Below are 57,402 nucleotides of genomic sequence, written 5' to 3'. Positions count from 1 at the left end.
ACTTCGCCGAGACGCCCGTGCCCTACGTCTTCATGGACTACGAGCGGGAGGTCCCGTTCGCGATCCTGGCGGCCGCGTACGTGCTGGTCGTGCTGCTCGTGGCCCGGTGGCGGGGGCTCGCGGCGCTCGCGGGGCTCGCGGTGGCCTTCGGCGTCTTCGTCACCTTCACCTTCCCCGCGCTGCTGTCCGGGGAGAACGCGATGGGTGTGGCGCTGGTGACCTCGTCGGCGGTGATGCTGGCGGTGCTCTACCTGGCCCACGGCCTGACGGCGCGCACCACCGTCGCGCTGCTCGGGACGCTGGCGGGCCTGGCCCTGACCGCGGGGATCGGGGCCTGGGCGACCGGTGCCGCGCAGATCACGGGGGCCTCGGAGGAGGTCGCGCAGAACCTGCCCGTCATCGCTCCCGGCGTGGACCTGCGCGGCATCGCGCTCTGCGGTCTGGTGCTGGCCGGCATGGGTGTGCTCAACGACGTGACGATCACGCAGGCGTCGGCCGTCTGGGAGCTGCGGGCGCTCGCCCCGACAGCCCCGCGACGGGCGCTGTTCGCCCGGGCGATGCGGATCGGGCGGGACCACATCGCCTCGACGGTCTACACGATCGCGTTCGCCTACGTCGGTGCCGCCCTGCCCCTGCTGCTGACGGTGTGGCTGCTGGACCAGACGCCGTTGATGACCATGACCTCGGGCGAGATCGCCGAGGAGATCGTGCGCACCCTGGTGGGGTCGATCGGTCTGGTGCTGGCGATCCCGATCACGACGGCGATCGCGGCGGTCACGGTGCCGTCGGGCCGCGCCCTGGCGACGGGGGCCGAGGTCGGCCACGATGGGTCGCACGCGACACCGGAGGACGCCGTGCCGAGCCGACCAGATCCCGGGGCTGAGCAGCCGTGACGGGCGACGTCGACCCCGGCGCGCCGCACGAGGGCTTCTTCCCGCGCCGGGCGCAGCCCGTGGCACCCGACGACCCCCGGTTCGACCCGCACTCGCGCTGGGTCGACCGCTTCGGAGTGCTCCTCGCCCTGAGCGCCCTGACGGTCGTGCTGCTGTCGCTCGTGGACCTCCGGTCGGCCCCGGGAGGAGAGCTCGGACCGGCCCTGGCGGGGCTCGCGACGACGGTGACGGTGGGGGCGACCTTCGTGCTGGCGCTGCGTGCGGCCGGCCTGCGCACCCGGCCGCGGAGGTGGCTCTACGTGGCGCTCGGCCTCCTCTTCGTGCTGTCCCTGACGATCGTCCTGGTGCTGGACACCCCCGACGCGGTGACGTCGGTGCCCCCGCTGCTGGCGATCATCGCCGCGATGCCCCCGGTGCTGGTGGTGCGCCGCCTGCTGTACCACCGGGTCGTCTCCCTGGCCACGGTGCTCGGGGCCGTCTCGGCGTACGTGCTGATCGCCGTCGCGTACTACTACGCGTTCATCACCGCCGACGCGGTCTCCTCGACGCCGTTCTTCGGGCAGGAGGAGCCGAGCACGGCGTTCATGTACTTCTCGCTGACGACGATCACGACCCTCGGGTACGGGGACCTCGCGGCGGAGAGCTCGGTGGGCCGGCTGCTGGCCACCAGCGAGGCCGTCATCGGTCAGGTCTACCTGGTGGTCTTCGTGGCCATGATCGTCAGCCTGGCCGCCAACCGCGTGCAGCACCGTCGTCGCTGACCGACCTCCGCTCAGTTGATCATCGTTCTCACTCGTGGTTCACTCATGGGCGTTGATGCGAATGATTCTCATTCGCGCTGATTTCTCGACACCGACCCTGCGCCGTGCCGCGCCCCGGTGTCGTCCCTGACGAGGAAAGAAGCTCGATGACCATCCGATCCCGCGCCACCACGTTGCTCGCGCTCACGCTGCCGCTCGGCCTGCTCGCCGCCTGCGGCACCGACACCACCGACCCGGCCGCCGAGGTCGACCCCGTCCCCTCCGCCGGGGCCGAGGACACCGCGTCCCCCACGGAGGCGGCGTCCCGGACCGCCCGCCTCGCGGTCACCTACGACGGCGGGATCAAGGTCCTCGACGCGATGAGCCTCGAGGAGGTCGCCGACGTCGAGCTCGACGGCTTCAACCGCCTCAACCCCGCCGGTGACGGCCGGCACCTGTCGGTCTCCACCACCGGCGGCTTCCGGCTGCTCGACCTGGGCAGCTGGGGCGAGGGCCACGGGGACCACTTCCACTACTACACCGCCGACCCCGCGCTCACGGACGTCACCTACGATGCGGAGAAGCCCGGCCACGTCGTCCTGCACGACGGCGAGACCGCCTTCTTCGACGACGGCACGGGCCACGTCCAGCTCGTCGACTCCCTCGACGTCGCGGAGGCCGACGCCGAGATCGAGACCGTCGAGCTCCCGGACGCCCACCACGGCGTGGCCGTCCCGCTCGGCGACGGGACGCTGCTGGTCACCGTGGGCACCGAGGACGAGCGCAGCGGTGTCGCGGTCCTGGACGCCGACGGCGAGCAGGTCGCCGCGTACGACGACTGCCCCGGCGTGCACGGCGAGGCCGTCGCCCGGGGCGAGGCCGTCGTCGTCGGCTGCGAGAACGGTGCGGTCGTCCACGCCGACGGCGCGTTCACCGCGGTCAGGACTCCGGACGACTACTCCCGCATCGGCAACCAGTCCGGCACCGAGGACTCGCCGATCGTGCTCGGTGACTACAAGACCGACCCGGACGCCGAGCTCGAGCGGCCGACGCGTGTCAGCCTGATCGACACCCGGGACGCGAGCCATCGGCTCGTCGACCTGCCCGCGGCGTACAGCTTCCGGTCCCTCGCCCGCGGCGACGACGGCGAGGCGCTCGTGCTCACCACCGACGGTGCCCTGCAGATCATCGACCCCGCGTCCGGTGAGATCACCGCCTCCATCCCGGTCGTGGACGCGTGGGAGGAGCCGACGGAGTGGCAGCAGCCGCGCCCTGCGGTCCTGGCGCTCGACGGCTCGGTCTACGTGACCGATCCCGCGAACCAGCAGATCCACGCCGTCGACCTCGTCGAGCAGGAGGTATGGCTGTCCGCCGACCTCGGCGTCGAGGCGAACGAGGTCTCCGGCGTCCTCGGCGCGCCGTCCGCGTCCTCCGAGGAGGCCCAGGACCACGCGGACGAGGACCACGCGGACGAGGACCACGAGGGTCACGACCACTGAGCGAGCTCCGCGTGACGCCGTCGGGCCGGGGTGCGCCGCAACGCACCGGGTCCCGGCGGCGTCACGGGTCGGAGCGAGGTCCGTCGCGCGGGGGAGGCGCCCGGGCGCCGCTCCTCCGTACGCTGGACGGATGCCGCGCCTGCGCCCTACCGAGCTGATCGCCGAGTGGTTCGGTCTCGACGCCGACTTCGAGCGCACCCCGACCGACCCGGTCCTGTCGCGTCGGCACGACGTGTGGCTGGGCCTCGCCCTCGTCGTGCTGGCCGTGTGCGGCTCCGAGCTGGCGCGCTCGGCCGGGATCATCGAGGCGGGGACGCCCGCGTGGCTCGTGGCCGTGCTGTCGGCGGCCGGGGCGCTGCCCCTCGTCGTGCGCCGCCGGTATCCCCTGACGGTCCTCGTGGTCGTCTACGCGCACTTCCTGGTGGTGGGCCTCACCGTCCCGACGATCCCGATGACGGTGGTGCTCCAGGCGGTCTACTTCGTCGCGCTGTACTCGGCCGTCGCCTGGGCGCGGGACCGCCAGGCGATGGTGGTCGTCGTCGGGGTCTGCCTGTTGGCGATGTTCACCTGGCTCCTGTGGGAGATCGCCGTGGGCTCGGGACTGCAGCAGGCCGCCGAGTCGCAGGGACTCCTCGACGAGCCGCCCGGCTCCGTCGACCCGATCGTCGCCATGGTCGCCAACGTGTGGCTGATCAACATCGCGTACTTCCTCGGTGCGATCGCGATCGGCCAGGTGTCCTGGAACGCCGCGCGGCGTCGCCGCCAGCTCGGCGAGCAGACCGCCACGATCGAACGGCAGTCCGCCGAGCTGCAGCGGCGTGCCGTCGTCTCGGACCGGCTGCGCATCGCCCGGGAGCTGCACGATGTCGTCGCCCACCACGTCTCGGTCATCGGCATCCAGGCCGCGGCGGCCCGCCGGCTGCTGGCCAAGGGCGACACCGCCGCGCAGGACCCCGGGGTGCCGCTGGCGGTGATCGAGTCCGCCTCCCGGGAGGCGGTGACCCAGATGCGGGGGCTGGTGGGGACCCTGCGGGACACCGGCACCGACGCGGCCGGTGCCGACGACACCGGCGGGCGCTCGCCCGGGCCGGGGCTGCCGGACATCCCCGCGCTGGCGGCCGCCGAGGACGGGCTGGACGTCGCCTACGCGCTGGTCGCGGAACCTTCCGGGGCGGAGGCCGACGTCCCCGCCCCGCTGGCGTTGAGTCTCTACCGGACGGTCCAGGAGGGACTGGCCAACGTGCGCAAGCACTCGACGGCCCGCAGGGCCTCCGTCACGGTCCGGGTGGACCGCCGCGATGGCGGCGCGCCCGGTGCCTCGGCGGGCTTCGCGGAGGTCGAGGTGCTCGACGACGGTCGCGCACGGCCGGGGTCGTCCGGCACGGGGCTGGGGCTCGTCGGGCTCCGGGAGCGCGTCGCCGCCCACCACGGAGTGGCCGAGATCGGCCCGCGGGTGACCGGCGGCTACCGGGTGCGCGTGCGGCTCCCCCTCCCGGAGGACGGGTCGTGACCTCGGTGCTGCTCGTGGACGACCAGCGGCTGGTGCGGTCGGGGTTCCGGCTCATCCTGGCCCTCGAGGACGACCTGGACGTCGTCGGGGAGGCGGGGGACGGCGTCGACGCCGTGGCGGCGGCCCGCGAGCTGCGGCCCGACGTCGTGCTCATGGACGTCCAGATGCCGGTGATGGACGGGATCGAGGCGACCCGCCGGATCGTCGCGGAGGACCTGTCCCGCGTGCTGGTGCTCACGACGTTCGACGACGACGCCTACGTCTTCGACGCCCTGGCCGCCGGTGCGTCGGGGTTCCTGCTGAAGAACGCCGACGCCGACCATCTCGTCGATGCCGTGCGCACCGTCGCCGACGGCCACGGGCTGCTGTCGCCGCAGGTGACGCGGCGGGTCGTGGAGCGGATGGTGGCCCGGGGCGCCGCCGGCCCGGCGCAGGCACCGGCCGTCCGGGACGCCGTCACGCCGCCGTCGGCCCCGGGTCTGGACCGGTTGACAGCCCGGGAGCACGAGGTGCTGGTGCAGGTGGGCCGCGGGCTGTCCAACGCGGAGATCGCCGCCGAGCTGTACCTGGGCGAGGCGACCGTCAAGACGCACGTGTCCAACGTGCTGTCCAAGCTCCACCTGCGCGACCGGGTCCAGGCGGTCGTCTACGTCCACCGGCACGGTCTGCAGGACGGGCCGGATCCGGCGTAGTGGACGGTCAGCCATCAGCCGGTGATGCCTGACCTTCCGCGTCGTCGCCGAGGGCCGTGCGTGCGTGACGACGCGCCCGGTCAGCGCTCCGGAGGTGACGGCTGACCAGGGCCGTCGTCGACCGGCAGGTGCCTCGTCACCTCGGCAGGACGAAGCCGTGGTCCGCCCGGACCGGGTGAGGGCGCCAGCCCTCCGCGGCCAGGAGCCGGGCCACTTCCCGGGCGACGGTGCCGTTGCAGGCCTCACGCCCCGTGTACCGGCGGACCAGGGACCGCCGTCCGCTGATCCGGTTCTGACGGATCCGGTCGGCGACGAGGGCCTCCGGCCCGGTGTGGGCATCACGCCCGTCGATCTCGACCAGCAGCGCGCTCCCGTCGGGAAGCAGCCACGCCAGGTCGACGCGGGCCACGACCCGCCCGGACTCCCCGACCAGCCGCAGCTGCAGGGCGTCCGGCTCGACGCCGGCGTCGGCGCAGCTCAGGCGTGCCCAGGTCTCGGCCGGTGACTCGGCGCGCGGGTCGCACTCGTCCCACCAGGACCGGCGCGCGGCCGACCCGGCGAGGTCGCCGGACTTCTCCCGGGCGCGGTCCAGGAGTGCGCGTGAGACGAGACCTCGGTGGCCCGCCGAGTCCATCATCGCGACGGCGCGGTACCTCGGCAGCGTCGGGACCGCCTGGGCCAGGGCGTCCTCCGGCAGGGCGCAGGCGATGCCGTCGACCTCCGCCCAGCGGCGGAGCCGCAGCCGACGGACACGGACGGGGCCGGGGCCGCGGCGTGCGGACCCGTCCGGGACCGTGACCTCCGACCGGACCTCGACCGGTGCCCCCTGGACGCCGTGCAGGACCAGCGCGGCGACACCGGTGGCCACGGTGCCGGGGCACGCCAGCGGACCGAGCAGGGCGGCGCGTCGTCGCGCGCGGTCGAGGCGGTCCCGTCCCGGCTCCCCGGGGACTCCGGTGTCGTACACGCCGCGGACCGGGCGGCGCCAGCGCCCCTGGGCGACCAGGCGCGCCGCCTGCTGACGGGTGATGCCGGACGACCTGCACTGGTCGGTCGAGAGCAGTCCCTCCTGCCGGGCCGCGATCCGTCGAGCGCGCTCCGGGACGACCAACGGGGGTGACGGCACCGCCCCAGCAGACCAGGCGGAAGGAATCGCCGGGCACGTCGTCCACAGGATGTGACCATCCCGACGTGCTCGGTCACGCATCCATCGCCGATCGATGACCGCGGACGACGTCGCCGACGACGCGGTGATCTCGCCCGCACGACGGAGCCGCGCAGGTCCTCCTCACGGCGGATCCGCGACCGGCACCGCGCCCGTAGCGTGAGTCGCATGTCCACACTCGAGGTCAGGGACCTGACCAGAACCTTCGGCGACCTGCGCGCCGTCGACGGCGTCTCCTTCGCCGCCCGTGGCGGGATGCTCACCGGGTTCGTCGGTTCGAACGGCGCCGGCAAGACGTCCACGATGCGGATGATGATGGGGGTCCTCGCCTCCACCTCCGGGGACGTGCTCTTCGACGGCGCCCCCGTCACCCGGGCGGACCGCCGCACCTTCGGCTACATGCCCGAGGAACGCGGCCTCTACCCGAAGCAGCCGGCCCTGGACCAGCTCGTCTACCTCGCGCGGCTGCGCGGCATCCCGGCCGCCACGGCGCGCGCCGAGGCCCTGGAGCACCTGGACCGCCTCGGCCTGGCCGACCGCGCCAAGGACCACGTGGAGAAGCTGAGCCTCGGCAACCAGCAGCGCGTCCAGATCACGGCGGCGCTCATGGGCCGGCCGCGGGCGCTGATCCTCGACGAGCCGTTCTCCGGGCTCGACCCCACCGCCGTGGACGACATGGTCGACCTGCTGCGGGGGCACACCGCACGGGGGGTGCCGGTGCTGTTCAGCTCCCACCAGCTCGACCTCGTCGAGCGGCTGTGCGAGCGGCTCGTCATCCTGCGCGGCGGCCGGGTCGTGGCGGACGGGACCCCCGCCGAGCTGCAGGAGACGGGCACCGTGCGGCACCGGCTGGTGCTCGGCGGCGACGCCGGCTGGGTCCGGGGCGTGCCGGGTGTGCACGCCGTCGACGTGGACGGCGCGACGGCGCTGCTGGAGCTCGCCGACGAGGAGGCGGCCCGGCGTCTGCTCGCCGCGGCGGTCGAGCGGGGCACCGTGCGCGAGCTCTCCCCGGTCCGCCCGTCCCTGGCCCAGATCTACCGCGAGGTGACCTCATGACCACGTCCACGCAGCAACCGACACGCCTCGCCGCGGACTCGTCGCCCGGACGGCAGGACGAGGGCACCCGGGGCGCCTGGCGACTGGTGATGCAGCGCGAGATCGTCACCCGCGCGATGAACCGGGCCTTCGTCGTCGGCCTCGTCGTCTCGCTCGTCGTCATCGTCGCTCTCGCGGCGTTCTTCGCCTGGCAGGCCAACCGGGTCGACACCACCACCGTCGCGGTGAGCAGCGACGACACCGCCGCCGTCGCGGCGGTGACGTCCGCCGACGAGCTGGCCGCCGACGAGGGCGGGAACGACGAGATCGACGTCCTCGAGGTGGCCGACGCGGACGCGGCACGGAGGGCGCTCGCGGCCGGTGACGCCGACGCCTGGCTGCATCCGGGCGACGACGGCTGGGTGCTCGCCGGCCAGGGTGAGCCGGGCGGGTCCGTGGAGCGGTTCGTGGCCACCGCCGTCGAGCAGCAGGTGGTGGCGGCGAACGCCGAGGCGGCCGGCACCTCGGTGACGGAGCTGTCGGCCGGCGCCGAGCTGACCACCGAGGCCCTGGAACCCGACGCTGTCGGTGAGCAGGCGCTCTTCTTCGCGACCCTCGCGCTGTCGTTCCTGTTCTTCGCGGGGGCGATCACCTCGGGCAACATGATCGCGAGCTCCGTGGTCGAGGAGAAGCAGTCCCGCCTCGTGGAGATCATCGCCACCGCGATCCCGCTGCGTCAGCTGCTGGCCGGCAAGATCCTGGGCAGCTCGGTCATCGCCGTGGGCCAGAACCTGCTGTTCGCGGGGATCGGCCTGGTCGCGGTCTCGGCGAGCCCGGTCTCGATGGCGTTGCCGGCGCTGTCGACGTCGCTGATCTGGTTCGTGGTGTTCTTCACGGTCGGGTTCCTGGCGCTGGCGGCCCTGTACGCGGTCGCCGGGGCCCTGGCCAGCCGCGCCGAGGACCTGCAGTACACGGCCACGCCGATGACCTTCCTGGTGATGGGCGTCTACTTCGTGACGTTCTCCGCCTCGGGCGCGTTCCTCACCGTGCTGTCGTACGTGCCGATCGCGTCGGTGGTGGCGATGCCGGCCCGGGTGCTGGCGCGGGACGCGGCGTGGTGGGAGCCGGTGGTCTCGCTGGTGCTCCTGGCCGGGTTCGCCGCGGCGGCGTTGCTGGTCTCCGAGCGGGCGTTCCGCGGGTCGCTGCTGCAGACGGGCGGCCGCGTGTCCTGGCGGCAGGCGCTGCGCCCGCAGAACTAGTCAAGGGGTTACCTTGAGGCGATCGTGACGGATAGATTGCCGGGTATGTCCCCACCGCATGACCACGTCCGGTTCGATCTCGTCGCCGACGACGAGGGCGGTCCCGGGGACGGCGGAGGGACGGCCGGCGCCGGGTCGGCGGGCGAACCCACCGTGCCCGGCTGGTTCAGCCGCCACGTCGGCGGGCCGGTCCGCGCACGCTGGCGGGCGACACCTCGTCGGCTGCAGATCGGGATCGTCGCCGTGACGACCGTCGCCGTCGTCGGGGCGGCGGCCGGGATCGCAGCGCTCGACGCCCGGGCCGACGCCGCGCACGCGGAGCACATGGCGGCGATGCCGGGCGGGGTCGCGGACCTCTCCGAGCCGCTGCACGAGACGTGGCGGGTGGAGACCGACGACGGCGTCCTGGCGGTGCTCCCGGACGGTGTCGTCGTCACCCGCGACGGGGCCGACGTGCTCGGGGTCGACGCGGCCACGGGCGAGGAGGTGTGGCGGCACGAGCTGGGCGCACTCGCCGAGTGCGGCTCGAGGTCGACCGGAGCCGCGGTCGCGCCGTCGGGGACGCTCGTGTGCGTGCACGGCGCGGGCGAACGCACCGCGACCGTGCTGGACGCCACGGGCGTGGTGCTCGGGGAACGCGACCTGGGCTTCGCCAACTGGGGTCGCGAGATCTGGGACCGGGACGCACCGCAGATCCTCCCGGCGCAGGACGGGACGATCGCCGTGCTCGAACGCGCCACGCACGGTCTGGCGCTCGACCCGACCGACCCCGTCGCGGACCTGGCGCGGGCCCGCTCCGAGGGACGCTGGCAGGACCCGACGGTCCGGGTCGAGGACGCCCTGACCGGTGAGGTCCGGGGCGAGGCGACGCTCGAGCTCCGCACCGCCGCGGACCTGGCGGGCTGTGCCACGAGCGACGGCCCGGACGGCAGCTCGACGCTCCACGTGGCGCCCACCCTCTGGGTCTGGGGCGGGGAGGTCCACTTCTCGGTGTGTCGGGAGTCCGTCGCGCTGAGCACCGACGGTGAGCGGTCCGAGCCCGTGCGGTACCCGTCGGTCGACGGAGGGTTCGTGCAGCCCGTCGAGGGCGGGACGCGCCTGGTGGACGCCTCGGGCGACGTCGAACGCACGATCCCCGGAGCCGTCGTCGAGCCGACGGTCGTCGACGGTACGACGGGGCCGCGACTCGTCCTGGTCGAGGAGGGACGTCTGGCGGGTCTCGGCGACGGCGACCGGCTGTGGACGGCCGACGCCGAGGAGATCGACGGCTACCTGGCACGTGCCGACGGGGTCGCCGTGCTGCTCCTCGACGACGGCACGGTCTCGGCCGTCGACCTCGGGACGGGTGACGTCCGGTGGACCCGCGACGATCTGTCGCCCGGTGACCACGGCGGGGTGCACGGCGCCGCCACCGACGGTTCGATCGCGCTGCTGACCGTCACCGGCGGCCCGCTGACCGATCTCGTCGCGGTCGACCTCGACGATGGCCGGACGGTGTGGAGCACCACCGCGGACGCCCGCTACGGCAGTGTCTCCGTCGTAGCCGGGCGACCCGTCCTCGTCGACGCGATGGGCGGCGGCTTCGTCACGACGGTCGACGGGGTGCAGGTCGAGACCGCCGACGCCGCACTGGTCGGCCTGGCGCCCGAGGTCCTGGGTGTCGGCTAGAGCGGGCAGCGGCGGGAGCCTGCCGCTGCGGCGGTAGATTGCAGGGTATGCCGCGACGGCCCGATCCCGTGCAGATCGACCTCGCCCCGGACGAGGGCGAGGAGGACGACGGCGGCCGCGGACCGGGTGTCGACGGGTCGACCCGGGGGGCCGCGCCGGGCGGGCCGGGCTGGTTCCGGCGGCACGTCGCCGGCCCGCTCGGGGCGCGGTGGCGGGCCGCGTCGCCCCGGCTCCGTGTCGGGGCCGTCGGCGTCGCGGCGCTCGCCGTGCTCGGGACGGCGGCCGGGGTCGCGGTCACCGACAGCCGGGCCGATGCCGCGCACGCGGCGCACATGGCGACGATGCCGGGCGGTGTCGCCGACCTCTCCACCCCGCTGCGCGAGGTCTGGCGGGTCGCGACCGACGACGGTGTCCTCGCGGTCCTGCCCGACGGGGTCGTCGTCACGCGCGCGGACTCCGAACTCCTCGCGGTCGACACGACGACCGGTGACGAGGTGTGGCGGCACGCCCTGGGCGAGCAGCCGCGGTGCGGACCGCGGCCGACGTTCCCCGTGGAGTTCGTGGAACCCGTGGACCGTCTCGTCTGCCTCGAGGGGGCGCCCGCACGCCGGGCCGTCGTCGTCGACGCCGCCGGGCAGGTGCAGGGGCGCCGCGACCTGGGCCTGGTCAACGACCGCACGCTCGAGACGTGGACCGCCGGGGCGCCGCGGGTCGAACCGGGTCCGGACGGGTCCGTGGCGGTCGGGGCGCGGTCGGCGGCCCTCCTCACGGTCGACGACGCCGACGAGGCCGCGACGCGGCTCGCCGCGATCCAGCAGTCCGAGGACTGGCAGGACCCCGTCCTGCGGCTCCAGGACGCGGCGTCCGGTGCCGAGCGGGCGCGGGTCCCCGTGGAGCTGCGCACCGCCGCCGAGCTGCGGGCCTGCGGTCTCGCGTCCGGCCCCGAGGGGCAGGACCTCATCTCGATCCACACGTCCGTCCTGACGACGTCCTCCACGGTCCGCCTCGCGGTATGCGGCAGCAGCACGGCGATGCTCCCGGACGGGTCGACGGTGGACGGTCTGGCCCTGCCGTCGGTGGACGGGGGCTGGAACCTGTTCGAGGGCGGCGGCACCCGGCTGACGGACGCGAGCGGGCGGGGCGACGTCGTCGTCGTCCGCGGCTACGTCTTCGAGCCGATGGCCGTCGACAGCAGGACGGGGCCGCTGTTCGCCCGCTCCCGCGGAGGTCTCACCGCCTACGACTCCACCGGCCAGGAGGTCTGGTCCGCCGACGTCGGCACGGTGCACGGCGTGCTGGCGCGGGCCGGGGGGACGGTCGTGGCCCAGGTCGGGTCGGACGCCGGCCTCGTCGGGATCGACGTCGCCACGGGTGCGGTGCGCTGGACCCGGGACGACCTGCGCACGACCGGCGCCGGACCGCGCGGTGGAGGCGTCGTCACCGACGGCACCCTGGTGCTGCTCCCCGCCGTCGGCGCGGACGGGTCGGCGGGCCTGCTCGCCCTCGACCTCGCGGACGGCACCACCCGCTGGCACACGGACGCGGTCGGCACGGTCCGGGTCGCGGCCATCGGTGGCAGCGTCGTGCGGACGGCCGACGACGCGATCGTCGGCCTGGCGAGCTAGGGTCGCGCGCATGGGCCGTCAGCGCGGGGGCGAGGTCGTCACCTTCGACGTGTCCCACGACGCCGCGGACCCGGACGCCACCGGGTACCCGGACGGCGGCCCGGCACCCGGCCGGACCGGACGCGCCGTCCGGGCGGTCGAACGGTGGCGCCGGGCGGGTCGCCGCCAGCGCCGCACCGCGCTCGGGATCGCGGCCGTCGCCGTCCTCGTGCTCACCGGGGGCGCGGTGGCGGCCGGCGCCCTGGCCGACCACGTCGAGACCGACCGGCTGCGCACCGCACCGGGTGGTGTGCTCTCCCTGGACGGCGCGCTGACCGAGGTCTGGCACGCGGACGTCGACGGTCTCGCGACGGTGCTGCCCGACGGCGGTCTCGCCGTGGTCAGAGGTGCTGACCTGGTGGCTCTCGAGGTCGCCACCGGCATCGAGCGCTGGCGCACCACCCTCGACGACGGGCTCGAGTGCGGCCCGCGTCCCCGGCTCGGCAGCGGCGTCGAGTGGACGATCCCGGTCGAGACCGTCACGTGCGTGCACGGCGCGGACGGTGCGCGTGCCGTCACGGTGCTGGACGCCGACGGGGACGTCGTCGGGCGGCGTGACCTGGACGACGACCGCTACGGCGGGCCGCTGCGCGCGGTCGCCCCGGCGGCGCACGGCGGGCTGCTCGTCGCCGAGCACGACAGCGACCTGCCCGCCCAGGTGACGTTCGCGTCGCGGCGGCAGGTGTTCGCCGAGCTCCTCCGTCCGGGGCTCGAGCCGGGGTCGACGCAGGTCCGGCTGGAGGACGCCCTGACCGGGGAGCGGCGCCAGACCCTGGACCTGGCCGCGCTGTCCGACGTCGTCGCCAGCGACTGCTACGACCTGGGCGCCGACGGACCGAGCGGCGACGCGGTCCCCGGGCCGGGGGGCCGGGCCGTGCTCGACCTCGGCGTCCTGCTGGGCACCCCGTCGATGGTCGCCTTCGACGGCTGCGCCGTCGACGGGGGTGCCACGTACGCGGGGGTCCCGCTCGGGCACGCCACGGACCGGAGCACCTGGCCGGACGATCCCGTCCGCCAGCCCGCCCCGGGTGACCGGTTCGTCGCCCCGCAGGGGTCCGGCACGATCGTGCAGACCGACGACGGCACCCCGGTGCTGGAGCTCCCGGACCTGCGGGTGGAGGTCCCGGCGACCGACGGCAGCAGCGGGTCCGGCCAGGTCGCCGTCGGCACCGACCGTGTCGTCGCTCTCGCCGACGACGGGACCGAACGCTGGGAGGTGTCGCTGGACGACCCGCAGGTCCTGGTGCGGACCGCCGACGTCGTCGTGGCGGGCGGCTGGAACCTGCTGGCCGCGTACGACCCGGCCGACGGGTCGGAGCGGTGGAGCCTGGCACCCGACGCCGGCCCGCGGCGGTACGTGCTGTCGGCAGCCACGGACGGGGAGCGGATGACCGGTGTGCTGCTGGAGTTCCCCGCCACGGGGCCGGCCACGTTCTCGCTGTTCACGATCGACCTGCGCACGGGACGGGAGGTCGCCCCGCGGGTCCCGCTCGGGGACGGACGGCTCGGGGAGACGGGACAGCTCGTCGCGGTCGACGGCCACCTGCTGGTCCCCGAGTTCGCCGACCGCGAGGCCATGACCGCCGGGCCGGGCAGCGCGGTGGTGGGTCTCACCGTCCTCGCCCCCGAGGGGGCGTGAGCGGCATGGCGGCACGACCCGACGGCCCCGTGGTCGCGTTCGACGTGTCCGCCGACGGGGACGACGCGGGGGGACCCCCGGGCGGCGAGCCGCGTCCGCCGGACCGGCCGGAGTGGTGGCCCCGGGCGGCCGCGTGGTGGCGAGCGGCCTCGCGCCGCCGACGCCGGGCCGCGGTCGTGGCGGTCGGCGGTGCCCTGCTGGCCGTCGCGGGGGCGTCCGTCGTCGGTCTGCAGGTGGCCGAGCAGGTCCGGGCGGACCGGCTGCGGGCCGCTCCCGGCGGCGTGGTGTCCCTGCACGGTGATCTCGGCGAGGCGTGGAGCACCGAGGCCTCCGCCGTGGTCGCGGTGCTGGCCGACGGGGGTCTCGCGTTCGTCGACGGTGAGGAGGTCGTCGTCCGGGACGTCGCCGACGGCACCGAACGTTGGCGTGCCGATCTCGGACCTGAGCCGGAGTGCGGCCCGCGCCCCCGCCTGAGCAGCGGTGTCGAGTGGACGATGACGACCGACCTCGTGACCTGCCTGCACGGCACCGCGGGCGCGCGGACGGTCACGGTGCTCGACGCCACCGGTGCACAGGTGGGGGAGCGGGCGCTCGACCCGCAGCCGAGCCCCGAGGCCGGGGTGTTCGTGGCGCCCGCAGCCGCCGGCGGGCTGGCCGTGGTCGAGCACGAGATCGACCTGCCGGAACCGCGGACGGTGGAGAACTCGTCGGCGCCACGGGTGGTCGCGGGGATCGACCCCGAGGGGCTGGGCCCGGCGACGCTGCGCGTGGAGGACGCCCTCACCGGTGCCGTGCGGGCCGAGAGCACGGCGGAACGGTGGCCGCAGTCCCTGCAGGACTGCGTCGTCCTCACGGCCGACGCCGCGGGACGACCCCGTCCGGCGACCACGCGGATCGAGCTGAAGGGAGTCCGCGAACCGATCGCGACACCGTCGGTCGTGGGATACCAGATGTGCCAGGGCGGTACGGGGATGGCGACGGACGGTACGCCGCTGGGCGTCACCGACGTGGCCGGTGTCGCGTTCGCCGACCTGCCGTCCGGGGAGCTCGTCGAGCCGTTCCCGGGGGGTGGCTTCGTGGTGTCCCGGCGTCTCGCCGGTGCGGGGTTGGTGGCCGACGACGGCGCGGGGCCGGCCCTCGACCCCGACAGCAGGGTGCAGGCACCCGCGGCGCAGGTGGGGACGGCCGACCCCGCGGTGATCGCCACCCGGGGCAGCACGGTCGTCGGGCTGGCGTCGGACGGGGAGACGCGCTGGGAGACCGAGCTCGAGGGCCGTGCCCGGGTGCTCGCCCGCGCCGCGGGGGTCACCGTGGTGTCCACCGACGTGTCCACCGACCTGGTGGCCCTGGACGACGGGGACGGCGCGGAGCGGTGGCGCATCGACATGGTCCATCCCGCACCGGACGGTCGCTGGGTGTGGCCGACGTCGGCCGTCACCGACGGCGAGCGCGTCACGGTCGCGCTGATGGAGGGCATCGACGCAGGTCCCACCTGGCCCGGCAGCCTCCTCATGGTCGATCTCACCAGCGGCGACGCGCAGCGCACGGGCCTGGACCTGGACGGTCTGCCGTGGGTCACCGCCGTGGACGGGCACCTGCTGCTGCACGAGGTCCGTCAGGACGGTCCCTTCTTCCGGGCCTGGCCCGAGATCACCTCGGTCAGAGTGCTCGAACAGCGGTAACGTCGAGAGGTGGGGCGACGACGAGGTGCCCCCGAGGGGGCGTTCACGTTCGACCTCGTTCCTGACGGGTCCGAGGCCGGTCGTGAACCTGCGTCCCAGGAGGCCGCGGACCCCGGTGAGTCCGCCGGCGCAGTCCCGGGACCGGCGTCGGGAGCCCGACGGCGGTGGTCCGGCCGGCCGCGGCGGGTGCGCTGGGTCGGGGTCCTGGGCCTGGTGGGGGTGCTGGCCGCCGTGGTGCTCGTCGACGGGGCCGCGGACCGCTGGCGTGGTGACGACCTGCGTGCGGCGGCCGGCGGGGTGACGGACCTCTCGGGCCCGCCCTTCGAGGCCTGGAGCCTGAACGAGGACATCGGCGGGCTCGGGCTGAGCGGCGGGCTCATCGCCATGCAGGGCGAGGTGGTCGCGGTGCACCGGCACGACGAGCTGGTGGGCATCGACCTGGCGACCGGGCGACCCCGGTGGACGGTCCAGCTCGACGATGCCGACGGGAGCTGCGGACCGGGGATGGCCGTCTGGGGTGACACGATCGACGTCCGCCCCGCCGAGCTGGTGGTCTGCGTGGCCCAGGAGATCGACGGGGAGGCGCACGTCACCGTCGTCGAGGACGACGGCAGCGTGCTGGTGCGCCGCACCGTCGAGGGCGACCACGACCTCGTGGTGCCGGGTCCCCGCGGCACGGTGGTGTCGGCGACGTGGGTGGGCGACCCCGAGGACGTGGACGTGGACCTGCGCGGCGACCCGCTGACCAACCTGACCGTGATCGGGGAGATCGACGACGGCTACGACCTGGAGCTGAGCGCCGCGGACGCCGTCACCGGTGAGGAGCGCTGGGTCACGACGGTGCCGTTCGGGCAGGTGCGCGACCGGACGCAGTGCGTCTCGTGGGACGTCGGCGGGCGCAACGCCCGGGTCGACCGGCGTGCCACGCTCGACCACGCGGTCGGCCGGGAGCTCATCGGCGTCGCGGGCTGCGGCATCCTGGCCTACCTCACGCCGGAGGGCAAGCGCCTCGACGTCCCGGACGTCGCGACCGACGACGACGACGTCGTGCGGCGGGTCCGGCCGCTCGCGGACGGGGGGTACGTCGTCTCGAGCGGGGTGTGGAACCGACCGGCCCTGGAGCACGACGTCCTGGGTGCCGACGGGGAGCGCCTGTACTCGGTCGAGGGGCGGGTCCTCGACCCCCTGTCCACGGTCGGTGGTGACGCCGACGAGCTGCTGGTCGCCTTCGCCGCGCGGACGATCGCGCTGGACCGCGCCGGGGAGGAGCTGTGGCAGGCGGACATCAACGCCGAGCGCCTGCTGGCCCGTACCGACGACGTGGCGGTCGTGCTGGACAGCCGGGACCGCGTCGTCGGCCTGGGGCGCGAGGACGGCGCCGTGCGCTGGGTCCGGGACGACCTCGTCGTCCAGTACTCGGCGCTGGCCGGCGGCGGTCGGAGCGGCGAGCTGGAGGCCGCCTTCACCGACGGCACGGTCGTGGCCGTCGTCGTGCCGACCTACACCGGCGAACGGGTGCTGGCACGGTGGAGCGCCGTGGACGCGGCGACCGGCGAGGACCTGTGGTCCACCGAGCTCTCCTCGGACGGCTGGGGCCTGGACCTGGCCGCCGCGGGTCACCTCCTGCGGTGGTCACCCCGCGGGCTGACCGGCTACGCGACCGGGTCCTGAGCACGGCGCCGCCGGGCCGCCGCCCGTCCGGGCGGACGGAGCGGACGGCCCGGCCGCCGTCGTGCCGGCACCCCGGCGGCCTGCGGGTCAGGCGGTCTTGACCTCCCCGCGCTGCACGCGCCAGGTGCCGAGCGCCAGGGGCAGGCCGACCCAGATCGCCGCCGACGTCGCGAGCTGCGCCCACTCGGTGCCGCCCAGCGACCCGCCCGTGATCAGCGGGACGGAGGACGTGGAGAGGTCGAGCCAGGGCCACACGTCGGACCATGAGGTCAGGAGCATCGTGATCGCCCCGACGATGGAGGGTACCGCGAGGTAGACCACGATCGCGGCCGGGGTGCTCTGCAGCGCCAGGCCGAACGCGACGCCCTGGACCATCCAGAGCACGATCATCAGGGCCATGCCGGCGGTCATCGCGCCGAGTCCCCAGTCCGGCGAGGCGTCGCGCAGCATGACCACCCCGACGTGGGCGACAGCGGCGATCCCCACGGCCACGACGAAGAACGCCAGCCCGGAGCCGACGGCGGTCAGCAGCTTGGCCCCGACGACGCGTCCGCGGCGTGGCTCCAGCGTGAACGTGGTCAGCGCCGTGCGCTGCGACCACTCGGCCGTCGTGGCCAGGATGGCGACGATCGGCAGCAGCATGGCCAGGGGCGTGGAGGTGGTCGAGACGAACGTCTCGAACGACACGTCGCCGTCACCGACCAGGGCCGTCACGGTGACGACGCCGGCCGTCAGCAGCGCGATGATGACGAACAGCCACCGCACGGCCCGGGTGTCGAGCTGCTTGCGCCACTCGACCAGCGTCAGGCGGGAGAAGGGGACGGGGCGGATCTCGGCCGTGGTGCGGGCACCGGTGCGGCGGGTGGTCCGGGTCTGGTCGACGGCGGTCATGCCGAGACCTCCTCTCGGGCGTCCGCGGCGGTGAGCTCGAGGAACAGCTCCTCCAGCCCGCGGGAGTCGGCGGGGCGCAGCTCGGTCACGAGGACACCCGCGCCCGCAGCGGTCCGTGCCACGGTCTCGGCATCGGCCGCGACGGACAGCCCACCGTGGACTCCCGCCTCGACGTCGACGCCGGCGCGGCGCAGCTCGGCGGCCAGGGCCTGGTCGTCCAGCGAGCGGACCACCACGCCGGCCGCGCGGAGCAGCTCGTCCTTGGTGCCCTCGGCCACGACCCGGCCGCGGCCGATGACGACGAGCCGGTCGGCGACCTGCTCGATCTCGGACAGCAGGTGGCTGGACAGCAGCACGGTGCCCCCGTCGCGCGCGAAGTCGCGCAGCAGGTCACGCATCCAGCGGATGCCGGCGGGGTCGAGGCCGTTGGCGGGCTCGTCGAGGATCAGGACGTCGGGGTCCCCGAGCAGCGCGGTCGCGAGGCCGAGCCGCTGCCGCATCCCCAGGGAGTAGGTGCGCACCCGGCGTCCGGCCTCGGCGGGGGTGAGCCCCACGGTGTCGAGGACCTCGTCGACGCGACGACGCTCCACCCCGGTCAGCAGGGCGGCCAGCACCAGCGTCTCGCGGCCGGTGCGCCCGGCGTGCTGGGCGGAGGCGTCCAGCAGGACGCCGACCCGGCGGCCGGGGTTGGCGAGCGCGGCGAAGGGCTTGCCGAGGATCCGTGCGGCCCCGCTCGTGGGCGGGGTCAGGCCCGTCATCATGCGCATGGCGGTGGACTTGCCGGCGCCGTTCGGGCCGAGGAATCCGGTCACGAGGCCCGGTTCGGCGGTGAACGACACGTCGTCCACGGCCAGGACGGGCCCGTACCTCTTGGTCAGGTGTTCCACGGTGATCATGGCCCCACCCTCGCGCGCGGCGCCGGGGCAGCACATCGCCCGTGGGGAGGGTCCGTGTCGTCCCGTGGGAGGGTTCGGGCTCATCCCTTCGGATGATGCCCCGGCGTCCCCGGTGTGCCTAGGCTCGTAGGGTGCCCGCCCCGCCCGTCGACCCCTACCGGTACTCCCCGGCGGACCGCCCGGCACCGGGGGTCGCGGGACCGGCCCCGACCGCGCCGCCGACCGCTGCGCGGTGGCGCCGCGTGTGGGGCGAGGCCTGGCGGCTGCTGGCGGCCTTCGCGGTGAGCATGCTCGTCGCCGGCACGGTCGCGTGGGAGGTGGAGACCGGCCAGCGCGAGTCCACGCCCGACCTCCTCGCCCTGGACATCTCCGTGGGACTGCTCTGCTTCGGTCTGGTGCTGCTGCGCCGCCGGTTCCCGACGACCGTCGCGCTGCTGATCGCGGCGGCGTCGACGGTCTCGGTGTTCTCCTCGGGTCCCCTGGCGCTCGCGGTGGTCTCGCTCGCGACGCACCGGCGCTGGTGGCGCATCGGCCTGGTCGGAGCGGTGTTCGTCGTGGGTGGATGGGTCTACGGGGCGCTGTACCCGGTCGACGACGGCATGAACTGGGTCTTCGACGTCGGCAGCGGCATCGGTGCGTACGCGCTGATGGTCTGGATCGGCGCGTACGTCGGGTTGCGGCGGGAGCACCTCGCCGAGCTGCACGAGCGGGTGGCGACGGCGGAACGGGAGCAGGCGAGCCGGGTCGCCCAGGCGCGGGCGAACGAGCGGGCGCGGATCGCGCGGGAGATGCACGACGTGCTCGCCCACCGCATGTCCCTGGTGGCGATGCACGCCGGCGCGCTCGCGTATCGCAGCGACCTGCCACCGGAGAAGGTCGCCGAGACCGCGGGACTGGTCCGGGACAGCGCCCACGAGGCGCTCGGCGAGCTGCGCGAGGTGCTCGGGGTGCTGCGCGGGCTGGACGGGCCCGGCGCTCCCCGGCAGGCCGGCCCAGGGGTCCCGGTCGACCGGCCCGAGAGACCGCAGCCGACGCTCGCCGACGTGGCGGACCTGGCGCGGGCGACCGAGGAGGCGGGGACGGCCGTCCGGGTCGTCGACGAGACGGACGAGGCCGCCCGGTTGCCGACCACGACGTCGCGCACCGCCTACCGGATCGTGCAGGAGGCGCTGACCAACGTGCGCAAGCACGCGGCGCACATGCCGGCGACGGTCCTGCTGCGGGGTGGTCCCGGCCGGGGACTGTCCATCACGGTGTCGAACCCGACGCCGGCGACGGAACCTGCGACCGCTGCCGACATCCCGCCGTCGGGCCTCGGGCTGCTCGGTCTGGTCGAGCGGGCCGAGCTCGCGGGCGGTTCCCTCACGACGCACGAGGCTGACGGCGGGTTCACCGTACGGGCCTGGCTACCGTGGTCGTCATGACCGACACGATCTCGGTGGTGGTGGTGGACGACGACCCCCTGGTGCGAGCCGGATTGGGGCTGATCCTCGGCGGAGCGCCCGAGGTGCGTGTCGTCGGGGACGCGGACGACGGGGACGCGGGGGTCGAGCTGGTGCGACGGGTCCGGCCCGACGTCGTGCTGATGGACATCCGCATGCCTCGCGTCGACGGGATCGAGGCGACACGGCAGCTGGCCGCGGCCGACGCGACGCCGCGGGTGATCGTGCTGACCACGTTCGACACGGACGACATGGTGCTGCGCGCGCTGCGCGCCGGAGCGGCGGGGTTCCTGCTCAAGGACACGCCACCGGACCAGCTGGTCGCCGCGGTGCGGGCGGCTGCGGCCGGCGAGCCGACGCTGTCGCCGTCGGTGACGGCCCAGCTCATCGACCAGGTCTCGGGTGGTGCGGCCGCGGAGTCGGAGGCCGGCCGCCGGGCGGCCCGACGCCGGCTGGAGACGCTCACCGACCGGGAGCGCGAGGTCGCCGCGGAGCTGGCCCGGGGGCTGTCCAACGCCGAGATCGCCGGTGAGCTGTACCTGAGCGTGCCCACGGTGAAGACGCACGTCTCGCGGATCCTGGACAAGCTGGCGGCGGGGAACCGGGTGCAGGCGGCCATCGCCGTGCATGACGCCGGACTCGCCCCGTAGCCCGTCAGAGGTCTCGTCTCCTCGAATCCCCGGCTCGACCCGGTTCGCCGTCGCCGGTGGGTTGTCGTTCTGCGTGGTGTCAGCAGGGCCTGAGTCGTGACGTCCGCGCGGTCGCGGATCACGCATGGCGTGAGAATCACGCCATGCGTGATCCCGGCACGCCAAGACGTCGGCACGCCCGCGGTGCGCACACCCCCGAACACGACATCCAGCTGCTGGCTGCTGCCGGAGACGGGGCCACCGGTCCGCCGGCCCGACCTACCAGGCCTGGATGCCGCGGGGCCGGGGCGCCTCGGTGACCAGGTCGACGACGCGACAGCCGAAGAGCTGGGCCAGCGTCCCGATCTCGTCCAGGGACCAGGCGACGCGGCCGCGGAATCGTGCCGAGACCGCCGTCCGTGACAGTCCGACGGCGGCCGCGAGGTCCTGCTGGGACATGCCACGGCGGGCCGTCTCGAGCCGGACGGCGCCCGCGGCCACCATCGCGAGCCCGTCGTGCGCGACGCGGGGCGGGAGCCGACGGCGTGGCGGACGGGCGAGCTCGAGATCACCGTCGGGTCGTGCTTCGGCGTCGTCGAGGTCGACCATCGGCTCCAGGTCGGGGGGTGGCACGGGAAGACGTCGCATCGGGTCAGGGTGGACGGGTGCCATCGCACGGGTCGACCGTCGTCCCCGACGGCGCGGGCGGACCGTCGCTGTCCACAGGTCGTGCGTCGTGCTCGGGGCCGCTCGTGGAGCGCGGAGGCGCTCGTGATGCTCAGAGGCGTTCGCGCAGCCAGGTGATGTCGGTCCCGACGTCGCCCTTCGTCTCGCAGACCACGGGTGCCCCGGCGGCACGGATCACCGCGAGCAGCAGCTCCTCCGGGATCTCGCCCGCCCCGAAGTTCGTGTGCCGGTCCGCCCCGGACCCGGCGGCGTCGCGGGAGTCGTTCGCGTGCACGAGGTCGATCCGGCCGGTGATCGCTCGGATGTCGTCCACCACCGTCGACAGGTCCAGGCCGCCCGCCCAGGCGTGGCAGGTGTCGAGCGTGAACCCCACCTCGACGTCGCTGTCGGCCTGCTGCACCGCGGCCCAGAGCTGCTCGATCCGGTCGAGCCGGCGCGCCATCGAGTGGTCGCCCCCGGCCGTGTTCTCGATCAGCACCGGCACGTCCGTCTTCAGGGACTCGATCGCCTTGCGCCAGTTGTCGAACCCCTTCGCCGGGTCGTCCGTCGCGGTGACGTGGCCGCCGTGCACGACGACGCCCTTCGCCCCGATCTCCCCGGCGCCGGTCATGATCTGCTGCAGCAGCTTGCGGCTGGGGATGCGGATGCGGTTGTTCGTCGAGGCCACGTTGATGACGTAGGGGGCGTGCACGACGACGTCGACACCGGCCTCGGCCGTCGCGGTCCGGAAGGCCTCGGCCCCGCCCGGGTACTCCAGCGGCGGCACCTTCCACGCCTGCGGGTCGGACAGGAACACCTGCACGACGTCGGCGCCCAGGGTGCGGGCCTCGGTCACGGCGTCGGCGAGGCCGACGTGGGCACCGATCTTCACGCTCATGGTCACCACCCTAGGCGGGCGGTCCGACGACGGGGTGCGATCTGGGCCCCCACCAGCATCGACGCGGGCGCCTCACGACGCTAGGTTGGCGCTGACGGTCGATCGCCACGAAGGAGTCCCGATGGATATGTCGTACGCGCTGGCCCTGCTCCTCGTGCTCGGCGCCCTGGCGGTGGTGGCCGCCGTGGTGCTGGTCATCGTCCTGGTGGCGCGGGGTGCCGACCGGTCGTCCGCGACCCCGAGCGGTGCGTCGCTCGAGGACCGGCTGGCGGAGGTGGACAGGCTCCACGAGGCCGGCCGCGTCACCGACACCGAGCGCGACGAGGTCCGCGCCCGCCTCCTCGGCACCCTGTGACCTGGCCGACCGGGAGCGTCACCGCACCGGTCAGTACCCGCCACCGCCCTCGGTGACGGCGGACCCGTCCGGGGCCACCACCCACCAGACGTCGTTGACCCCCTGGCCGGAGACCTCGCCCGGGGCGGCGTCGTTGGCGAACAGGTACACGGGACGGCCGTCCAGGGTCACCTGGAGCTCGCCGTCGTTGCCGGTGATGGTGCCGACCTCCGCGGTCACGCCCTCGACCTCGGGCTCCTCGGACCCGGCGTGCACCGGGGGCCACGCGGCCAGGCAGTCGCCCTCGCACGCGCTCGTCCCGGAACCCGGCTCGTCGTTGTCGAAGACGTAGACGGTCATTCCCACGCCGTCGACGACGATCTCGCCCAGCTCGCTGTCGGCGGTGCCGAGCACCGGCCCCATGGAGTCGTCGTCCATGTCCTCGGACTCCGTGTCCTCCGTCTCCATGTCGTCGGACCCGGTCGCCTCCTCCTCGCCGGTCGTCGCCTCGGTCGCCGTCTCCTGCGCAGCGGGCTCCTCCTGCGTGGAACACGCCGTCACGGCGGCGAGCGCCGCGACGGCCGAGATCGCCACCGTGGTCGTCCTGGTGATGCGTCGCATGGTCACTCCTCGTGTCGGTCCGTCACCCCGTACGACGGGACCGACCGCTCCGGGGTTCACCGTGGGGTGAACCTCCGGGGGTCGTGTCCCGTCGTACGGGGTGCGGGCGCGTCGGAGGGCGGGCGTCCCGTCCAGGGCGAGACGAGGAGGTGGGCAGCGTGCGGGCAGGGGCCACGGCGGCGATCGTCGCCGGAGCGGTGGTCGTGGTGGGCGCGACGGCGGTTATCGCCGGCCCGGGACTGTACGCGGACTGGGCCAACCGGTCGGCCGCGGACGCCCCGTCGGTCACCGGCACGGCGACGGAGGTCGACCGGGCCGACCTGGAGGGCGAGTGGACGGTCGCGACCGGGTCGTTCGCGGGCTACCGCGTGCACGAGGTCCTGCGCGGTGAGGACGTGACGGTCACCGGACGTACGGATCCGGCCTCGTCGGACGTGACGGGCACCGTGACGGTCGCCGACGGCAGCGTCACGGCTGCCGAGGTGGTCGTGCGGGTCGAGGCGATCGCCACCGACCAGGCGCCGCGGGACGCGTACTTCCGCGCTAGCGTCATGGACGTGGACACGTTCCCGACGGCCACCTTCGAGCTCACGGCGCCCGTGGTGCTCGACCCGGGCGGGCGCGACGTCGAGCTGACCGGTGACCTCACGCTGCGCGACGTGACCCGGGAGGTCACCGTCCCCGCGCAGGTCGCCGCCTCCGCCGACGGTGCGCAGGTGGCGGGCAGCGTCCCGGTGACCTTCACCGACTTCGGCATCGAGGCGCCGTCGCTCGGCTTCGTGGAGGTGGACGAGGAGGGGGCCGTCGAGTTCTCCCTCGAGCTGGTCCCGGCGGGGTGACGTCCGTGGCCACCGACGACCAGCTCCTCACGGCGATCCACACCGAGCACGCCGCGGACCTGCACCGGTACGTGACCCGGCTGGTGCGCGACCCCGGCGAGGCCCAGGACGTCGTCCAGGAGGCGCTGCTGCGGCTGTGGAGGCATCCCGACGTGCTCGAGCGCCCCGAGGAGTCGGTCCGTGCCTGGTTGTTCACGGTCGCGCGGCACCTCGTCGTCGACCAGGCCCGCAGCGCGCGTCGTCGCCGCGAGCGCACGACCGACCAGGTGCCCGAGATCCCGGAGCCGGACGCGACCCAGGCGGTGCTGGACGCCTGGCTGGTCGCCGACGCGCTGTCCGGGCTCTCCGCGGACCATCGTGCCGTCGTCGTCGGCGCCTACTACGGCGGCCGCACCGTGGCGGAGCTGGCCGTCGAGCACGGCGTGCCGCCGGGCACCGTCAAGTCGCGCCTGCACTACGCGCTGCGCGCCCTGCGGCTCGCCCTGCAGGAGAGAGGAGTGACGTCATGACCGCCCCTGGTGGACCGGCCGGGTCGCCGCCGGACCCCTACGTCGAGTGGGACGCCGCCTACGTCCTCGGTTCCCTGGGCCCCGGGGAACGGCGCGAGTTCGAGGCGCACCTGGCCGGCTGTGCCGACTGCCGGGCCGCCGTCGCCGAGCTCGCCGGGATGCCCGGTCTGCTGGCGGGACTCCCCGCCGGCGACGCCGTCGCGCAGCTCGAGGACGGTGCCGCGGCCGACGGTGACGCCGTGCCGATCACGGCGCTGGCCCGCCGGGCCCGCCGGTCCCGCCTGCGTCGCCGGTCCGTCGCGGCGGTGGCGGCCGCCGCGCTCGCCGTGGCCGGGGTGCTGACCGGCCTGACCCTCGACGCGGCGCCGCCCGACGGGGCTGCGGTCGTGGAGGCGGCGGACGTCGAGGTCCGGCTCGCCCCCGTGGGCTCGGCCGACGTCACGGCCTCCGTGGCGGCCTCCTCCCGGCCCTGGGGGACCCTGCTGCACTGGAGTTGCGAGTACCCGGCGGTGCCCGGCTCCTACGGGGACCTGTCCTACGAGCTCGTGCTCGTGGACAGCTCCGGGGCGCGCCAGGTCGTGGCGACGTGGGCGGCCGTCGGGGAGTCGGCCCGAGGCCTGCAGGCGTCGTCGGCGCTGCCGCTGGAGGACGTCGTGCGGGTCGAGATCGCCGTCGCCGGGCGCCCCGACCCGCTCGCCTCGGCCGACGTCTGACGACCCCCGTCCCTCGTGACCGCCTGGCGGACGCCAACTATGTCCCAAGCGAGGTTCCGCTTAGTCTGAAGCGCGTGAGCGACAACTACGGACACCAGAGCCCGACCACGGGCGCGATCGAGCGTGTGGTCGCCCGTCACGAGATGCCGGACCCGCTGCGTGACGACATCCGGCTGCTCGGCGGACTCCTCGGGGACGTCCTGCGCGAGGCCGGCGGGCAGGACCTGCTCGACGACGTCGAGCGCCTGCGCGAGCTGACGATCCGCGCCTACGGCGTGGACGACGGCGGCGCCGCGCTGGCCGAGGCCTCGGACGTCGTCGCGGGGTACTCGCTGGAGCGGGCCGAGCAGGTCGCGCGCGCCTTCACGTGCTACTTCCACCTGGCCAACCTGGCGGAGGAGTACCACCGCGTGCGCGTGCTGCGGCAGCGCGAGGCCGAGTCCGGCGCGGCGATCGAGGAGTCGCTGCCGGCGGCCTTCACCCGGCTGACCGAGGAGGTCGGACGCGAGGAGGCGCTGCGCCGCCTGTCCGAGCTCGAGTTCCGGCCGGTGCTGACCGCCCACCCGACGGAGGCCCGTCGTCGGGCCGTGTCGGGGGCGGTCCGACGGATCTCCGACCTGCTGGCCGACCGCGACACCGTCGAGCTCGGCGGGACCTCGCGCTCGGAGAACGAGCGCCGGCTCATCGCCGAGATCGACACGATGTGGCGCACCTCGCCGATCCGCGCGTCGAAGCCGACGGTCCTCGACGAGGTCAAGACCGCCATGGGCGTCTTCGACGCGACGCTGTTCGAGATCTACCCCGAGGTCTACCGGCGCCTGGACGACTGGCTGCTCGACGGCGACGCGGGACGCACCGAGCCCCTCGCCAAGCCGTTCGTCTACCTGGGTTCCTGGATCGGCGGCGACCGCGACGGCAACCCGAACGTCACCGCCGAGGTGACCCGGCAGGCGGCCACGCTGGCCGCCGAGCACGCCCTGACCGCCCTGGAGCAGGCGGCACGGGCGACCGGGCGCAAGCTCACCCTCGAGGAGGCGACCACCCCGGCCTCCGACGGGCTCAAGGCGCTGTGGCAGCGGATGCGCCAGCTCTCGGAGGGGCTGGCCGCCCAGGCCGCCGCCGAGTCCCCGAACGAGCCGCACCGCGCCGCCGTGCTCGCGATCGCCGGCCGGATCGGCGCGACCCGCGCCCGCGACGCCGACCTCGCCTACCGCGAGCCGGCCGAGCTCGAGGCGGACCTGGCGATCGTGCAGAGCTCGCTGGTCGAGGCCGGTGCCAACCGGGCCGCGTACGGCGACCTGCAGCGGCTGCTGTGGCAGGTGCAGAGCTTCGGGTTCCACCTGGCCGAGATCGAGGTGCGCCAGCACTCCCAGGTGCACGCCGCCGCCCTGGAGGAGATCCACGACAAGGGTGTGCACGGCGAGCTGTCGGACCGCACCCGCGAGGTGCTGGACACGTTCCGCGCCCTCGGTGCCGTGCAGAAGCGCTTCGGCCAGCGGGCCGCGCGTCGCTACATCGTGTCCTTCACCCAGGCGCCCGAGCACATGGCGGCCGTGTACGAGCTCGCGGCGCTGGCGTTCGACGGCGCCGACGACGCACCCGTCGTCGACGCGATCCCGCTGTTCGAGACCTTCGCCGACCTGGAGAACTCGGTCGACATCCTCGAGGCGATGCTCGAGATGCCGCAGGTGCAGCAGCGGCTGGCCGAGAACGGTCGCCGGGTGGAGGTCATGCTCGGCTACTCCGACTCGTCCAAGGACGTCGGTCCGGTCGCGGCGACGCTGGCGCTGCACTCGGCGCAGTCGCGCATCGCGCAGTGGGCGCAGCGCCACGACATCACCCTGACGCTGTTCCACGGCCGGGGCGGTGCCCTCGGCCGCGGCGGCGGTCCGGCGAACCGCGCGGTGCTCGCGCAGCCGCCGCACTCGGTGGACGGCCGGTTCAAGCTCACCGAGCAGGGTGAGGTCATCCTGGCCCGCTACGGCAACCCGACGATCGCGGCCCGGCACATCGAGCAGGTGGCGGCGGCGACGCTGCTCGCCTCGGCCCCGTCGACCGAGAAGCGCAACGCCGAGGCCACCGAGCGGTTCTCCGAGCTCGCGGCGGCGCTCGACGCCACGTCGCGCGCCCGGTTCCACGAGCTCGTGAAGTCCGAGGGCTTCCCGCAGTGGTTCGCCGAGGTGACGCCGCTCGAGGAGGTCGGCCTGCTGCCGATCGGTTCGCGGCCGGCCAAGCGCGGCCTGTCGGTCAACTCGCTCGACGACCTGCGGGCGATCCCGTGGGTGTTCTCGTGGTCGCAGGCGCGGATCAACCTCGCCGGCTGGTACGGCCTGGGCACGGCGCTGCGCGAGTACGGCGACCTGGACGAGCTCCGGGCCGCCTACCGCGAGTGGCCGCTGTTCACCACGCTGCTCGACAACATCGAGATGTCCCTGGCGAAGGCCGACGAGCGCATCGCCCGGATGTACCTCGACCTCGGCGACCGGGACGACCTGGCCGAGATGGTCCTGACCGAGATGCACCGCACCTACGAGTGGGTGCTCAAGGTGACCGGCAACCAGTGGCCGCTGGCCAGCCGCCGCGTGCTCGGCCGCGCCGTCCAGCTCCGCTCGCCGTACGTCGACGCGCTGTCGCTGCTCCAGGTCCGCGCGCTGCGGGCGCTGCGCACGCAGGGTGCCAGCGAGGGCCTGACGGTGGACGACGGCGAGTGGGTCGACGGCGGGTACAAGGACCGCTGGCGGCACCTGCTGCTGCTCACGGTCAACGGCGTCTCCGCGGGCCTGCAGAACACCGGCTGACGTCCGCACGGCTCCGGTCGGCGCTCCGGCGTCGGCGGGAGTCGTCGTGCGCCGCGGACCCGCCGGGGCCGTGCTCAGGCGGTGAGGATGCGGAAGGCCGCTCCGTCCGGGTCGGTGACCTCGGCCATGCGTCCGTAGGGCGTCACGGCCGGCTCGCCGTGCACCGTCCCGCCGAGGTCGACCGCGCGCGCTGCCGCGACGTCGACGTCGACGGCGCCGAGGTAGACCACCCAGGACGACCGGCCGTCGTCCCCGAGCGGCGCGGCGGCGTCGAAGAGCCCGGCCACGGCGGCGTCCCCCGCCCCGTGGGTCGCGTAGCGGAAGGCGTCGTCGTCGGCCATGACGTGCACGTCCCAGCCGAGGGCGTCGCGGTAGAACGGCAACGCCGCCTCGTAGTCGCTGGTCCACAGCTCGAACCAGCACGGGGCTCCGGGTTCGGCCAGGCGGGTGAAGCCGGGATGGCCCGTGGCCTGCCAGAACCCGACCGGCCCGCCGGCCGGGTCGGTGGCGAACAGGTAGCGGCCCATCCCCGGGACGTCCTGCGGCGGGACGTCGACGGTCCCCCCGAACGCCCCGATGCGACCGGCGACCCCATCGGCGTCCGTCGTCCACAGGTACACGTGCCATCCCGGGGTCTGCTCGTCGCCCTGCAGCGGGGCCACCCCCGCCACCGGCGACCCGTCGTGGGTGAACTGGCCGTAGTGGCCGAAGTGCTCGCCCAGGTCCCGGTGCTCCCAGCCGAACAGACCGGTGTAGAAGGCGACCGCCGCGTCAAGGTCGTGGGTCGCCAGGTCCATCCAGCCGGGCGCTCCCTCGGGCAGGTTCTCCACAGCGGGCATCTCGGCGGCTCCGTTCCGACGGCGGGGCGCACGGTCACAGACGATCACGCCTGCAGGGCGCTCACCACCCGGTGCACGCTCGAGCCGATGCCCCACCGCTCGGCCAAGGTCTCGAGGGCGGCGGGGTCGGCGGGCTCGTTCGGCAGGGAGTCGTCGAACGGCTCCAGCGGGGCGTCGTGGGCCACGCGGACGACGTCGGGGGCCACCGCGAGGTAGTCGGCCGCCGCGGCGATCTTCGTCCGCTGCGACGGCGTGACGCCCTTCTCCCCGGCGGCCGCGGCCGCGAGGATCCGGTCCAGCGTCCCGAACGTCGCGAGCAGCTTCGCGGCCGTCTTCTCCCCGATCCCGGCGACACCGGGCAGGCCGTCGGAGGGGTCGCCGCGCAGCACCGCCATCTCGGCGTACGCGGTGCCGGTCGGCACGCCGTACTTCTCGGCCAGCCGGGCCTGGTCCACGACGTCCGGGTCGCGCACGCCACGGGCGGGGTAGAGCACGACCACCCCGGCGGCGTCGTCGACGAGCTGGAACAGGTCGCGGTCCCCGGTGACGATGCCGACCTGCGGGCCCGGCCCCTCCGCCTCGTCCGGGGTGCCGCCGTCGGCCCTGGGCCCGTGCGCCGCGACCTCCCGGGCGACGAGCGTGCCGATGACGTCGTCGGCCTCGTAGCCGGGCGAGCCGACGCGGGCGATGCCCAGCGCGGCGAGCACGTCGACGATGACGGGGATCTGCGCGCGCAGGTCCTCGGGCATCTCCTCGACGTCGGGGCCGTCGGAGCGCAGCTCGGCGACGCGGTGCTCCTTGTAGCTGCCGATGGCCTCGACCCGGAAGGCCGGACGCCAGTCGTCGTCCCAGCATGCCACCACGCGGTCGGGACGGTGCTCGGTGACGAGGAACGCGATCATGTCGAGCAGGCCGCGCACGGCGTTGACCGGCCGGCCGTCGGGGGAGCGCAGGGAGTCGGGCATGCCGAAGTAGGCGCGGAAGTACAGCGACGCGGTGTCGAGCAGAAGCAGGCGCATGGGGTCAGCCTGGCACCTCGGCGGCGTCGGGGCCGTCCACAGGCCTGTGCACCGGCGAGCCGTTCAGCCCAGGGCGGCCGCCACGAGCACCAGGCCGCCGGCGACGGCCAGCACCGAGACCGTGAGCGTGCTCAGCGCGTGCACCACGGCCCGGACGGGTCGGCCGCCCCGCAGCATCGTCGCGGTCTCGACGATCGAGGTCGAGAACGTGGTGAACCCGCCGCAGACACCCACGGCGAGGAGCAGCTGCCACGGGGACGCCTCGCCGGAGAGCACGAACCAGCCCGTGACGAGCCCGATCAGGAGCGAGCCGACGGCGTTGACGATCCAGGTGCCCCACGGGAAACCGTCCGGCCGGCGGGCCCTGACCGTGTCCGCGAGCCAGAACCGCGCGGCGGCGCCGACGCCCCCGCCGACGCCGACGAGCACCGCTCCGAGCAGTCCGCTCATGCGCCCTCCTCGGGGTGGAGGAGGCGCCCGAAGGTGCTGCGGGAGGTCCGCAGGCCCAGGAGGATGCCGAGCAGCGCCGCGAGCGTGCCGAGGACCAGCGTCGCGCCGGCGTAGACGGCGGCGACCGACCAGGCGCCGTCACCGGTGAGCGTGGTGGTCTCCAGCGCCAGGGCGGAGTAGGTGGTGAAACCGCCCAGCACACCGGTGCCGAGGAACAGCCGGACCCGGCGCAGCCGCGGCGTCTCGAGACCGCGGCGCGCCACCGCCTCCAGCAGCCAGCCGAGCAGGAACGCGCCGAGCACGTTGACCGCCAGGGTCGCCCAGGGCCAGCCGCCGGACCCGGGCGGCAGGGCCAGTCCCACGCCGTAGCGACCGGCGGACCCGAGGGCTCCGCCGGCGGCGACCAGCGCGACGAGGCGGACGTCGCGGTGCGGGTGTCGGTCGGGAGCCACGGTGCCCATCCTGCGTGCCGCCCCGCCCCGCGGTCCACCGGCCCCGCAGCAGAGGTCAGGCGGTCGCGGGCGGCAGACGGTCCGGCAGCCCGAACCGGGGGAACCACGTGGCCGTGTCCAGGAACGTCGTGATCCCGGTGACGCGGCCCGCGCCGTCGTCCTCCAGCACCACCAGCCCCCAGGGTGTCCAGCCGCCGTCGGGGGACGCCCGGTACTGCCCGAACGCCATGGACCCGTTGGCGTGCACCCGCAGGCACCGCGACCCCCGGCAGCCGTGCCCGGGCCCGACCATCCAGCGCACGATCTCGCGCGGACCGTGGACCCACAGGGTGTAGGGGGGCATGTTGAGCACGGCGTCGTCGTGCAGCAGCGCGACCAGGGCGTCCATGTCGTAGCGCTCGAAGGCATCGAGGTACCGCCCGAGCAGCGCCTCGTCGACCTGCCCCCGGCTCCCGGCGTCCCGGGAGAGGTTCTTCGACCCGAGCGTGGCGCGCGCCCGCTGGAGCGCGCTGTTCACCGAGGCCACGGTGGTGTCCAGCAGGGACGCCGTCTCCGCCGCCGACCAGCGCAGCACCTCGCGCAGCACCAGCACGGCCCGCTGCCGGGGCGGCAGGTGCTGCAGCGCCGCCACGAACGCCAGCCGCACGGACTCCCGGCCCACGGCCATGTCCGCGGGGTCACCCTCGCGCGGCAGCACGGCGTCGTCCGCGACGGGTTCGACCCAGCGGTCCTCGGCCAGGGTGTCGCCGAAGTTCTCGATCTCGGCCGGCTGCGGTGCGCCGATCCCCATGGGGCGTTCCCGGCGCTTCGCCGACCCGAGGTGGTCGAAGCACACGTTGGTGGCGATCCGGTACAGCCACGAGCGCAGCGAGGAGCGCCCCTCGAACCGGTCGTAGGCGCGCCAGGCGCGCAGCATCGTCTCCTGCACGGCGTCGTCCGCGTCGGCGGCACCGCCGAGCAGCCGGTAGCAGTAGCCGGTCAGCTCGCGGCGATAGGTCTCGAGCTTCTCCTCGATCGCCGACGAGGCGCCGGCCTCGGGGGAGGCCGTCTGTGTCATGCCTCACACGGTAGGTCGGCCCTCCGACACCCGCGCGCAGAGGGTCAGGTGCGCCGGCGCCGGGCCTCGTCGCGCGTCCACGGCAGCACCCGCTCGACCAGCGGGACCGAGCTCGTGCTCGGCGACTGGCGGCGGACGACGGGCACCACGCCGGTCAGCGGCCGGGCCGACCGGTCGATCTCGAACCAGACCGTCTTGCCCTCGCCCTGGGCACCGTGGCGACCGACCGCGGCGTCCGGCAGGTGCTGCTCCACCCCCCAGCGGGAGGCCAGGCGTTCCATGAACTGCACCCCGCGGCCCGACAGGTCCTGCGGCGTCGGGGCCTGCAGGACGGGCCGCCGCGTGCAGCCGTCGCGGACCGCGACCCGCAGTCGCGTCGCGTCGACCTCGACGGTGACGACGATCGGACCCCTGCCGTGCTCCAGCGCGTTGGTGAGGATCTCGCTCGAGAGCAGCATCGCGGTGCGGCGCTGCTCGGCGTCGACGCTGCACGACTCCAGCACGTCGTCCACCCACCGGCGGGCCGGCCCGAGGTCGCTGAGGTCCTCGTGCGCGACCTTGCGCTCCGCCGTGGCGGGTCCGGCGGCGGACGGCGGGCCGGACGGGGCGGGGACACGGGCGCGGGCCACGAGCACGGCGACGTCGTCGCGCTGGGCGCGGCCGACCAGCCGGCGCACCAGCGCGCGCGGGAGCGCCGCGGTGGCCTCCCCGTGCACGTCCGCCAGGGCCTTCTTGAGCTCGGCCATCCGGTCGCCGAGCGGTACGCCGCGCCGTTCCACCAGCCCGTCGGTGTAGAGCACGAGGGTGTCGCCGGGGAGCAGCCGGTCGACGTGGTCGCGGCGTCGCACCCCCGGGTCGACACCGAGGAGCATGTCCGGGCGGGCCTCGAGCTCCTCGACCGAACCGTCCCGCCGCAGCACCAGGGGTGGGGGATGACCGGCGTCGGACCAGGTCAGGGTGTAGCCGCGTTCTGGGGTCCCGTCCGGACCGGTGTCGCCGCGGGGCTCGGCGTCGTGGTCGAGCCGCACGACGACGGCGGTGGCCATCGCGTGCAGCCCGAGCTGGCTGTCCGCCCGGTCCAGCCGGGACAGCAGGGCCGCCGGTGACTCGTCGTGGCTCCAGGCCAGCACCCGCAGCATGGACCGGAGCTGGCCCATCTGCGCCGCCGCGTTGACGTCGTGCCCGGCCACGTCCCCGATCGACAGGACGGCGGCCCCGTCCTCGTGGACGACCGCGTCGTACCAGTCGCCGCCGACCTGGTCCGTGCGGGCGGCCGGGGCGTAGGTCGTGGCGATGTCGAGGTGCGCGACCGCGGGCGGGTCGGTCAGCAACGACTCCTGGAGCGTCGTGGCCACCCGTCGGCGGGCCTCCAGCAGCGCGACCCGTTCCAGGGCCATCGCCACGTACCGCGTCACCGTGGTCTCCAGGGCGGCGGTGGCGGCGTCGTGGTCACGCTCGTCGGCCCAGACGCACACGACCACGCCGACGACGTCGTCGTCGGCGATGATCGGCAGGAACGAGCGGGCGCCGGTCGAGGTCAGGCCGAGACCGGCCATGGCCGGGTAGGCGGCGATCATCTCCTGGTGGTCCCGGTAGAAACGGGTGCGCTGCTCCCGCACGGCGGCGACGTCCGGGCGGGGCGCGTCGAGGCGCAGGTTGCGCATCTGGTCGGGGAACCCGGGCTCCTGGTGGCCGACGGTGACGTAGCGCAGGTGACGGCGGTCGGCGTCGACGAGGGCCAGGGAGCACCATCGCGCCCCCATCCCGGCGCCGACCACCTGCGCGATGGTCTCCTCGATCTCCTCGATGGTGGTCACGCCCGCGAAGCGTTCGGACAGGCCGAGCAGGAACTGGGCGCGCTGGTGGGCACGGAAAGCCACCTGCTCGGCACGTCGGGCCCGCTCCCGCTCGGCGCGCAGCCGCAGCTCGCCCGTGCACGAGGCCGCCAGGTCGGACAGGGTCGCCAGGTCGGCGTCGGTCCAGTCCCGGCGGTGCTCGGACAGGGCCCAGAGGGCTCCGACGACCTCGCCGCGGCTGTCCTCGACGGGGTAGCCCGCCAGGGCACGCACCCCCATCTCGGTGATCATCCCGCGACCGGCGACGAGCGGTTCGTCCGCGACGTCGGGGACGATCAGCGGCGTGCGGGTCTCGGCGACGATGCGCGTCGCCGGCCGCTCGAGGCGGTAGACACGGCTCCGCTGGACCTCCTCGGGCAGGCCGACGGCCCCGGGAAGGTACTGGACGTCGTCGCCCCCGAGCACGATGAAGGACGCCGCCTGCACGTCGAGCGTGCGGCGGGCGATCCGCACGATCCGGTCGAAAACCTCGTCGGCGGGGGAGTCTCCTGGAGCGCCTTGGGTCAGCGAACCCAGGACCTGGGTCTCGGGCACGGTCCCAGTATGGCCCTGATCACGGCGCCGGCCGCACACCGTCCGGGCCACGTCGGTGATCCGTCCCGGGCACCGGTGACGACTTCCCGTTGCGATCTACGTCACACCGCGCGCACACTGGAGCAAGGACCAAGACGGGGGTGGCACCGTGGTGGGAACCGCTGGAACGTTCGACGCACTGCCCATGCTGGGCCGTGGCAAGCACCGCAACCCGAAGAAGGGCGCCTGCTTCATGGAGCTGGCGTCGTTCCTCGCCGGGGAGCGCTGGAGTGATCATCCCCAGTGCACCCATCCGCTGCTGGCGATGCTGGCGCGCGCCGTCAACGACCTGACGTCCGACCATCACCGGCCCCGGCTGGCGCCGATGATCCCGTCGGTGATCGGGCTCAACAGCGACGACCCGCACTGGGACGTGCGCATCGCCCTGCGGGCCGCCCAGACCGCTCTGCCCGTCGCACCGGCCGACCGTCAGCAGACCCTCGCGGTGGCGGTCTACGGGGCCGAACGGATGCTGGACGTCCTCGACGCCCGGCCGGAGGGGACCATGTCGCCGGAGAGCGTCGCGGCGCTGGCCACCGTCCCGAAGACCGCCGAGTGGGCCCGTCGGTTCTGCGCCGGCACGCACGTGAAGCCGAAGCGGTTCGTGCGCGACGCGGCGCCGTCCGTCGTCTCCACGGCCGTCCAGGGCATCAGCGAGTCCTTCCTGCCCGACGTCGACGCCCGGCTGCGCGCCCTGCTCGCGGACACGATCGCCGACGCCCGCCGCTGGTCCGGTCTCCAGGAGGCCGGCGAGTCGCTCCGGCAGGACCAGTGGGCGGACGTCGTCCGTCCCGCCACGGTGTGAGCCACCGGGCCACGGTGTGACCGGAGGAACTGCCGACGTCAGCGTCGTCTGCTAGACCGGGGACGTGATCGACACCAGCGTCAGCCCGCTCGACCGGCTCTCCCTCGACGACCTGCGCCGTCGTACCTCGGTGAAGTGGACCGCCTATCCCGAGGACGTCCTGCCGATGTTCGTCGCCGAGATGGACGTGCCGCAGGCGCCGTTCGTCGTCGACGCGGTGACCCGTGCCCTCGAGGTGGGTGACACCGGGTACGACCGCGGCACCACCTACGCGGACGCGCTCGTGCCGTTCGCGCAGCGCCGCTGGGACTGGACCCCCGACGCGTCCACGAGCCGCACGCTGCCCGACGTCATGGTCGCCGTCACGGAGATCCTGCGGGTGCTCACCGCCCCGGGCGACGCCGTCGTCGTCACCCCGCCCGTCTACCCGCCGTTCTACGGGTACACGCGCAACGAGGGACGACGGGTCGTCGAGGCACCCCTGACCGACGCCGGCCGTCTGGACCCGACGACGCTCGAGGCCGCGTTCCGCGAGGCGACCGGTGGGGGACCTGCCAGCGGGCGACCCGGGTCGGGGCGGCGTGCCGTGCTGCTGCTGTGCAGCCCGCACAACCCGACCGGCACGGTCCACACCCGCGACGAGCTCGAGACGGTGCTCGACCTCGCCGGACGGTACGGCGTGCGGGTCGTGGCGGACGAGATCCACGCGCCGTTCACGGTCGCCGACCTGACCGACGGCGGCACGCCGTTCACGCCGCTGCTGAGCGTGCCCGGCAGCGAGAGCGCGATCGCCGTGCACTCGGCGTCCAAGGCGTTCAACCTCGCCGGTCTGCGGGCCGCGACGGCGCTGGCGGGGCCCGACGCCGTGGCCGACCTGCGCCGCGTCCCCGAGGAGGCCGGGCACGCCGTCAACCACCTCGCGGTGCTGGCGCACGCCGCCGCGTACACCGAGGGCGACGCATGGCTCGACGCCCTGCGCGCCGGGATCGTGCGCAACCGGGAGCTCGCGACGCGGCTGCTGGCGGAGCACGCCCCCGCGGTCCGGGTCCACCCGGCCGAGGGCACCTACCTGATGTGGCTGGACGTGCGCGACGCCGTCCCGGCCGGGGTCGACCCGCACCGGCACGTGCTGCGCACCGCGAAGGTGGCGCTCGGCGACGGACGGGACTTCGGTGCCGGTGGTGACGGGTTCCTGCGGCTCAACCTCGCCACCTCCGTCGACATCCTCACCGAGGCGGTGGAGCGGCTCGGCCGGGCGTTCTGATCCGGTGCCCGCCCGCCGCCGTCACGCCACGCCGAAGGCCTCCTCGAGCGTCGTGCCCGTGCGGTGCACGTAGGTGGCGAGGTCCTCGCCGACGTACCGCAGGTGCCACGGCTCGGCGTCGTAGCCGGTGATCTCCTCGCCGCCGGCCGGGTACCGCACCACGTAGCCGTAGCGCCACGCGTTCGCGGCGACCCAGTCCGACGACGGCGTCCCGCCGAACCGCGTGAAGTCGACGCCCGCCTCGGTGACGTCGACCGCCCAGCCGGTCTGGTGCTCCGAGTGGCCGCTGCGGGCGGAGAACCGGTCCGCCCCCGACGTGCCGTGCTGCGCGGCGTACCGGCCGAAGAGTTCCTCCTGGTAGTCGGCGGACCGGAATCCGGAGACGAGCACGAGCTCGCGGCCCGTGGCCGCGGCCGCGTCCGCGGCGAGCCGTTCGATCGCGCGGGCGGCCGCCGGAACCAGCCGGACGTCCCCGGCCTGGCCCGGGCCCTCGGGACGGACCAGGCGCTCCGGCTCGTAGCCCGCCGGGCGCACGGGGCGGTCCTTGGTCACCAGCACCGTCGGGAGGGTCGGGTCGTCGGTGGCCTCCCAGGTGACCGTGACCTCCTTGACCGCGCTCGTGGCCGCCGCGGCCGTGGCGGTCGCGGACGCCTGCAGCCGCCACCGCGTGGTCGGCGCGTGGCGCCAGTGCCGCGTGAGGGCGACCCGCGCGACGTCGGCGCCGCCGTGGTCCAGGGTCAGCGTGCTCCGCGTGAGCCACTCGCCGTCGACCCGTTGCTGCAGCGCGAGCCTCCGCCCCTGGGCCGGTGCGACCAGGACCCCGTCGGCGGACGGCTGGTCGGCGGTCCGGCGCGCGTCGGTGTCCCACCCGACGAACGAGGTCGTCCCGGCCCCGGAGTCCTCGCGCCCCCGCGTCGAGCGGGAGGCCGCCGTGGGGGTGGGCTGCGCCGCCGGCGCGCCGTCGGCGAGAGTGCTCGTCGTGCCTCCCGTCGGGTCGGGGGACGACGCCGTCCCGGCGACCGTCCCGGCGGCGAGCGCCGTGGCGACGAGGACCGTCCGGGCGAGACGGGACGACCGCCGGGGCGGGACGAATCGGGAGTTCACGACCGCAGCGTGCCAGACGGGACGCTACGCTCGCCACGTGCGCCGTCGGACATCGTTCGCCCTGACCGTCCTGCTGACGTCCGCCGTGCTCGCCGCGGCCGGGTGCACGGGCCCCGAGCGGCCCACGCCCGACGACACCGCGGAGGAGCTGGCGGACGGTCTGGCGCGCCAGGACCTGTCGGCGCTGACGCTGGTGTCCGACACCAGCGCCATCCCGCAGCAGCAGCTCACGGAGGTCGTGGAACCGCTCGTCGCCGCGGCCGGCGACGGCGACGCCGTGCCGGACGTCACCGTCGCGGAGGTGGTCGAGGCCACGACCGAGGAGGACGAGCCGCCCCGTGCGTCCGTGCGGCTCGCCTGGAGCTGGCCGCTCGCCGCGGGGCACACCTGGGACTACACCACCGAGACCGAGATGGTCTGGGCCCCGCCGCCGGAGGACTCCGAGGAGCCCGGCACGTGGGAGGTGCGCTGGGGGCCCGACGTCATCGTGCCCGGCCTCGCCGGCGGGGAGCGTCTCGAGCTCGCGGTGCTGGCGCCCGACCGCGGCGACCTCCTGGACGTGCGCGGCGAGCCGTTGGTCACCGCGCGCGACGTGTGGCGCATCGGCATCGACAAGACCTTCCTCGAGCCCGAGGAGTACGAGCAGCAGGCGACGGAGCTGGCCGAGCTCGTCGGCCTGGACCCCGCGGCCTACGCGGCGCGGGTCGAGGGTGCCGGCGACAAGGCGTACGTCGAGGCGATCACGATCCGCCAGGACCGCAAGACCTCGGGGGTGTCGTTCACCGCACGCGACGCGCGGTCGATCGCCGGCGTCAACGTGCTGGCGGACACGATGGAGCTCGCCCCGACGTCGTCCTTCGCCCGGCCGATCCTGGGCCGCGCCGGTGAGGCGACGGCCGACATCATCGAGGAGTCCGACGGCGCCGTGCAGCGGGGGGACGTCGTCGGCATCTCCGGCCTGCAGCGCGACTACGACGCCGTGCTCACCGGGACCGACGGTCTGGCGGTCCACGTGGTCGCGGGCGAGGACGGCGAGGTGCTGCGCGACGCGTACCGCGTGGAGGCCGTCGACGGCGCGGACGTCGCGACGACCTTCGACCCCGAGCTCCAGGTCCTGGCCGAGAAGGTGCTCGCCGACGTCGAGCCGGCCAGCGCGATCGTGGCGGTCCGGCCCTCGACGGGGGAGGTGCTGGCCGCGGCCAGCGGCCCGGGCGGCGCGGGCTGGTCGACGGCCACGCTGGGGCAGTACGCGCCGGGCTCGACCTTCAAGGTGGCCACGGCGCTGTCGTTGATGCGCTCCGGCGTCTTCCCCGAGGACACGGTCCGGTGCCCGCGCAGCATCACCGTCGACGGGCGCACGTACGAGAACGTCCCGGGCTACCCGCAGGAGGCGACCGGTGAGGTGACGCTGCGCACGGCGTTCGCCCACTCGTGCAACACCGCCATGATCGGCGCGGGCGCGGAGGTCCGGCAGGCGGACCTGGCGGCCGCGGCCGTCGACCTCGGTCTCGGCGAGCCGGCGGTCGGCGCCCCGGCCTTCCTCGGCGCGGTCCCGACCGAGGCGTCGGCCACCGGGCACGCGGAGGCGCTCATCGGTCAGGGCAAGGTGCTGGCCTCGCCGCTGGGGATGGCCACGGTGGCGGCGTCGGTGGCGGCGGGCGAGCGGGTCGAACCGTTCCTGGTCCGCCCGGTCGAGGGCGAGGACGACGACAGCGCGTCACCGTCGCCGTCGGCTGAGGACGCCACGGCGGAGCCGGCCGAGGAACCGGCCGGGACCGCCGACGGGCTCGGCGCGTCCGAGGCCGCCGACCTGCAGGACCTCATGGGTGCCGTCGTGTCCGACGGCAGCGCCTCGGAGCTGGCCGACATCCCCGGCGTGACCGGTGCGAAGACCGGGACCGCCCAGTACGGCGACGGGTCCCAGCAGCACGCGTGGATGCTGGCGATCGCGGACGACCTCGCGGTCGCGGTGTTCGTCGAGGACGGCGAGTTCGGCTCCACGACGGCGGGACCGCTGATGGGGAGGTTCCTCACCGGCCGCTGAGTCCGGCCCTCCGGCGGGAGGCGGTCCGCGACCGCCGGGCCGTCACTCGGGGATCGTGAACCCGTCGTCCTGGCACATCGCCTCGAGCGAGGCGACGGCCTCCGCGACGTCGTCCGGGTCGGCCGGCGTGCCGGCGAGCGCCTCGTCGAACGGGGTCTTGATCGCCTTCAGCATCGCGACGGGGCCGTTGTCCGCGTAGCGGATCCGGGAGTCGAGCCGGTAGCTGATGATGGAGAACGCCTCGCGGCTCTCCTCGGTCAGCGGCTGGTCGAGCTCGGCGGCCCAGCTGTCGACGCGGTGGTCGATCGAGAGGTCGTCACCGCCGTAGTAGCCGCTGCACGTGGTCTGGACGCGGGTGAGGGCTTCCGTCTCCGACGAGGCCTCCGGGGCGGAGGACGACCCGGACGGCCCGGACGCCGGCGAGACCGTGTCGGGCCCGGCGCACGCCGTGAGCAGGAGGGCAACGGAGACGACCGCGGTCTCGGCGTGGAGGGTTCGCATAGGAACGATTCGACACGGATCGGGCCCGACCAGGCAACTTCCTCCGGGTGTTTGTCGCGTGTCTCACAGCGGGCCCGGGCGGGACGGTCCGGGACCGCCCGCCCGGGCGCTCGCGGCAGACCTCAGGCGAACCGTGCGGAGCGCTCCACGACGCGCCCGGCGCCCCGCCCGCCGTCGGCGTCCCGGTCCCAGGAGTACACCGCGGTCCCGGTGACGAAGACGTGCTCGGCGCGGGCGTTGACGTCCAGCGGGTCGCCCGACCAGATCACGACGTCACCGTCGAGGCCCGGCCGCAGCGCGCCGACCCGGTCGTCCAGCCCGAGGATGCTCGCGGGGTTGACCGTCAGCGCCTCCAGGGCGACCTGCCGGTCCAGTCCCTCCTTGACGGCCAGGGAGGCCTGGTGCACCAGGAAGTTGATGGGCACCACCGGGTGGTCGGTGGTGATCGCGACGGTCACGCCGGCCTCGGCCAGCCGGGCCAGGTGGGCGATGTCGCGGTTCCGCAGCTCGACCTTGGTGCGGGTGGTGAACATCGGCCCGAAGATCACCGGGACGCCCTTCTCGGCGAGCACGTCGGCGACCGCGGCGCCGTCGGTGCCGTGGTTCACCACGAGGCGGTAGCCGAACTCGTCGGCGAGCCGCATCGCCGTGGCGATGTCGTCGGCGCGGTGCGTGTGCTGGTCCCAGGCGAGCTCGCCGTCGAGGACGCGGGCCAGCGTCTCCTTGGTCAGGTCGCGGGCGAACGGCTCGCCCTTCTCCTCGGCGGCAGCGCGGGCGGCCGCGTAGTGCTGGGCGTCGAGGAAGGCCTGGCGGATCACCGAGGCCACCCCGAGCCGGGTCGACGGCGTCTTCTTCTGCTCGCCGTACACCCGCTTCGGGTTCTCGCCCAGGGCGCTCTTGACCGACACCGCCTCGCGCAGGACCTGCTCGTCGACGGTGCGTCCGCCCCAGGTCTTGATGGCGACGGTCTGCCCGCCGATGGGGTTGGCCGAGCCCGGCTTGACGACGACGGAGGTCACGCCGCCGGCCAGGGCGTCGCGGAACCCCTCCTCCTCGATGTTGATCCCGTCGAGGGCGCGGAACGCGGCCCCGTTCGGGGCCGTCTTCTCGTTGGTGTCGTCCCCGGCCCAGCCCTCGGCCTCCTCGTGGACGCCGACGTGGCCGTGGGCCTCGACGAACCCGGGCAGCACCCACCGGCCGCCGGCGTCGACCGTGGGGACGCCGTCGGGCACGGTGACGTCGGCGCCGACGGCGGTGATGACGCCGTTCTCGATCAGCACCGTGCCGTTCTCGACGGGGTCGCCCGCCACGGGGACGACGTAGCCGTTCGTGACGGCGACGGAGGAGCGGGTGGTTCCGGGTGCGGTGGGATACGTGGAAGTCATGGGGGCCATCCTGCCCCCGGCACCCCGACGGCCTCGACCGGGCGGGACCGGCCGGCGGGCGACCCGTACCGCGTCAGCGCTCCGGGACGTTCTCCTCGATCTCGCGCAGCCAGGCCGCCGCGGACGCGTCCGACGGCATCCGCCAGTCCCCGCGCGGCGACATCGTGCCGCCGGGCGACACCTTGGGACCGTCGGGCAGCGCGGACCGCTTGAACTGGGAGGCGAAGAACCGGCGGAAGAAGACCAGCATCCAGCGGCGGATCTCGGCCAGGTCGAAGGCCGACCGGTCGTCGTGCGGGTAGTTCGGCGGCCACGCCCCGGCCTCGGCGTCCCGCCAGGCGTGCCAGGCCAGGAACGCGATCTTCGACGGACGCAGGCCGAACCGCAGCGTCCAGAACAGCGTGAAGTCCTGCAGCGCGTACGGGCCGACCGTCGCCTCGGTGGACTGCGGCGTCTCGCCCTCCCCGGACGGCACGAGCTCGGGGGAGATCTCCTGCACGACGATCTCGCGCAGCACGTCGCCCACCTCGACCGGGAAGTCGCCCGAGTCCGCCACCCAGCGGATCAGGTGCTGGATGAGGGTCTTGGGGACGCCGGTGTTCACGGCGTAGTGCGACATCTGGTCCCCGACGCCGTAGGTGCACCACCCCAGCGCCAGCTCGGACAGGTCGCCCGTGCCCAGCACGATGCCGCCGCGGTGGTTGGCGATCCGGAACAGGTAGTCGGTGCGCAGCCCGGCCTGCACGTTCTCGAAGGTGACGTCGTAGACGGCCTCGCCCTCGCCGTACGGGTGGCCGAGGTCGCGCAGCATCTGCTCCGCGGCGGGCCGGATGTCCAGCTCCTCGAACCGCACGCCCAGGGCCGTGGCCAGCCGCGTCGCCCGGTCCTTGGTCTCCGCCGACGTCGCGAACCCCGGCATCGTGACCGCGTGCACGTCCGTGCGCGGCCGCCCGAGCCGGTCCATCGCGTTCGCGGCCACGATGAGGGCGTGGGTGGAGTCGAGACCGCCGGAGACGCCGACGACGACCTTCGGCCGGCCGATCGCGGTCAGCCGTCGCTCCAGGGCGGTGACCTGGATGTTGTACGCCTCGTAGCAGTCCTGGGCGAGCCGCGCCGCGTCGTCGGGCACGAACGGGAAGCGGTCCACGTGCCGGCGCAGGCCGACGTCGCCCGACGGCGGGCGGACCTGCCACTCGACGACGCGGAAGCCGCGCACCCGGTCGCCGAAGGCGCGCCGGTTGTCGTCGAACGTGCCCTGACGCAGCCGGTCCTGGCGCAGGCGGTCGAGGTCGACGTCGGCCACCGCGCGCCGGGGGCCGTCCGGGAACCGATCGGTCTCGGCCAGCTCGTCGCCGGCCTCGTAGACCATCGTCTGCCCGTCCCAGGACAGGTCGGTGGACGACTCGCCCTGCGACGCCGCGGCGTAGACGTAGGCGGCGTGGCACCGGGCCGAGGCCGAGCGCACCAGGAGCCGACGGTCCTCGGCGCGGGCGATCGTGATGGGGCTCGCCGAGGGGTTCAGCAGCACCGTCGCGCCGGCCAGCGCGGCCTCGGCCGACGGCGGGACCGGCACCCACATGTCCTCGCACACCTCGACGTGCACCGTCAGGCCCGCGACGTCGGAGGCGCGGAACAGCAGGTCCGGGCCGCACGGGACCTCCTCGGCCGCGAAGGGCAGCCGCACCGTGGACCCGCGCAGGTCGGTGCCGGAGGCGAACCAGCGCTGCTCGTAGAACTCGCGGTAGGTGGGCAGGTACGACTTCGGGGCCACACCGAGCACCCGGCCGCCGTGGACCACCACGGCGCAGTTGTGGACGCGCCCGTGGATCTCCAGCGGCGCGCCCACCACGAGCAGCGGACGCAGGTCGGCGCTGGCCTCGACGATCTGCTCGAGCGCGTCCCCGACGGCCTCGAGCAGCGGGTCGGCCAGGTGCAGGTCGCCCAGCGCGTACCCCGAGACCGACAGCTCGGGGAACAGCGCGACCGCCACCCCGTCGTCGTGGCAGGCACGGGCCTGGTCGAGGATCGCGGCGGCGTTCGCGGCCGGATCGGCCGACGTCACCGGCACGGTGCAGGCGGCCACCCGGGCGAACCCGTGGGCGTAGGCGTTGCGGAAGTCCACACCCCGAGTGTGCCCGACGACACCGGTCCGGTGTTGGCCGACGCCGCGACGGCGGGGCTATCGTCGACGTCGTGGCGCACCATCCCGAGGGCTCCCGGCCCCGATCCCGACCGTCCGCCCCGTCCGAGGGGCCGGACTGGACGCCCGTCCGCTCGCAGCGGCGGAACCGCCTGATCGCCGCGGTCGTGGCGCTCTCGATGCTGCTGACCGCCGTCGGCGGCACGGCCGTCATGCTCGTCGGTGCGCTGTCCGCCGGCGCGCACGACCAGCTGCTCTCCACCGACCCCGAGGACGGGGCCTCCCTCGAGGAGCCCGTCGAGAACCTGACGCTCACCTTCAGCTCCGACGTCATCGCCGACGGCACGCAGGTCCGCGTGACGCCGCCGTCGGGCGAGCCGGTCGACGCCGAGGTCACCGTCGACGGCCCCGAGGTCGTCGCTGCCGTGCCCGGGCAGGCCGCCGGCGGGGAGTACGAGGTCGCCTGGCGCGCCGTGTCCTCCGACGGCCACCCGATCGAGGGGTCGTTCGCCTACGAGGTCGCCGCTCCGGCGGCGGACGCGGCCGGCGACCCCGCGCAGGCCGCCGAGACGGACGACCAGGCCGCGGCACCGAGCGAGCAGCCCGGCCCGTCCGCTCCGGTGCAGGACGACTCCTCGGGCGCGGGCGCGATGCCGGTGCTGTACGGCGGCGCGCTGGTCGCGATCATCGGGGTCGCCGCGCTGATGCTGGCGCGCTCGCGCCGCCGGCTCCACGACGACCACGGCCAGGGCCCCACCCAGGGGCCGCTGAGCTGACCCACCCGTCCGCACGGGGCTGGTCAGGCACGCCGAGACGGCGAAAAGTCGCAGGAACCCGCGGATGTTCCATAGTGTGTTCCCGGTCCACCGGTTCTGCCGGTCTGGCCGTGAACGTGACGACGTACGGCTCCGTACGTCGTGATCCGGAGAAGGGATTCACATGTCGCTGAACAAGTCCGAGCTGGCCTCGGCCATCGCCTCCAAGGCCGACCTGACCAAGTCGGACGCCGAGGCTGCGCTCAACGCTTTCCAGGAGGTGCTCGTCGAGTCCCTCAGCAAGGGTGAGGCCGTCAAGGTCACCGGTCTGCTGTCGGTCGAGCGTGTCGAGCGTGCCGCCCGCACCGGCCGCAACCCGCGCACCGGCGAGGAGATCCAGATCCCGGCCGGTTACGGCGTTAAGATCAGCGCCGGCTCGCTGCTGAAGAAGGCCGTCACCAAGTGATCCTGCGCTGACCCCGGTCAGCGTCCGAGGGCCCGTCGTCCGCGGAGTCGCGGACGGCGGGCCCTCGTGCGTCCGCTCTCCCTCCGGCGCGACGAGCGTGCGCACTCGGTACCCGATCCGCGGGGAGGGCGTGCTGAACGAGCACGCTCGACGCTCCCGCTCCCGCTCCCGCGCCCGGCCCAGCGCCCGGGGTCAGAGGTCGCCCTTGCGCTCCAGGTAGCGCATCGCGGCCCACCCGAAGGGCACCCGGCCCCAGTAGGTGACCACCCGGAACAGGATCGTCGTGGACAGCGCGATCGAGGCCGGGATGCCCGCGGCGGTGAGCCCGGCCGTCAGCGCCGCCTCGACACCACCGAGACCACCCGGCGTCGGGACCAGTGCTCCGAGGGCGTTGCCCACGAGGTAGATGACGGCCACGTCGATGAGGTTGAGGGACTGGCCGAACGCCGCCAGCGCGGCGTCGAAGGCCAGCACGTAGCCCAGCGACATGACGACGTTGCCGCCGATCCCGAGGGCGAGCCGGGTCGGCTGGCCGAGCATCTGCGACAGCCGCGGCCACACCTGCTCCAGCGTGGGCCTGATCTTCCCCCAGATCCACCGGCGGATCGCGGGGACCAGCAGGACGGCCGCGATGACCGCGGCGATCCCGGCGATCGCCAGCAGCACCGTGATCGAGGGCAGCTCGATGAGTCCGCCGGACCCGGTGAAGATCGAGAGCACCACCAGCAGGACCACGGTGACCACGAACTGGGAGACCTGCACCAGGGCGACGGTGGCCACGGCCATCGGCAGCTCGACGCCGCGGCGGGTGAGCATCCGCAGGTTGAGGGCGGCGGGACCGATGCCCGCCGGGGCCGCGAGCGCGACGAACGACCCCGCCATCTGGGTCAGCGTCGCCCGCCACAGCGGCAGCCGCTTCGGGGAGAACGCGACGAACGTCAGCGCGGCGCCGAACCACGTGACCGCGCCCAGCACGAACGCGGCGACCACCCACCAGGGGTTGGCCCGGCTCACGGCGTCGGTGATCTCGTCGAGGTTCATGGTGGTCACCAGCGCGGTGACCACACCGATCGACAAGGCGAGCGTGATGACGGTCCGGGCACCGAACCGCGTGATGTTCTCGGGCTGGACGTCCACCTGCGGCAGCCGTTCCACGAGGGCGTCGCGCAGGTCGTCGAGCAGTCCGCGGCGCTGGCGCACGGCCACGCGGGTCGCGGCGGGCAGGGCGATGGACTGCAGCAGCGGGCCCACGGCGGCGATGTCGTCGGCGGGCAGCGCGCGCACGGCCGACGCGACGGCAGGTCCGGGGCCGACCCGCAGCGCGAGCAGGGCGAGCATCTGCACCAGGTCGAGGCGTCGGCCCAGGATGGTGGAGGCGATCTCGCCCTGCTCCCACCCGGTCAGCCACACCCGGGGGCGGGTGCCGTGGGAGTCCACGAGCAGCACGTCCGGGGTGAGCGCGTGGTGGGTCAGGCCGGCCTCGTGTGCGCGCCGCAGCTGTTCCCAGACGGCGGCCAGGACGGCGTGGCCACGGTCCCCGGCGAGCGCCTCGTCGGGCAGGTCGCGCCACGGCACGGCACCGACGGCGTGCTCGGTGACCAGCACGATCGAGTCCGCGGCCTCGCCCACGCCGAGCAGCCGCGGGGTGCGCACGTGGGCGGCGTCGGCGGCGTAGGTGAGCATCGCCGTGCGTTCGGCGACGGCCTTGAGCGACACCTGGGCCCGGCCCTCCAGGCCGCGCAGGCGCAGGCCGCGCCACAGCCGCGTCAGGACGCCCACGACGTGCCGGTCGCCGTCGAGCACGACGACGTCGCGGCGGTCGCCGTCCGGCGTGAACATCGCGTAGACGCGGGCGTCCCCGGTGCGGGTCAGGGCGCGGGTCGCCGGGTCGGCGAGGGTGTCCGACGCCGGCAGCCCGGTGCGGACGTCGGCGCCGGCGCCGCGGCGGCCGCCGTAGCGGGGACGGTTGCGCAGCAGGGCGCGCAGGGTGGTGCGGCCGGTCACCGCGCCGGAGGCGTCGACGTCCGTGACGGTCTCGTCGGGCATCGGGGCGGGGGGCGTGTCGGCGTTCACGGGGGCGGTGACGTCCCGGACCCGCACGAGGGTTGTCGGGCGGAAGCCGGCACGGCGGACGGCCGTGACGAGCTCGCCGCCGTAGGCGCGTTCGGACCGCACCCCGGAGGCGTACTGCACGGTCTGGCCGGCGAGCCGGCCGAGCAGCAGGGCGACGAGCACGCTCGGCAGGGGGGCCTGCCCGGTGATCAGCGCGATGACCAGCGCCAGGTAGAGGACGTTCCACGACCAGCGGACGGTGCGCCGACGGGTGCGGGGCCCGGCGGTGGTGAGCAGCGCCGCGATGCCGGCGACGTAGATGGGGACCGTGATCCGCCAGGCCCCGTCGCGGAAGATCGACAGCGACCGCAGCAGGTCGTCGCCGCCCCACCAGCCGACCATCAGCACGGTGAGGACGCCGAGCACGATGCCCAGCGTCGCGGCGACGATCGACTCCACGACCTGACGGCCGAGCCGCCGCACGCCGAGCTCGGCGAGCACGGCGACGGGCACGAACAGCGTGACGAGCCCTTCGAGCACGGCGACCGGGATGAACAGCAGCTCGCCGAGCAGGGTGTTGAACGCCCGCACGTCGGCGGTCACGCCCTCGGTGGTGCCGTGGGCGACGACGGACAGCACGAGGACCGCGGCGACGCCGACGGCGCTGCTGATGAGGCCGAGCAGGTCCGAGGGGTTGCGGACGCGCTGCTCCGGGGTGTCGACGACCCGGACCAGCCCGGCGTCGTCGTCGGGGGCGCCGCCGGCGAGGAAGAGCGCGTCGAAGGCGCCGGTGGGCGGCTGCGTGTCCGCGGCGCCGTACAACCCGACGTCGTGCACCGTGCCCGGCGGGTTTCCAGGGCCCGCGGGGCCCTCGCCGCTGCCTCGGGACATGGGGGGAGTCTAGGTCGGCGGGGCGGTCGAGGCCCGGTGGAGGGGGGTGAAGGCCGGACTGATCTGCCGGACATGTCACACTGATGTGATCTGGGCGACATGATTGCCTGATAGAACTGCCGTCAACGTGGACGGCATGCGGCCGGGAGGCCGCATCGAGGAGGGAAACACACATGAGGACGATTCGCGGGACGCGACGCGCCGTCTCGACCGCTGCCGGGGCGGCTGCTGTCGCGCTGGTGCTCACCGCGTGCGGCGGTGGCGGCACGGACGAGGGCTCCGAGGCGGAGGGCGACAGCGGTGCTGGTACGTCGCTCACCATCGGCACGACGGACAAGATCACGACCATCGACCCGGCCGGCTCGTACGACAACGGGTCCTTCGCGGTGATGAACCAGGTCTACCCGTTCCTGATGAACACGCCGTACGGGAGCCCGGACGTCGAGCCGGACATCGCCGAGTCCGCCGAGTTCACGGCGCCGACCGAGTACACGGTCACCCTGAAGTCCGGGCTGAAGTGGGCCAACGGCAACGACCTGACCGCGTCGGACGTGAAGTTCAGCTTCGACCGTCAGCTGGCGATCGCCGACGAGAGCGGCCCGTCGTCGCTGCTGTACAACCTGGACAGCACCGAGGTCGTCGACGACACCACCGTCGTCTTCCACCTCAAGGAGGCGAACGACCAGGTCTTCCCGTCGATCCTGTCGTCCCCGGCGGGGCCGATCGTGGACGAGGACGTCTTCTCGGCCGACGCCCTGACCCCGGACGCGGAGATCGTGGACGGCCAGGCCTTCGCCGGCCAGTACGTGATCACCAGCTACACGCTCAACGAGCTGGTGACCTACGAGGCCTTCGACGGCTACCAGGGGCTGCTCGGCGAGGCGAAGACCCCCGAGATCAACGTGTCGTACTTCGCCGACGCCTCCAACCTCAAGCTCGAGGTCCAGCAGGGCTCGGTCGACGTGGCCTTCCGGTCGCTGTCCTCGACCGACATCGAGGACCTGCAGGGCGACGACGGCGTGAAGGTCGTCGAGGGCCCGGGCGGCGAGATCCGCTACGTCGTCTTCAACTTCGACACCCAGCCGTACGGCGCCGCGCAGGACGACGCCGACGAGGACAAGGCGCTGGCCGTGCGTCAGGCCGTGGCCCACCTCATCGACCGCGAGGCGATCTCCGAGCAGGTCTACAAGGGCACCTACACCCCGCTGTACTCCTACGTCCCGGCCGGCCTGACCGGTGCGACCGAGTCCCTCAAGGAGATGTACGGCGACGGTGACGGCGGCCCCGACGCCGACGCCGCCACGCAGGTCCTCGAGGACGCGGGCGTCGAGACGCCGGTCGAGCTCAGCCTGCAGTACTCCAACGACCACTACGGCCCGTCCTCGGGCGACGAGTACGCCCTGATCAAGGACCAGCTGGAGTCCTCCGGGCTGTTCAGCGTCGACCTGCAGACCACCGAGTGGGTGCAGTACAGCAAGGACCGCACCGCCGACGTCTACCCGGCCTACCAGCTCGGCTGGTTCCCGGACTACTCCGACGCGGACAACTACCTCACGCCGTTCTTCCTCGACGGCGGGTTCCTCGGCAACCACTACTCCAACCCGGAGGTCGACGAGCTGATCGTCGAGCAGGGGGTCACCGAGGACCCGGACGAGCGTGCCGGCGTCATCGAGGAGATCCAGGACACGGTGGCGCAGGACCTGTCGACCGTGCCCTACCTGCAGGGCGCGCAGGTCGCCGTGGTGGGCTCGGACGTGTCCGGCGCCGAGGAGACCCTCGACGCCTCGTTCAAGTTCCGCTACGCGGCGCTGAGCAAGGGCTGATCGAGGACCCTGTCCGTGGCTGCATCACCGACGGCAGGAAGCGCACTGGGGCGGTACGTCCTGGTGCGCTTCCTGCTCATCATCCCGACCGTCTTCATCCTGGTCACCACCGTGTTCGTGCTCATGCGCGCCACGGGTGACCCGATCACGGCCGCCCTCGGCGGTCGTCTCACCCCCGACCAGCTCGCCGAACGCATCCAGGCCGCCGGGTACGACCGGCCGATCCTCGTGCAGTACTGGGAGTACCTCTCGGGGATCCTCACCGGCGACTTCGGCACCACCATCAGCGACAACCGGCCCGTCACCGAGGTGCTCACCACCTACGGCGCGGCGACGCTCGAGCTGAGCACGTACGCCGTGCTGGTCGCGCTCGTCCTCGGCGTACCGTTCGGCATGATCGCCGCCTACCGGCGCGACCTGCTGCCCGACGCCGTGCTGCGCGTCCTGGCGATCCTCGCCTACGCGACGCCGGTCTTCTTCGCCGGTCTGCTGCTGAAGCTGATCTTCTCCGTCTGGCTCGGCTGGTTCCCGGTCGCGGGCCGGGTCTCGACCGCCGGGGAGATCGAGATGCGCAAGGCGGGTGCCGACTCGGGCTTCATGGTCGTCGACGCCCTCGCCACCGGGGACCCCGCCGTCCTGCTCGACGTGCTCTCGCACGCCGTCCTGCCGTCGCTGGCGCTCGGCCTGCTCACGGCCGGGGTGTTCCTGCGGCTGGTGCGCACCAACATGATCAGCACGCTGGGCACCGAGTTCGTCGTCTCCGCCCGGTCCCGCGGCGTGAAGGAGCGGCGCCTGGTCACCGCGCACGCGTGGCGTCCCGCGCTCATCCCGATCATCACCGTCGCGGGCATGCAGATCGCCATGCTCCTGGTGGGCGCGGTGCTCACCGAGACCACCTTCGAGTGGCGCGGCCTCGGCTTCCAGCTCTCCGAGTACCTGCAGGCCCGCGACTTCGTGGCCGTCCAGGGGATCGTCGTGGTCATGGCCGTCATCGTCGCGGTGACGAACTTCCTGGTGGACGTGATCGCCGCCCTCGTCGACCCGAGAGTGAGGTACTGATGACCGCCCCGGAGACCCAGGGGGCCCCGCCCCCGGTACCGGCCGCGCCCGAGCACCTGCAGGGGCGCGGCGCGTGGTTCAAGCGACTGCCCGTCGTGCACCAGGTGCGCCAGAGCGTCGGCCTCCAGCGCGGCATGCTCGTCACGGGGCTGGTGCTGTGCGCCGTGTTCGTGGTCACCGCCGTCGGTGCCCGCTGGATCGCGCCGTACGGCTGGTCCCAGCTGCGCACCCCGGAGGGCGCCTTCGGCGCCCAGCAGCCCCCGAGCGCCGAGCACTGGTTCGGCACCACCGTCGGCGGGTACGACGTGCTCTCCCGGGTGGTGTGGGGCGCGCAGACGGCGCTGCTCGTCGTCATCGTCGCGGTGACGGCGTCCATCGTCGTCGGCGTGCTGCTCGGTCTGGTCTCGGGCTACTTCGGCGGCTGGGCGGACCGGGTGCTCGTGCTCGTCGCCGACGCCGTGTACGCCTTCCCGTCCCTGCTGCTGGCGATCCTGCTCGCCATCGTCATCTCGGGCGGCCAGTCGAGCATGTGGGGCGGCGTCCTCGCGGCCGCGCTGTCGATCACGGTGGTGTTCGTGCCGCAGTACTTCCGCGTGGTGCGGGCCGAGGTGGTCCGCATCAAGGGGGAGGCGTTCGTCGACGCCGCTCGTGTCCTGGGCACGCCGCACCGGCGGATCATGACCCGCCACGTGCTGCGCAACTCGGTGCGCACCCTGCCGCTCATCGTCACGTTGAACGCCTCCGAGGGCATCCTGACCCTGGCGGGGCTGGGCTTCCTCGGGTTCGGCATCGAACCGACGGCCGCCGCCGAGTGGGGCTACGACCTGCAGCGGGCGGTCGCGGACGTCACCTCGGGCATCTGGTGGACGGCGCTGTTCCCCGGTCTGGCGATCGTGCTGGCCGCCATGGGGATGACGCTCGTGGGCGAGTCCCTCAACGACCTGGCCGACCCGCGGCTGCGGGTGCGGTCCCGGTCGCGCAAGGTCGCCGGCGCGGTGGCCGCCACGTCGGTGGACGCCGGGTCGGACGCCGACGCCGGGACCACCGGCCCGTCGAAGGAGGAGTCATGAGCACGTCGCGCGTCGCGCACATCGAGGACCTCGCGGTCTCGTTCGCCACCGACGCCGGCCCGGTGCGGGCCGTCGACGGCGTCAGCCTCGACGTCGCCCCGGGCGAGGTGCTCGCGATCGTCGGCGAGTCCGGGTCGGGCAAGACCGTGACGGCGAAGACCATCCTCGGCCTGCTGCCGGAGACGGCCACGGCGAGCGGAGCGGTCGTGCTCAGCGGGCACGACGGCGCGCAGACCGACGTCGTGCACGTGTCCGGCGCGGAGCTGCGCCGGGTGCGCGGCCGCGACGTCGCCATGGTGTTCCAGGAGCCCTCCACGGCGCTGAACCCGGTCTACACGGTCGGCTGGCAGATCGCCGAGGGGTTGCGTGCCCACGGCAAGGTCTCGGCGAAGGAGGCGCGGCGGCGGGCGGTCGAGGTGCTGCGGACCGTCGGGATCCCGGATCCCGAGCAGCGCGTCGACCACTACCCGCACCAGTTCTCCGGCGGTCAGAAGCAGCGTGTCGTCATCGCCATGGCGCTGGTCCTCGACCCCGGGCTGATCGTGGCCGACGAGCCGACGACGGCGCTCGACGTCACCGTCCAGGCGGAGATCCTGGACCTGCTGCGGCGGCTGCGGGACGAGACCGGGACGGCGATCGTGCTCATCACCCACAACATGGGCGTGGTGGCGGACCTGGCCGACCGGGTCGCCGTGATGTACCAGGGCCATGTGGTCGAGGAGGCTCCCGTGCAGGAGCTCTTCGCCGACCCGCAGGCCGAGTACACCCGGACGCTGCTCGGGGCGGTGCCACGGGTCGGCGAGGGCACCGCGCGCGCCGAGGCCCGGGCGGCGTCCCGGCCCGAGGGATGGGCCGACGGCGAGCCGGTCGTGCGGGCCGAGCACCTGACCATCACCTACCCGGGCAGGTTCCGGCGTCCGGGCTTCACCGCGGTCGACGACGTGTCCCTGACGATCCGGCCCGGTGAGGTCCTGGGGCTGGTGGGGGAGTCCGGTTCGGGCAAGACGACCATCGCCCGGGCCGTGGCCGGGCTGCAGCCCGTCACCAGCGGGTCGCTGCGGGTGCTGGGCACGGAGATGCGCGGTGCCAGGGGCCGTGCCCTCGCCGGCATGCGGCCGCGGCTCGGGTTCGTCTTCCAGGACCCGGCGACGTCGTTCAACCCGCTGCTGACGATCGCCGAGTGCGTGGCCGAGCCGCTGGTCGTGCACGGCCGGGCCGCGTCGCCCGCGGCGGCACGTGGCCGGGTGGACGAGCTGCTGGAGGCCGTCCAGCTCCCGCGCTCCTACGGCGACCGCTACCCGCACGAGCTGTCCGGCGGGCAGCGTCAGCGGGCGTCCCTGGCGCGCGGCCTGGCGCTGGACCCGGAGCTGCTGGTGGCGGACGAGCCCACCTCGGCCCTCGACGTCTCGGTGCAGGCCCGGGTCCTGGAGCTGTTCGCCGACCTGCAGGCCGAGCTCGGTTTCGCCTGCCTCTTCGTCTCGCACGACCTCGCGGTCGTGGACCTGCTCGCCGACCGGATCGCGGTGCTCTACCGCGGCCGGCTCGTCGAGTCCGGGACCGGCGCGGAGGTGCTGGGGTCGCCGTCGGAGGACTACACCCGCCGGCTGCTGGCCTCGTTGCCGGTGCCGGACCCGGCCGAGCAGGCGCGACGCCGGGTCTCGCTGGCGACGGCCTGACCCGGTGACCCGTCGGGTGGGCGCGGCCCCGTGCCGCTCCCGCCCGGCGGTCCGCCGTCAGCCGACGCCGAGCGCGGCGAGCCAGTCGGCCGGCAGGAACGCGTACCCGACGAAGGCGACGACGTCGAGCAGGGTGTGCGCGATCACCAGGGGCAGCACGCGCTGCCGTCCCCAGCGTGAGGTGTAGAACCAGGCGAAGACGACGCCCATGACCATGTTGCCGAAGAACGGGCCGATGCCCTGGTACAGGTGGTAGGAACCGCGCAGCAGTGCGCTGGCCACGACGAACGTCACGCGGTGCCAGCCGAGGTCGCTCGTGCGTTCGTGCAGGTAGGCCACGGCGATCACCTCCTCCAGCAGCCCGTTCTGCAGCGCGGCCAGCATGAGGACCGGGACGGTCCACCAGTAGTCCTCGAGCGCGCTGGCCTGGATCTCGACGGTGATCCCCAGGAACCGCCCGAGGGTGTAGAACGCCAGCCCGGGGATGCCGATGGCCGCCGCGAGGGCGAACCCCCATGCGGTGTCCCGGCCGGGGCGGGCCGCGTCGAGGCCGATCCGGCGCAGGGTCCCCGGGCCGCGGGCGCTCAGCAGGTACAGGGCCAGGGCGACGGGCAGCACCGCGAACGCGATGCCGAGCAGCTGGTACGTCAGGTCGAGGTACGGGCGCGCCGACCGCGAGGCGTTGAGCGTCGCCGACTGCTCGGCCAGCGCCGTGCCGGAGGTCAGCCGGGCGACGATGTTGACCAGCGCGTAGATCGCGCTCTGGCCGAGGCTGAGGCCCAGGACGAGCCAGATCTCGGCGCCGGTCCGGCGGCGGTCCCTCGGTGTGCGGGCCGGCGCGGCGGGCGCCGGCGGCGTCCAACGGTCCTTCACGGCGGGTCGTGGTGCGCTCACCGGCCCAGCCTAAGCGCGCCCACCCTTCGCTGTGGGCATGAGATCTGCGGCCCCACCGCGGGTCGGAGGTGCAGATTTCATGCCCACAGCGGTCGGTGGGGTCTTGTGCGTTCCTGGAACCGGTGGCACACTGCAAAGTAGTTTGTACTGCAAACCTCATCGAGAGCACCGGAGCCACCGTGAGCACCGCACCCGACAGCCGGTCCGACCACCCCCTCGACCCCGCCGCGAGCCTGGATCTCATCGCGGAGTCCCAGCGTCGGGTCCGCCGCGGCACCGAACCGGACTGCCGCCTGATCTGTCTCGTGTGGGGGATCGCCTGGGCGGTCGGCTACCTCGTGCTGTGGACGAGCGCCCGCGCGCTCGGAGTGCCCGGCGTGGTGGCCTACGTCGTCTTCGGGACCCTGCTCGCCGTGGCCGTCGTCGTCACGATCGTGCACAGCGCGCGCCGCGCCGCCGGGACCCGCGGCCCCGGGCACCGGGCCACGGTCCTGTGGGGGGCGACGTGGTTCCTGGCGTTCGGCGTGTACCCCTTCGTCATCGCCGGACTCGGCCGTGCCGGGGCATCCGACGACGTCACGGGCCTGGCGTCCAACGCGTTGGCCTGCGTCATCATCGGCGTCATGTACCTGACCGGGGGCGCGTCCTTCGGCGACCGCGGGCTGTTCGTCCTCGGGGCCTGGATCCTGCTCACCGGGGGCGTCGCGACGATGGCGGGGATGCCCGCCACCTACCTCGTCATGGCGACGGTCGGCGGCGGCGGGTTCCTCGCGATCACCGTGGTCTGGCAGGTGCTGCACCTGCGGCGCCGGGCAGGGGCGCGGCGATGACCGAGCTCGACACCGTCATCCACGCCCCGGCGCGGCTGCGGGTCGTGTCCACGCTGGCCGCGCTGCGGGCCGGCGAGGAGATCACCTTCGCCAAGCTCCAGAAGCTGCTGGACATGACCGCGGGTAACCTCTCGACGCACCTGCGCAAGCTCGAGGACGCGGGTTACGTGCGCCAGACCAAGGAGTTCGCCGGGCGTCGGCCCGTCACCTACCTCGCCCTGACGACGGACGGTCGCCGGGCCTTCGAGGACTACACCACCACCCTGCAGGACCTCTTGAGAGGGGCCGGATCATGACCGTCATCGACGTCGACGGCGTCACCCGCCGGTTCGGGGAGGTCGTGGCCCTGGACGACGTCTCCCTGGAGGTGGGCCCCGGCGAGCTCGTCGGGCTGCTCGGTCCGAACGGGGCCGGCAAGTCGACCCTGCTGTCCCTCGTGAGCGGCCAGCGGCGACCCGACACCGGCCGCGTCCGGCTGCTCGACGGCGACCCGCGGGACGCGGCGTCGCGGATCGGGCTCGGCATCACCCCGCAGGAGACCGGCCTCCCGCCGACCCTGCGCGTCGGCGAGGTGGTCGACTTCGTCGGCGGGCACTTCCCGGACCCGATGCCGACCGCCGAGCTGCTCGAGCAGTTCGGTCTCACGGACAAGGCACGCAAGCAGACCGGGTCGTTGTCCGGCGGCCAGAAGCGGCGTCTCGCCGTGGCCCTGGCCCTGGTCGGCCGTCCCCGGGTGATCCTGCTGGACGAACCCACCACTGGCCTGGACGTCACCGCCCGGCAGGTGCTGTGGGAGGCGATCCGGCGGTACCACGCCGGCGGCGGGACCGTGCTGCTGACCAGCCACTACCTCGAGGAGGTCCAGGCGCTGGCCGAGCGGGTGGTGGTGATCGACCACGGCGTGGTGCGCGCGGACGACTCCCTGGACGGGATCCTGCGCCGGGTGGGACTGCGCCGCGTGGTGCTGCGCGCGCCGGTCGACCTGGTCGACCGGCCGGGGGTGTCCCGCGGCGAGCACCGCGGCGACGGCACCCAGGAGCTCTACACGCCCGACGCGGACGCGCTGGTCCGTGACCTCGTCACCTCGGGCGTGGAGTTCTCGGACCTGCAGATCCGGGGCGCCAGCCTCGAGGAGGCGTTCGCCGAGATGGTCGCCTCCGGTTCCCTGGAAGGAGCGGACCGATGACCCGCGTGACACCCGCACCCGCCGTCGTCGCGCCGTCGGGCACTGTCAGCCCGGTGCGGATGACCTGGCTGCACCTGAAGTTCCAGTTCCTGGAGACGGTGCGCATCCCCATCGCCGTGCTGGGGAACATGTTCTTCCCGGCACTGGCGATGTTCTTCTTCGTCGTACCGCAGAGCGACGTCGCGCAGAACCCGGTGTTCGCCACGATGGCGGTCGCGGGGCTGGCCCTCTTCGCCGTCTGCTCGGCGAGCCTGTTCACCTACGGCCTCGGCGTGGCCGAGGACCGTCAGCTCCCGTTCGACCCGTTCGTGCGCTCCCTGCCGGCGGGGCCGGGACCGCGCATGGTCGCGCGGATCCTCAACGGGGCCATCTTCGCGCTGTTCGGTCTCGTGCCGCTGATCCTCATCGGCGCGTTCTTCACCGCCGCCTCGGTGACGCTCCTCGAGCTGCTCGCCGGGGTCGCGACGATCCTGGCGACGGCGGTCCCGTTCGTGCTGCTGGGGATGGCCGTGGGGTACTCGCTGACGGCCAAGGCCGCGCTGCCGGTCGTGCAGGTCGTCCTGTTCCCGCTGGCCTTCGCCGGCGGGCTGTTCCTGCCGCCGGTCGCGTTCCCCGACTGGCTGAACACGCTGTCCCAGGGGACCCCGACCCGCGCCGGCCGCGACCTGCTCGTGCAGGCGCTGACCGGCGCGGACGCCTACGCCGGCGCGTGGCCGGTGCTGATCGGCTGGACCGTGCTGTTCGCGACGCTGGCCGTCGTGGCGTACCGCCGCGACGAGGGCCGGCGCTTCCGCTGATCCCCGCCCTCGGCTGTGGGCATGAAATCTGCAGGTCAGGACCGGTCCTGACCTGCAGATT

The 57,402-nt window shown here is 74.1% G+C and carries 50 protein-coding genes (1 of these 50 only partly in view); 32 read left to right on the top strand and 18 right to left on the bottom strand.

The window, feature by feature from the left end:
- The 5 genes from HLI28_RS04020 to HLI28_RS04000 form a co-directional block, all read left to right on the top strand.
- Positions 1-893 carry the 3' portion of a YibE/F family protein gene (locus HLI28_RS04020; protein WP_343035641.1) on the top strand. Its footprint begins 433 nt before the window's first position, so only the last 893 of its 1,326 coding nucleotides appear in the window; the start codon falls outside the window, past its left edge; its stop codon occupies positions 891-893.
- A complete protein-coding gene (locus HLI28_RS15900; RefSeq protein WP_171246219.1) occupies positions 890-1,654 on the top strand; it encodes an ion channel in 765 nt (254 codons plus the stop codon). Before HLI28_RS04020 ends, HLI28_RS15900 begins: the two co-directional genes overlap by 4 nt.
- 146 nt (positions 1,655-1,800) lie before the next feature.
- Positions 1,801-3,132, top strand: a complete 1,332-nt coding sequence (gene aztD, locus HLI28_RS04010) for a zinc metallochaperone AztD (protein WP_171246218.1) — start codon at positions 1,801-1,803, stop codon at positions 3,130-3,132.
- A gap of 130 nt (positions 3,133-3,262) precedes the next feature.
- Complete coding sequence (locus HLI28_RS04005; RefSeq protein WP_171246217.1) at positions 3,263-4,642, top strand: sensor histidine kinase; 1,380 nt, start codon at positions 3,263-3,265, stop codon at positions 4,640-4,642.
- Positions 4,639-5,334, top strand: coding sequence for a response regulator (locus HLI28_RS04000; protein ID WP_171246216.1), 696 nt, complete (start codon positions 4,639-4,641; stop codon positions 5,332-5,334). Before HLI28_RS04005 ends, HLI28_RS04000 begins: the two co-directional genes overlap by 4 nt.
- A gap of 136 nt (positions 5,335-5,470) precedes the next feature.
- Here the strand turns inward: HLI28_RS04000 and HLI28_RS03995 are convergent, their stop codons facing one another.
- Positions 5,471-6,460: a type IV toxin-antitoxin system AbiEi family antitoxin domain-containing protein gene (locus HLI28_RS03995; RefSeq protein ID WP_171246215.1), complete on the bottom strand. Its 990-nt coding sequence runs from the start codon at positions 6,458-6,460 to the stop codon at positions 5,471-5,473.
- Positions 6,461-6,667: 207 nt separating this feature from the next.
- Between HLI28_RS03995 and HLI28_RS03990 the strand changes: the two genes are divergently transcribed.
- Genes HLI28_RS03990 through HLI28_RS03960 form a run of 7 tightly spaced genes read left to right on the top strand, consistent with a single transcriptional unit; the run spans position 6,668 to position 17,117 of the window.
- Positions 6,668-7,555 carry an ABC transporter ATP-binding protein gene (locus HLI28_RS03990; protein ID WP_171246214.1) on the top strand — a complete coding sequence of 296 codons (888 nt, stop codon included), beginning with the start codon at positions 6,668-6,670 and terminating at the stop codon, positions 7,553-7,555.
- The gene (locus tag HLI28_RS03985; protein ID WP_171246213.1) at positions 7,552-8,793 is read left to right on the top strand and encodes an ABC transporter permease; all 1,242 of its coding nucleotides are present in this window, start codon (positions 7,552-7,554) and stop codon (positions 8,791-8,793) included. The genes HLI28_RS03990 and HLI28_RS03985 overlap by 4 nt, the downstream gene beginning before the upstream one ends.
- Positions 8,794-8,838: 45 nt before the next feature.
- Positions 8,839-10,461: an outer membrane protein assembly factor BamB family protein gene (locus HLI28_RS03980; protein WP_171246212.1), complete on the top strand. Its 1,623-nt coding sequence runs from the start codon at positions 8,839-8,841 to the stop codon at positions 10,459-10,461.
- A 47-nt stretch (positions 10,462-10,508) separates the two neighbouring features.
- Positions 10,509-12,086, top strand: a complete 1,578-nt coding sequence (locus HLI28_RS03975; protein ID WP_171246211.1) for an outer membrane protein assembly factor BamB family protein — start codon at positions 10,509-10,511, stop codon at positions 12,084-12,086.
- 10 nt (positions 12,087-12,096) lie between these two features.
- On the top strand, positions 12,097-13,764 hold the full coding sequence (locus HLI28_RS03970) for an outer membrane protein assembly factor BamB family protein (RefSeq protein ID WP_171246210.1): 1,668 nt from the start codon (positions 12,097-12,099) through the stop codon (positions 13,762-13,764).
- A 5-nt stretch (positions 13,765-13,769) separates the two neighbouring features.
- Positions 13,770-15,446 carry an outer membrane protein assembly factor BamB family protein gene (locus HLI28_RS03965; protein WP_171246209.1) on the top strand — a complete coding sequence of 559 codons (1,677 nt, stop codon included), beginning with the start codon at positions 13,770-13,772 and terminating at the stop codon, positions 15,444-15,446.
- A 9-nt stretch (positions 15,447-15,455) separates the two neighbouring features.
- Positions 15,456-17,117 carry an outer membrane protein assembly factor BamB family protein gene (locus HLI28_RS03960; RefSeq protein WP_171246208.1) on the top strand — a complete coding sequence of 554 codons (1,662 nt, stop codon included), beginning with the start codon at positions 15,456-15,458 and terminating at the stop codon, positions 17,115-17,117.
- A gap of 87 nt (positions 17,118-17,204) precedes the next feature.
- On the opposite strand, the gene HLI28_RS03955 is transcribed toward HLI28_RS03960, so the two are convergent.
- The gene (locus HLI28_RS03955; RefSeq protein WP_171246207.1) at positions 17,205-18,008 is read right to left on the bottom strand and encodes an ABC transporter permease; all 804 of its coding nucleotides are present in this window, start codon (positions 18,006-18,008) and stop codon (positions 17,205-17,207) included.
- The gene (locus HLI28_RS03950; protein WP_171246206.1) at positions 18,005-18,904 is read right to left on the bottom strand and encodes an ABC transporter ATP-binding protein; all 900 of its coding nucleotides are present in this window, start codon (positions 18,902-18,904) and stop codon (positions 18,005-18,007) included. The genes HLI28_RS03955 and HLI28_RS03950 overlap by 4 nt, the downstream gene beginning before the upstream one ends.
- A gap of 131 nt (positions 18,905-19,035) precedes the next feature.
- Between HLI28_RS03950 and HLI28_RS15895 the strand changes: the two genes are divergently transcribed.
- Both HLI28_RS15895 and HLI28_RS03940 read left to right on the top strand, forming a co-directional pair.
- Positions 19,036-20,328, top strand: coding sequence for a sensor histidine kinase (locus HLI28_RS15895; RefSeq protein WP_343035638.1), 1,293 nt, complete (start codon positions 19,036-19,038; stop codon positions 20,326-20,328).
- Positions 20,325-20,996, top strand: a complete 672-nt coding sequence (locus HLI28_RS03940; protein ID WP_171246205.1) for a response regulator — start codon at positions 20,325-20,327, stop codon at positions 20,994-20,996. Before HLI28_RS15895 ends, HLI28_RS03940 begins: the two co-directional genes overlap by 4 nt.
- A 258-nt stretch (positions 20,997-21,254) precedes the next feature.
- On the opposite strand, the gene HLI28_RS03935 is transcribed toward HLI28_RS03940, so the two are convergent.
- Together HLI28_RS03935 and HLI28_RS03930 are read right to left on the bottom strand one after the other, a co-directional pair.
- On the bottom strand, positions 21,255-21,623 hold the full coding sequence (locus tag HLI28_RS03935; protein ID WP_171246204.1) for a helix-turn-helix transcriptional regulator: 369 nt from the start codon (positions 21,621-21,623) through the stop codon (positions 21,255-21,257).
- A gap of 130 nt (positions 21,624-21,753) precedes the next feature.
- Positions 21,754-22,539, bottom strand: a complete 786-nt coding sequence (locus tag HLI28_RS03930; RefSeq protein WP_171246203.1) for a deoxyribonuclease IV — start codon at positions 22,537-22,539, stop codon at positions 21,754-21,756.
- A gap of 121 nt (positions 22,540-22,660) precedes the next feature.
- Between HLI28_RS03930 and HLI28_RS03925 the strand changes: the two genes are divergently transcribed.
- Positions 22,661-22,894, top strand: a complete 234-nt coding sequence (locus tag HLI28_RS03925) for a hypothetical protein (RefSeq protein WP_171246202.1) — start codon at positions 22,661-22,663, stop codon at positions 22,892-22,894.
- Positions 22,895-22,924: 30 nt separating this feature from the next.
- Here the strand turns inward: HLI28_RS03925 and HLI28_RS03920 are convergent, their stop codons facing one another.
- Positions 22,925-23,494, bottom strand: coding sequence for a COG4315 family predicted lipoprotein (locus HLI28_RS03920; protein WP_171246201.1), 570 nt, complete (start codon positions 23,492-23,494; stop codon positions 22,925-22,927).
- A 158-nt stretch (positions 23,495-23,652) separates the two neighbouring features.
- On the opposite strand from HLI28_RS03920, the gene HLI28_RS03915 reads away from it, so the two are divergent.
- From HLI28_RS03915 to HLI28_RS03900, 4 genes are all read left to right on the top strand, one after another.
- Positions 23,653-24,333 (top strand): YceI family protein, encoded by a 681-nt coding sequence (locus HLI28_RS03915; RefSeq protein WP_343035637.1) that lies wholly within the window; start codon positions 23,653-23,655, stop codon positions 24,331-24,333.
- A gap of 5 nt (positions 24,334-24,338) precedes the next feature.
- A complete protein-coding gene (locus HLI28_RS03910; RefSeq protein WP_171246200.1) occupies positions 24,339-24,842 on the top strand; it encodes a sigma-70 family RNA polymerase sigma factor in 504 nt (167 codons plus the stop codon).
- Positions 24,839-25,555, top strand: a complete 717-nt coding sequence (locus HLI28_RS03905) for an anti-sigma factor family protein (RefSeq protein WP_171246199.1) — start codon at positions 24,839-24,841, stop codon at positions 25,553-25,555. Before HLI28_RS03910 ends, HLI28_RS03905 begins: the two co-directional genes overlap by 4 nt.
- A 143-nt stretch (positions 25,556-25,698) precedes the next feature.
- Positions 25,699-28,353, top strand: coding sequence for a phosphoenolpyruvate carboxylase (locus tag HLI28_RS03900; RefSeq protein WP_171246263.1), 2,655 nt, complete (start codon positions 25,699-25,701; stop codon positions 28,351-28,353).
- A gap of 74 nt (positions 28,354-28,427) precedes the next feature.
- Here the strand turns inward: HLI28_RS03900 and HLI28_RS03895 are convergent, their stop codons facing one another.
- From HLI28_RS03895 to HLI28_RS03870, 6 genes are all read right to left on the bottom strand, one after another.
- Positions 28,428-29,192: a VOC family protein gene (locus HLI28_RS03895; protein ID WP_171246198.1), complete on the bottom strand. Its 765-nt coding sequence runs from the start codon at positions 29,190-29,192 to the stop codon at positions 28,428-28,430.
- A 44-nt stretch (positions 29,193-29,236) separates the two neighbouring features.
- On the bottom strand, positions 29,237-30,211 hold the full coding sequence (locus HLI28_RS03890) for a 5'-3' exonuclease (RefSeq protein WP_171246197.1): 975 nt from the start codon (positions 30,209-30,211) through the stop codon (positions 29,237-29,239).
- Positions 30,212-30,274: 63 nt separating this feature from the next.
- Positions 30,275-30,661 (bottom strand): fluoride efflux transporter CrcB, encoded by a 387-nt coding sequence (gene crcB, locus HLI28_RS03885; RefSeq protein WP_171246196.1) that lies wholly within the window; start codon positions 30,659-30,661, stop codon positions 30,275-30,277.
- Positions 30,658-31,113: a fluoride efflux transporter FluC gene (locus HLI28_RS03880; protein ID WP_343035635.1), complete on the bottom strand. Its 456-nt coding sequence runs from the start codon at positions 31,111-31,113 to the stop codon at positions 30,658-30,660. Before HLI28_RS03880 ends, crcB begins: the two co-directional genes overlap by 4 nt.
- Before the next feature lie 55 nt (positions 31,114-31,168).
- Positions 31,169-32,170: a sigma-70 family RNA polymerase sigma factor gene (locus HLI28_RS03875; protein WP_171246194.1), complete on the bottom strand. Its 1,002-nt coding sequence runs from the start codon at positions 32,168-32,170 to the stop codon at positions 31,169-31,171.
- 44 nt (positions 32,171-32,214) lie between these two features.
- The gene (locus HLI28_RS03870; protein WP_171246193.1) at positions 32,215-34,560 is read right to left on the bottom strand and encodes a SpoIIE family protein phosphatase; all 2,346 of its coding nucleotides are present in this window, start codon (positions 34,558-34,560) and stop codon (positions 32,215-32,217) included.
- Between the two features lie 148 nt (positions 34,561-34,708).
- On the opposite strand from HLI28_RS03870, the gene HLI28_RS03865 reads away from it, so the two are divergent.
- Together HLI28_RS03865 and HLI28_RS03860 are read left to right on the top strand one after the other, a co-directional pair.
- A complete protein-coding gene (locus tag HLI28_RS03865; protein ID WP_304604692.1) occupies positions 34,709-35,404 on the top strand; it encodes a hypothetical protein in 696 nt (231 codons plus the stop codon).
- Between the two features lie 64 nt (positions 35,405-35,468).
- A complete protein-coding gene (locus HLI28_RS03860) occupies positions 35,469-36,668 on the top strand; it encodes a MalY/PatB family protein (protein ID WP_343035633.1) in 1,200 nt (399 codons plus the stop codon).
- A 21-nt stretch (positions 36,669-36,689) separates the two neighbouring features.
- Here the strand turns inward: HLI28_RS03860 and HLI28_RS15890 are convergent, their stop codons facing one another.
- Positions 36,690-37,772, bottom strand: coding sequence for a D-alanyl-D-alanine carboxypeptidase family protein (locus HLI28_RS15890; RefSeq protein WP_171246192.1), 1,083 nt, complete (start codon positions 37,770-37,772; stop codon positions 36,690-36,692).
- 37 nt (positions 37,773-37,809) lie between these two features.
- On the opposite strand from HLI28_RS15890, the gene HLI28_RS03850 reads away from it, so the two are divergent.
- Positions 37,810-39,816 (top strand): penicillin-binding transpeptidase domain-containing protein, encoded by a 2,007-nt coding sequence (locus HLI28_RS03850; RefSeq protein ID WP_171246191.1) that lies wholly within the window; start codon positions 37,810-37,812, stop codon positions 39,814-39,816.
- Between the two features lie 42 nt (positions 39,817-39,858).
- Here HLI28_RS03850 and HLI28_RS03845 read toward each other — a convergent pair whose 3' ends face one another.
- The 3 genes from HLI28_RS03845 to HLI28_RS03835 all read right to left on the bottom strand — a co-directional run bounded on the left by HLI28_RS03845 (position 39,859) and on the right by HLI28_RS03835 (position 43,824).
- Positions 39,859-40,317 (bottom strand): hypothetical protein, encoded by a 459-nt coding sequence (locus HLI28_RS03845; protein WP_171246190.1) that lies wholly within the window; start codon positions 40,315-40,317, stop codon positions 39,859-39,861.
- A gap of 122 nt (positions 40,318-40,439) precedes the next feature.
- Positions 40,440-41,702, bottom strand: coding sequence for an amidohydrolase (locus HLI28_RS03840; protein ID WP_171246189.1), 1,263 nt, complete (start codon positions 41,700-41,702; stop codon positions 40,440-40,442).
- Between the two features lie 73 nt (positions 41,703-41,775).
- Entirely contained in the window at positions 41,776-43,824 is a 2,049-nt protein-coding gene (locus tag HLI28_RS03835) for an NAD(+) synthase (RefSeq protein ID WP_171246188.1), read from the bottom strand.
- 71 nt (positions 43,825-43,895) lie between these two features.
- On the opposite strand from HLI28_RS03835, the gene HLI28_RS03830 reads away from it, so the two are divergent.
- Both HLI28_RS03830 and HLI28_RS03825 read left to right on the top strand, forming a co-directional pair.
- Positions 43,896-44,618, top strand: a complete 723-nt coding sequence (locus tag HLI28_RS03830; protein ID WP_171246187.1) for a copper resistance protein CopC — start codon at positions 43,896-43,898, stop codon at positions 44,616-44,618.
- Positions 44,619-44,781: 163 nt separating this feature from the next.
- A complete protein-coding gene (locus tag HLI28_RS03825) occupies positions 44,782-45,063 on the top strand; it encodes an HU family DNA-binding protein (RefSeq protein WP_171246186.1) in 282 nt (93 codons plus the stop codon).
- Positions 45,064-45,255: 192 nt separating this feature from the next.
- On the opposite strand, the gene HLI28_RS03820 is transcribed toward HLI28_RS03825, so the two are convergent.
- Positions 45,256-48,006, bottom strand: coding sequence for a flippase-like domain-containing protein (locus tag HLI28_RS03820; RefSeq protein ID WP_171246185.1), 2,751 nt, complete (start codon positions 48,004-48,006; stop codon positions 45,256-45,258).
- 173 nt (positions 48,007-48,179) lie between these two features.
- On the opposite strand from HLI28_RS03820, the gene HLI28_RS03815 reads away from it, so the two are divergent.
- From HLI28_RS03815 to HLI28_RS03800, 4 genes are read left to right on the top strand one after another with little or no spacing between them, the layout of a single operon-like run.
- Entirely contained in the window at positions 48,180-49,829 is a 1,650-nt protein-coding gene (locus HLI28_RS03815; protein ID WP_171246184.1) for an ABC transporter substrate-binding protein, read from the top strand.
- Between the two features lie 15 nt (positions 49,830-49,844).
- Entirely contained in the window at positions 49,845-50,888 is a 1,044-nt protein-coding gene (locus HLI28_RS03810; protein WP_304604681.1) for an ABC transporter permease, read from the top strand.
- A complete protein-coding gene (locus tag HLI28_RS03805; protein ID WP_171246183.1) occupies positions 50,888-51,958 on the top strand; it encodes an ABC transporter permease in 1,071 nt (356 codons plus the stop codon). Before HLI28_RS03810 ends, HLI28_RS03805 begins: the two co-directional genes overlap by 1 nt.
- Entirely contained in the window at positions 51,955-53,634 is a 1,680-nt protein-coding gene (locus HLI28_RS03800) for an ABC transporter ATP-binding protein (RefSeq protein ID WP_171246182.1), read from the top strand. Before HLI28_RS03805 ends, HLI28_RS03800 begins: the two co-directional genes overlap by 4 nt.
- 57 nt (positions 53,635-53,691) lie before the next feature.
- Here the strand turns inward: HLI28_RS03800 and HLI28_RS03795 are convergent, their stop codons facing one another.
- Positions 53,692-54,507 carry a CPBP family intramembrane glutamic endopeptidase gene (locus HLI28_RS03795; RefSeq protein ID WP_171246259.1) on the bottom strand — a complete coding sequence of 272 codons (816 nt, stop codon included), beginning with the start codon at positions 54,505-54,507 and terminating at the stop codon, positions 53,692-53,694.
- Positions 54,508-54,707: 200 nt separating this feature from the next.
- Here HLI28_RS03795 and HLI28_RS03790 point away from each other — a divergent pair, with 200 nt between their 5' ends.
- From HLI28_RS03790 to HLI28_RS03775, 4 genes are read left to right on the top strand one after another with little or no spacing between them, the layout of a single operon-like run.
- A complete protein-coding gene (locus HLI28_RS03790) occupies positions 54,708-55,358 on the top strand; it encodes a hypothetical protein (RefSeq protein WP_171246181.1) in 651 nt (216 codons plus the stop codon).
- Positions 55,355-55,654 carry a transcriptional regulator gene (locus HLI28_RS03785; protein WP_171246180.1) on the top strand — a complete coding sequence of 100 codons (300 nt, stop codon included), beginning with the start codon at positions 55,355-55,357 and terminating at the stop codon, positions 55,652-55,654. The genes HLI28_RS03790 and HLI28_RS03785 overlap by 4 nt, the downstream gene beginning before the upstream one ends.
- The gene (locus HLI28_RS03780; protein WP_171246179.1) at positions 55,651-56,544 is read left to right on the top strand and encodes an ABC transporter ATP-binding protein; all 894 of its coding nucleotides are present in this window, start codon (positions 55,651-55,653) and stop codon (positions 56,542-56,544) included. Before HLI28_RS03785 ends, HLI28_RS03780 begins: the two co-directional genes overlap by 4 nt.
- Positions 56,541-57,341, top strand: a complete 801-nt coding sequence (locus HLI28_RS03775) for an ABC transporter permease (RefSeq protein ID WP_171246178.1) — start codon at positions 56,541-56,543, stop codon at positions 57,339-57,341. Before HLI28_RS03780 ends, HLI28_RS03775 begins: the two co-directional genes overlap by 4 nt.
- The last annotated feature ends 61 nt before the right edge of the window (positions 57,342-57,402 follow it).

The sequence above is a fragment of the Isoptericola sediminis genome (assembly GCF_013085345.1).
Classification (GTDB): Bacteria; Actinomycetota; Actinomycetes; order Actinomycetales; family Cellulomonadaceae; genus Isoptericola; species Isoptericola sediminis.
This window is presented reverse-complemented; position numbering and strand designations above follow the sequence as displayed.

Bases quoted from the DNA above. Each gene is read 5' to 3' on its own strand.
- aztD (WP_171246218.1), top strand. From the start codon at position 1,801: ATGACCATCCGATCCCGCGCCACCACGTTGCTCGCGCTCACGCTGCCG.
- HLI28_RS04005 (WP_171246217.1), top strand. From the start codon at position 3,263: ATGCCGCGCCTGCGCCCTACCGAGCTGATCGCCGAGTGGTTCGGTCTC.
- HLI28_RS03990 (WP_171246214.1), top strand. From the start codon at position 6,668: ATGTCCACACTCGAGGTCAGGGACCTGACCAGAACCTTCGGCGACCTG.
- HLI28_RS03985 (WP_171246213.1), top strand. From the start codon at position 7,552: ATGACCACGTCCACGCAGCAACCGACACGCCTCGCCGCGGACTCGTCG.
- HLI28_RS03980 (WP_171246212.1), top strand. From the start codon at position 8,839: ATGTCCCCACCGCATGACCACGTCCGGTTCGATCTCGTCGCCGACGAC.
- HLI28_RS03975 (WP_171246211.1), top strand. From the start codon at position 10,509: ATGCCGCGACGGCCCGATCCCGTGCAGATCGACCTCGCCCCGGACGAG.
- HLI28_RS03970 (WP_171246210.1), top strand. From the start codon at position 12,097: ATGGGCCGTCAGCGCGGGGGCGAGGTCGTCACCTTCGACGTGTCCCAC.
- HLI28_RS03965 (WP_171246209.1), top strand. From the start codon at position 13,770: ATGGCGGCACGACCCGACGGCCCCGTGGTCGCGTTCGACGTGTCCGCC.
- HLI28_RS03955 (WP_171246207.1), bottom strand. From the start codon at position 18,008: ATGACCGCCGTCGACCAGACCCGGACCACCCGCCGCACCGGTGCCCGC.
- HLI28_RS03950 (WP_171246206.1), bottom strand. From the start codon at position 18,904: ATGATCACCGTGGAACACCTGACCAAGAGGTACGGGCCCGTCCTGGCC.
- HLI28_RS03940 (WP_171246205.1), top strand. From the start codon at position 20,325: ATGACCGACACGATCTCGGTGGTGGTGGTGGACGACGACCCCCTGGTG.
- HLI28_RS03935 (WP_171246204.1), bottom strand. From the start codon at position 21,623: ATGCGACGTCTTCCCGTGCCACCCCCCGACCTGGAGCCGATGGTCGAC.
- HLI28_RS03930 (WP_171246203.1), bottom strand. From the start codon at position 22,539: ATGAGCGTGAAGATCGGTGCCCACGTCGGCCTCGCCGACGCCGTGACC.
- HLI28_RS03925 (WP_171246202.1), top strand. From the start codon at position 22,661: ATGGATATGTCGTACGCGCTGGCCCTGCTCCTCGTGCTCGGCGCCCTG.
- HLI28_RS03920 (WP_171246201.1), bottom strand. From the start codon at position 23,494: ATGCGACGCATCACCAGGACGACCACGGTGGCGATCTCGGCCGTCGCG.
- HLI28_RS03905 (WP_171246199.1), top strand. From the start codon at position 24,839: ATGACCGCCCCTGGTGGACCGGCCGGGTCGCCGCCGGACCCCTACGTC.
- HLI28_RS03900 (WP_171246263.1), top strand. From the start codon at position 25,699: ATGCCGGACCCGCTGCGTGACGACATCCGGCTGCTCGGCGGACTCCTC.
- HLI28_RS03895 (WP_171246198.1), bottom strand. From the start codon at position 29,192: ATGCCCGCTGTGGAGAACCTGCCCGAGGGAGCGCCCGGCTGGATGGAC.
- HLI28_RS03890 (WP_171246197.1), bottom strand. From the start codon at position 30,211: ATGCGCCTGCTTCTGCTCGACACCGCGTCGCTGTACTTCCGCGCCTAC.
- crcB (WP_171246196.1), bottom strand. From the start codon at position 30,661: ATGAGCGGACTGCTCGGAGCGGTGCTCGTCGGCGTCGGCGGGGGCGTC.
- HLI28_RS03875 (WP_171246194.1), bottom strand. From the start codon at position 32,170: ATGACACAGACGGCCTCCCCCGAGGCCGGCGCCTCGTCGGCGATCGAG.
- HLI28_RS03845 (WP_171246190.1), bottom strand. From the start codon at position 40,317: ATGCGAACCCTCCACGCCGAGACCGCGGTCGTCTCCGTTGCCCTCCTG.
- HLI28_RS03840 (WP_171246189.1), bottom strand. From the start codon at position 41,702: ATGACTTCCACGTATCCCACCGCACCCGGAACCACCCGCTCCTCCGTC.
- HLI28_RS03825 (WP_171246186.1), top strand. From the start codon at position 44,782: ATGTCGCTGAACAAGTCCGAGCTGGCCTCGGCCATCGCCTCCAAGGCC.
- HLI28_RS03820 (WP_171246185.1), bottom strand. From the start codon at position 48,006: ATGTCCCGAGGCAGCGGCGAGGGCCCCGCGGGCCCTGGAAACCCGCCG.
- HLI28_RS03815 (WP_171246184.1), top strand. From the start codon at position 48,180: ATGAGGACGATTCGCGGGACGCGACGCGCCGTCTCGACCGCTGCCGGG.
- HLI28_RS03805 (WP_171246183.1), top strand. From the start codon at position 50,888: ATGACCGCCCCGGAGACCCAGGGGGCCCCGCCCCCGGTACCGGCCGCG.
- HLI28_RS03800 (WP_171246182.1), top strand. From the start codon at position 51,955: ATGAGCACGTCGCGCGTCGCGCACATCGAGGACCTCGCGGTCTCGTTC.
- HLI28_RS03785 (WP_171246180.1), top strand. From the start codon at position 55,355: ATGACCGAGCTCGACACCGTCATCCACGCCCCGGCGCGGCTGCGGGTC.
- HLI28_RS03780 (WP_171246179.1), top strand. From the start codon at position 55,651: ATGACCGTCATCGACGTCGACGGCGTCACCCGCCGGTTCGGGGAGGTC.
- HLI28_RS03775 (WP_171246178.1), top strand. From the start codon at position 56,541: ATGACCCGCGTGACACCCGCACCCGCCGTCGTCGCGCCGTCGGGCACT.